The organism is Roseovarius sp. B-10 (assembly GCF_056859295.1).
This window is the reverse complement of record NZ_JBSXOE010000038.1, coordinates 1-57671: the sequence shown is the minus strand read 5'-3', so window position 1 is coordinate 57671 and position 57671 is coordinate 1. Positions and strand designations below refer to the sequence as shown.

The following is a 57671-nucleotide window of genomic DNA, read 5'->3' as shown; positions in this document are numbered from 1 at the left end:
TGAGCCGTTTGAGGCCACCGGCGGCGATATCAAGCGCCTCGTCCCATTCCGCCTCGCGGAAGAACTGATGCCAGTTGCCGGGATCGACGTTGAGACCCTTCTCGGGCGCGTCCTCGCGGCGGATCAGCGGCTTGGTCAGGCGGTGCGGGTGGTGGATATAGTCATAGCCGAACCGCCCCTTGACGCACAGCCGCCCCTCGTTCGCGGGGCCGTTGATACCCTCGACATATTTGACGCGGCCGTCCTTGACCTTGAGCGAAACCTGGCAGCCGACGCCGCAGAAGGGGCAGACGCTTTGCACCTCCTCGTCGTAATCGGCGCTATCGCCCTGCTGCACGTCGTCCATCACCGAGGCGGGCATCAGCGCGCCGGTAGGACAGGCTTGCACGCATTCGCCGCAGGCCACGCAGGTGCTCTCGCCCATCGGGTCGTCGAAATCGAACACCGGATAGGCGTCATGCCCGCGTCCCGCCATGCCGATCACGTCATTGACCTGCACCTCGCGGCAGGCGCGCACACACAGGTTGCACTGGATACAGGCGTCAAGATTGACGCGCATCGCCACGTGGCTGTCGTCGAGCAGCGGCACGCGGTCCTTTTCCACCTTCGGAAAGCGGCTGTGGCTCACGCCGTGGGCCTCGGCCATATCCCACAGGTGGCTCGACGCGTCATGCGACACGTCACGCTCGGGCTGATCGGCGAGCAGCATCTCGACCACCATCTTGCGCGCGCTTGTCGCACGCGCGGAATCGGTGGTCACCACCATGCCATCGCGCGCCTCGCGGATGCACGAGGCCACCAGGACGCGCTCGCCCTCGACCTCGACCATGCAGGCGCGGCAATTGCCGTCGGGGCGGTATCCGGGTGCCGGTTTGTGGCACAGGTGGGGGATCACCAGGCCGCGGCCATTGGCCACCTCCCAGATGGTCTGGCCGGCCTCGGCCTCGACCTCGCGGCCATCGAGCGTCAATCGGATCGTCTGGGCCATGGCGCGCCTCCCTTGCCTCGCAGCTTATAAAACATGGGTGCGGCGAACCGGGACTGTCAATCCCGACACAAGCACGCGGTTTTGCGCCACCCCGCCACCGGGGATCGCCAAAGAAAAACGCGCCGCGGTCTCCCGCGGCGCGCCAATGCGATCAAGTGAGCGGTGGGCTGATCAGTCCGCCGCTTCCTCGCTCTTGGCTTCTTCGCCGGTCTCCTGGTCCACGACCTTCATCGACAGGCGCACCTTGCCGCGATCGTCAAAGCCCAGCAGCTTGACCCAGACCTCCTGGCCCTCCTTGAGCACGTCAGAGGGATGGTTCAGGCGGCGGTTCTCGATCTGGCTCACATGCACCAGGCCGTCGCGCTTGCCAAAGAAGTTCACGAAGGCACCGAAATCGACGATCTTGACGACGGTACCCTTGTAGATCTTGCCTTCCTCCGGCTCGGCCACGATCGAGTGGATCATGTCATAGGCCTTCTGGATGGCCTCACCGTTGGGCGAGGCGATCTTGATGGTTCCCTCATCGTTGATGTCGACCTTGGCACCCGAGACCTCGACGATCTCGCGGATCACCTTGCCGCCCGAGCCGATCACTTCACGGATCTTGTCGGTGGGGATCTGCATGGTCTCGATGCGCGGGGCATGGACGCTGAACTCGTTGGCACCCGAGAGCGCCTTGTCCATCTCGCCCAGGATGTGCATCCGGCCTTCCTTGGCCTGTGCAAGCGCGACGCGCATGATCTCGGGGGTGATCCCCGCGACCTTGATGTCCATCTGCAAGGACGTGATGCCCTCGGCAGTGCCCGCGACCTTGAAATCCATGTCGCCGAGATGGTCCTCGTCACCGAGGATGTCCGACAGCACCGCGTAAGAGCCGTCTTCCTCCAGCACGAGGCCCATCGCCACGCCGGCAACGGACGTCTTGAGCGGTACGCCCGCATCCATCATCGACAGCGACCCGCCACAGACCGAGGCCATCGACGACGACCCGTTGGATTCCGTGATCTCGGAAACCAGCCGGATCGTGTAGGGGAAATCCGTCGCCGGCGGCAGCACCGCCTGAAGCGCGCGCCACGCGAGCTTGCCGTGACCGATCTCGCGCCGTCCCGGAGGACCGACGCGCCCCGCCTCGCCGACCGAGTAGGGCGGGAAGTTGTAGTGCAGCAGGAAGTTGGACTTGAAATTGCCGTGCAGCGCATCGACGAATTGCTCGTCATCGCCGGTGCCGAGCGTCGTGACCACCAGGCCCTGCGTCTCGCCACGGGTGAAAAGCGCCGAGCCATGCGTGCGCGGCAGCAGGCCGGTCTCGCAGGCGATGGGGCGAATCTCATCCAGACGACGACCGTCGATCCGGTTGCCGTTCTTCACCACGTCGCCACGCAGCACCACCGACTCGAGCTTCTTGAGCGCGGCGCCGAGATTGGCATCCTCAAGCTGTTCCTCGCTCAATTGCGCCTTGATCGCCTCTTTCGCGGCAGAGATCGCGTGCGTGCGCTCCTGCTTGTCGCGAATGGCAAAGGCGGCGCGCATCTGCTCTTCACCGGCGGCTTTGACGGCAGCGAAAAGCTCCGAGTAATCCGGCGGGGTAAAGTCGAACGGCTCCTTGGCGCATTCCTCGGCGAATTCCACGATCATGTCGCAGACCGGCTTGATCTGCTCATGCGCGAAAGTCACGGCGCCGAGCATTTCCTCTTCCGACAGTTCATAGGCCTCGGATTCGACCATCATCACCGCGTCGCGCGTGGCCGCGACAACCAGGTCGAGCCGCTGCTCGGGGTTGTTGCGCAGCTCGTGCATGTCGTCGATCTCGGGGTTGAGGATGTATTCGCCATCCGCATACCCCACGCGGCAGCCGCCGATCGGCCCGCGGAACGGCGCACCCGAGATTGTCAGCGCGGCGGAAGTGGCGATCATCGCCACCATGTCCGGGTCGTTGACGAGATCATGGCTCAGCACGGTGCACATCACCAGCGTCTCATGCTTGAAGCCGGGCACGAAGAGCGGGCGGATCGGCCGGTCGATCAGGCGCGCGGTCAGCGTTTCCTTCTCCGACGGGCGCGCCTCGCGCTTGAAAAAGCCGCCGGGCACCTTGCCCGCGGCATAGTACTTTTCTTGGTAATGGACCGTCAGCGGGAAGAAATCCAGTCCCGGCTTGGGTTCCTTGGCAAAGGTCACGTTGGCCATGACCGACGTCTCGCCAAGGGTGGCAATCACCGACCCGTCCGCCTGACGGGCGATCTTGCCGGTTTCAAGAGTGAGGGTTTCCTCCCCCCACTGCATCGATTTTTTCGTCTCAGTAAACATCACGTTTCCTAGCTTGGCCCGCCGGGCGTATCCCGCGCGGCCCGTTTCTTGCGGGGCCCCATGCCCCACGGCCCTCTCGTGTTCATCCTGCGACACCGGCGAAGGCCGGTCCGGGCCGCAATCGGATCATGCGAAAACCGCGCCCCGTTGGGGGCGCGGCTTATGGTGTCAGCGGCGGATGCCGAGGCGCTTGATGAGGTCGCGATAGCGGTCCTCGTTCTTGCCGCGCAGGTAATCCAGCAGCTTGCGTCGCTGTGCGACCATCTTCAGAAGGCCACGGCGCCCGTGGTTGTCCTTCTTGTGGGTCTTGAAATGCTCAGTCAGGGTGGTGATCCGCGAGGTCAGGATGGCGACCTGTACTTCGGGAGAGCCGGTATCGCCCTCCTTGGTCGCGAAGTCCTTGATGACGCGGGATTTCTCTTCGACAGTGATCGACATCGGTCTCTCCTTCGGTCCGGGGGTTGCGGGCACAAGCCGGGATGTCGTCCAGCAAGGTCCGTTTCCCCGCCGCGTTGCCGCGCCGGGGGGTCTCGCGCGTATAGGCCAACTGCGCGCGAAAGAAAAGCATGAATCCGCCCCGGGCAAGGCCCGCGATCACCACCGCCTCACCCGGCGGTCGGCACCGGCATCTGCACCTGCGCCACCAGCGCGACATGGTCAAGCGTCAGCCCCTCGGCATCGGCAATGCGCGCGATCTCGATACCGTCGAGCAGCAGGCGCTGCGCCGCGGGATCGTCGGCATCCGGTTCGAGAGTGATCTCGGGCTCCGCCCCCTCCGGTGCGTCATGAAACACCATGAGCATGTCGTCCGCCGCCGAAAAATCGAGGATTTCCGCCTGGTGATCGGCGTCGAGCCAGTCGCCCAGCATCACCGTGTCGGACCCACCGCCGGTGGTCACGATATCGCCGCGCCCCGCCACGATCACGTCGTCGCCACCGCCTCCGTTGAGGTAATCGCGTCCGGTATCGGTATCGTCAATGCCATCGGTCGCCGGGTCGTCCACGATCCCCGTCACCGTATCATCGCCATGCCCGCCAAACAGCGTGTCCGACCCTATGCCGCCATCCAGCCGGTCATCGTCGAGGTCGCCGTGCAGCGCGTCGTCACCCTCCCCGCCCGAGAGCGTATCGTTCCCGGCGCTGCCCACGAGGCTGTCATCGCCGTCGCCGCCCGACAGTATGTCATCGCCGTTGTGCCCGAACAGCCGGTCGTCGCCCGCTTCGCCGTCGAGCGTGTCGGCCCCATCCTCGCCGTGCAGCGTGTCATCACCCGCGCCACCGTACAATTCGTCATCGCCGTCGCCACCGCGCAGCTCATCATCACCGCCGTTCCCGTCGATCACGTCCGCGCCGCCGCGCCCGCCGATCATCTCGGGATCGTCGCCGCCGGTGATGGTCTCGGCAACGCCCGTGCCATCAACGATTTGCCACCCCGTTGCCGCGTCGGTGTCTTCAGGCCCGCTTTCGCTGTCATCCGCGTCATGCGTGGCGATGCCGTCATCCGCCACCGCATCCAGTACCGCGTTCAACAGGTCCGATCCATCGCCAGAGACGGTTACGTCCGAACCGGACGCATCGCTCCCATCGCCGGATTCGGACCCGCCTGCCGACGCATCCTCCGTCTCACCGCCAAGCCCGACAAACGCCGTGGCCCCGAAGGCCGCCATCCCCAGAAGACTCGCAATAAACAACATCACACAACCTCGCGCACCACCGCACGAGAATGCCACCCGCTGCACGCAACAGGCAACATGTATCTGGCAGGCTGGTTAACGCTCCTCGGCGACCGCCTCAGGGGCGCGGCCCGGCGGATAGACCTCGTAGCCCGGCTCCTCGGGTTCGTCATCGACCATGTCCGCCGGAAAGCCCGGTGCCGTGATGTCGAGCCCCGTGGCCTCCTCCAGCCGCCGGATGATGTCGTCGGATTGTGCCCGCGCGCCATAGCGCGCCATCCCGTCGCGGAAGATGTCGATCATCATCGGCGAGATTTCCAGCGGCACGCCCGCGCGCTCGGCGATCGACTGAAACAGGCCGATATCCTTCATCACCAGGTCCATGGTGAAATTGATATCGCGCGAGCCATTGAGGATCACCTGGCTCTCCGTCTCGTGCACGAAGGACGTGCCCGAACTGATTCGGATCGCCTCGTATGTGGTGGCAAGGTCCATCCCCGCCGCCTTCATCGTCACCAGCGCCTCGCAGACCGACAGCAGGTTGGCGGTCGCGAGGTAGTTGGTCATCACCTTGAGCACCGAGGCGCTGCCCAGCTCGCCGGTATGCAGCACCCGCCGCCCCAACGTCGTCAGCAGTGGCAGGATGCGCTCGAACGTGGCGCGGTCGCAGCCCGCGAAGATCGAGATGTTGCCCGTCGCCGCCCGGTGACAACCACCCGAGACCGGGCAATCCACCGCCGCCCCGCCGCGCTCGATCACCATGCCGCCCAGGCGGGTGATCTCGGCGGCGTCGGTGGTGGACATCTCCATCCAGATCTTGCCCGGCCCCACCTCGGGCAGCATTTCCTCCATCACCGCCGCGCTCGCCGCGGGCGAGGGCAGGCAGGTGATGACCGCCTCGCAGTCGCGCATCATATGCGCGGGGGTTGACGAAACCTTGCAGCCCCGCGCGGCAAAGCCGTCGCGAACCTCCCGGTTCAGGTCGTGAACCTGCAGGTCGTGGCCGTTGCGCAAGAGGCTTCCGGCCAGCTTGCCCCCGACATTTCCCAGCCCGATGAATCCGATCCGCATGTGCCCCTCCCGGCAATAAGGTGATTTGCCAGCCTTTCGCGATTCTCTCGTGAAAATCAAAGGAGAAATTTCACCGCCCGACCGGGGCCTTCAGGGCACCCGCAGCGTATCCCCCGGCTCGAGCCGCGGCTCCAGCGCGATACGCACCCGCTCGCGCGCCTCGGGGCCGGAGGCTTGTGCAGCGATGATCTCGGCGGCCTTGCGCCCGATCTCGAGCCGGCAAGCGTCCATCGTCGCCAGACGGCGCGGCAGACCATCGAGCAGCTCGACCCCGTTGAACCCCGCAAGCCCGATCCGGCCGGGGATATCCACGCCCTGTTCGAGCAGGTAGAGCAGCCCGCCCGCCCCGATCATGTCATTGGAATAATACAGGAAATCCAGGTCAGGCGAGCGCCGCAGCATCTCGGCGGTCATCTCGCGCCCCTTGGCCAGCGCCGATCCGCCGGAATAGAACTCGTGATCGGCCATCTCGATCCCGGCCTTGGCCAGCGCCTCTGTGAACCCCTCGAAACGTTTGCGCGCGCGGTGGTCGAGCGGCATCTTGGTGCCCATGAAGCCGATCCGGCGATACCCCGCGCGGATGATCGCCTGCGCCATCTGCTGCCCGGCGCGCCTGTGCGAAATGCCCACCACGGAATCGATCGGCGTGCCGTCCACGTCCATGATCTCGACCACCGGAATGCCGCTCGCGCGCAGCATGGCGCGGCTCGCCTCGGAATGCTCCAGCCCCGCGATGATCACCCCCGCGGGCCGCCATGACAGCATTTCATATAGAACTTTCTCTTCCTTTTCAGGACGATACCCCGTCAGCCCCACCACCGGCTGAAGCCCGGTCTCCTCCAGCACGCCAGTGATCCCGGTCATCACCTCGGGAAACACCATGTTGGACATCGACGGGATGATCACCGCCACGAGGTTGACCCGCTGACTCGCCAGCGCACCCGCGATCTTGTTGGGCACGTATCCCAGCCGCCGCGCCGCCTCCAGCACGCGCAGGCGCGTGGCCTCGGACACGTCGCGCTTGTTGCGCAACACGCGGCTCACGGTCATCTCCGACACGCCCGCCGCCTCCGAGACGTCGCGCAGGGTCAAAGGGTGGTGGTCGGGTGGGTTCAAGACCGTGGTCCGGAAAGGAAAAGCATGTCCTCACTTAGCCTGATCGCGCGTCCGCGATCAAGCCGGAGCGAAAACCCCGATGACAATCCCCGCCCGAGACGCTAGACCACCGCCGCAAGGCCCCGTGGCTCAACTGGATAGAGCAGCCCCCTCCTAAGGGGCAGGTTGCAGGTTCGAATCCTGCCGGGGTCGCCATACGCCAAACGCGACATCTCGTCTAAACATCTGAATTCAAACAATTATTGGGAAGTGTGGCGCAAAATCACCATCAACTGATTGCACTTTTGCTGCACATTTTGCCACACATTTTGCTGCACAAATGCTTGCATAGCATACCACTTTAAGACAGCTTAGCACCATGCCGATTCATCTCCGCGGGTCCACGTACCATCTCCGCCGCCGCGTGCCGAAACGCTACGCGGCCGTCGAAGAGCGCAAGGTCGTCTACGTTTCGCTCAAAACGGATAGCCTCACCGAGGCACGCCGCAAGGAAGAAGAGGTCTGGAACAACCTGGTGGCGCAATGGGAAGCCCTGCTCCGTGGTGACACCGACATCGCCCGGGAGCGTTACGAGGCGGCGCGAGAACTTGCGTACGCGCGGGGCTACGAGTTTCTACCCGCCAAGAGGATTGCCGAACTGCCCCTCGACGAGATCGTGGCCCGGGTCGAGGCCGCGATGCGTCCCGATGGCACGATCGACGACCGCAAAGGCAGGGCCTTTCTCGGGGCCGTCAAAGAGCCCGGGACCACCATCACAGAGTGCCTGGAAATCTTCTGGGAGCTGACCAAGGACGAGGCGGCGGCCAAGAGCCCGAACCAGCGCCGGGTCTGGGCCAACAGCTTCAAGCGGGCCATCAGGAACTTCGTCGATGTGATAGGTGACATCGAGATCGAGCGGCTCTCGGCGGATCACATGATGGAGCTCCGCGAATGGTATTGGGGGCGCATCGAGCGGGGCGAGATCAAGGTGGAGACCGCCAACAAGCAGATCATGTTCTTCGGTACGGTCCTGCGCCGGGTGAACAAGATGCGCATGCTTGGTCTCGACCTCCCCTTGAGTGACTGGGGTTTCAAATCCCAGGGCGAAGTCACCCGCAAACCGTTCAGCACCGAGTGGATCAAGCGGGTTCTGGTGGAAGGGGACAACCTGCGCGGTCTCAATGATCAGGCGCGGGGGATCGTGCTGCTCATGGTCAATACCGGGCTGCGCCCTTCGGAAGCGGCGGGGCTGCAGGCCGCGGATATTCGGCTTGATCACGCGGTGCCCCATATCGAGGTGCGCCCGCAGATCGACGGGGAGAAACGCCGCGCGCTCAAGACACGCAACTCGGAACGTGTCATTCCGCTCGCCGGTGTCTCGCTGGAAGCGATGCGCGCCTTTCCCAACGGCTTCCCGCGCTACTATGACAAGCCGGGGCTGAGCCAGACGGTGAACAAGTATCTGCGCGAGAACGGGCTGATGGAGACGCCGCAGCACACGCTCTACTGCCTGCGGCATTCCTTCGAGGACAGGATGTTGGAGGCGGGCATCGACGAGCGCCTGCGCCGGGATTTCCTGGGGCATGCCCTCGGGCGCGAGCGTTACGGCTCGGGTGGTGATCTGCGGTTTCGGCAGGCGCAGATTCAGCGGGTGGCGCTCTGAGTGAAGGTCATCTCCTTACCTGCATGCGTGAGAGGCCGGATCAGAGGCGAAGGCGAGCATTCTAAAATGGATGACCTTCTACAACCACCAATGCCCACAAGCGGCCCTTGCCGGCAGGCCACCCGCCGTGGTCTAGTCGCTGAGAAGCGAAGAAACCCAACCCCATCAGCAAGGGCAACGAGTAGCTTAAATCACGCCAGATCCTGTCCAAGTATCCGGGAGCATGTATGTTCATTCTGTGTGGCGGAGTTTTGATGCAAAAACCGAGCTTGATTTGGCTGTAAGATTTCTCCCGTAATCCGCATGATAGCAAGCTCTTTGGTAGGATTGAAAATCCTCGTGTCGGTGGTTCTATTCCGCCCCGGAAACAACTTAAGCATCGGAAATAAAAAGATTATTTTTCAGAACATCGGGGCAATTCCTCGACGATGGTCTTGGGTAGCATTCTGTACCATGAACCGAGACACAGACACGGGGGCAACACGCTCGACCCGTCAAAGGTTTTCGCCATTGCGGTCAGTGACGCCTTCCCGCGCGGATACGCTCATAGAGTTCTCTGGCTAGGCCCTTGTGAACCGCTGAGCGAAACGGCTGATCGCTCATCACTTTCGAGAACACTTCCTCGTTGCCATCCATTCGGTCGATGAACAGTTCATCCAACATCCGTTCAAGGTAGGACGAGAAGTTGTCGTACTTGTTGGCGAGCGCAGCTTCGACAATACGATCATCGCTTTCGGCGCTCTCGCGAACCTGCTCGAAGAAAAGCTGATCCGCACGAGTGAAGCTGGTGCCGAACCGCTCGTTTAACCTCTCCACAAGGTCACGCAACCCGACCTCTTCATCTTTCCGTCCACCCGAACCGACATCTGTTGGCCCTTTCAGTGGGTCGGTCTCCCCGTCATCGAGGTCGATTGATCCCTGCGTCATCTGTTGAATGCGGAAGTATTTCAACGCAACTTCGTCATCCAGAGTGAAGGACGACCCATCCCCCGGAGGCGGCAGCTTGGAGATCAGGTTGCGGCAGAAGGTATAGAACTGCTCAAGCTCGCTATCCTGATAAGGGATGATCTGCGACAGGAAGGCGTAGAGGTTGCGAAACGCGGTAATCTGCCCCCTGAACTCTTCACGCTCTTCCTCTTCTCGATCCTGAAAAGTGTCAACCGTGCGATCCAGAATAGCGTTCATCGTCCGATGGTCGGATGCGGTGTGATCCTTCTTCTTGCCATACCAGACGACAGAAAAGGCGCTGACATCCTCAAGCGTGAAGATCGCCCACTCAAGTAGTCGATGCTGTAGCTCGTTCAGGCGCTGCGGGTCTACGTTCTCGCCGGTGGGCGTATCCTCGTAGTACGGCTTGAACGCCTTGAAGATGTCCTCTTCCTCGTTTGCGAAGTCGAGAACAAAGGTCCGCGACTTGCCCGGAGCCATGCGGTTCAACCGAGACAATGTTTGGACAGCCTGCACCCCCGCCAACCGCTTGACGACATACATCGTTTGCAGCAGCGGCTGATCGAAACCGGTCTGATACTTGTCGGCAACCAAGAGAACGCGAAACTCATCGCTGTCAAATGTCTCGGGCAGTTCTGCTTCCGGCAGCCCATTGTTCATCCCAACTTCGGTGTAGGCGCTTTCTGGGATGGCGGGGTCTTCGACAGTGCCCGAGAAGGCCACCAGAGATTTGATCCCTTTGTAACCGCGTTCCTCAATGTAGCGATCAAAGGCGAGTTTGTAACGCACGGCCTCTAGGCGAGAGCCAGTCACGACCATCGCTTTTGCCCGCCCGCCGATCTCATGCATCACGTTCGAGCGGAAGTGCTCGACGATAATCGTGACGACCTGTTCAATGTTATGTGGATGCAGTGTGAGGAACTGGGTCAGGACTTTGGCTGCTGCCCGTTTCGGCACCTGTGGGTCATTCTCAATCTGCTTCACCAGCCCGAAGAACCGCTTAAAGGTCGTGTAGTTCTTGAGGACATCCATGATGAAGCTCTCCTCGATGGCCTGCTTCATCGTATACTCGTGGAATGGCGACTGACCATCCGGTCCCGGCTCGTCAAACATCGCCTTGGTCTTGAACTTGGGTGTGGCCGTGAAGGCGAAGAAACTCAGGTTCGGCTGCTTCCCACGCCGCAGCGTGTCCAGCAGGATCGCCCGTTTCGCGTCGTCGGTCAGGGTCTCATCTTCCACGTCCGAAAGCTGCGCCGCAATGGTGGCCTCGATCCCGTCCTTGTTCAGCATCCCGCGCAGTGCAGATGCCGTTTCACCAGTCTGCGACGAATGCGCCTCATCCACGATCACAGCATAACGCTTACCTGCTGTGGTCAGCGCCACCTCTTCGCCCTTGTCCTCCAGCGTGCGCAGTGCTTGAGCGATGAACGGGAACTTCTGGATCGTGGAAATAATGATCGGAACCCCATTCGAGATCGCTCGGGTGAGCTGCTGGGTATTCTCGTCGATCTTCTCGACAACCCCGGTCTTGTGCTCGAACTGGTAGATCGTGTTCTGCAACTGCTGATCCAGAACAAGGCGATCCGTCACCACGATCACCGAATGGAAAATCTTCGCATCCACCGCGTCATGCAGGCCCGCCAGCCGGTGCGCCAGCCACGCGATGCTGTTCGACTTGCCCGACCCAGCAGAGTGCTGCACGAGGTAGTTGCGGCCTGCTCCATGCTCCTTGGCATGGGCCACCAGCTTCCGCACCGCGTCGAGTTGATGATACCTGGGGAAGATCATTGTTTCCTTGCGAACGGTCTTCGGACCCCGGTGGGTGGCGACCTTCTTTTCCTTCACCTCCAAGTGCATGAACCGTTGCAGGATGTCCAAGAGGCTATCCCGCGCCAAAACCTCATCCCACAGGTAGGCGGTCTTCCAGTTCCCCTCTACAGGCGGATTACCCGCACCCCGGTTGTGGCCCTTGTTGAACGGCAGGAAGAATGTCTCGCCCCCCTTGAGGCGCGTGGTCATCCACACCTCGTCCGGGTCCACGGCGAAATGCACAAGGGCGCGTTCCTTGAACTTGAACATCAGGTCGCGTTCGTCGCGGTCGCGCTCATACTGTTTCTTGGCGTCAACGGCCCGTTGGCCGGTCATCGGGTTCTTCAATTCGGCGGTGGCGACCGGCAGGCCGTTCACAGCAAGCGTCACGTCGAGGATGCACCGCTTGGCCTTGCCGCCGGGGGCCTTCTTGACCGAGGTGAAGACGACCTGCCGGGTGATAGTCAGGCGGTTCTTAGCATAGAGCGCGGTCGTCTCGGGGTTCATGCCCGTGTTCGGCTGGAAGTAGGCCAGTCGCAGGGTCTTGCCGTAGCAGCGGAACCCGTGGCGCAGGACGTGCAGCGTGCCCTTGGTCGTCAGCTCCTTGGCGAGATCGGACAGCACTTGATCCTCTGTCTGCCCCTTCAACAGGGCTTCAAGCTGATCCCATTTCTGCGGTTGCGTATCCTTGAGGAACCCCAGCACATCGGCAGGGAACAGGCACAAGTCCTCATTGAAATCGTTAGGCGACCGGCGGTCATAGCCACCACACGAGGTCAGCCCGTGTTCAATTGCCTTCTCAAAATCGGTCTCGGTGTGCCCTGCCATGATGTCACGCCCCGCAACCAGCAATCAGGGCATCATCAATCTCGATTCCAGCTGCTTTGATGCGACGTGCGAGCTTCACGGCGACTTCTTTGACGTGATCATTAAACTCAAGGCGCAGAACCCCATCAACATCGCTGGGGGTTTCCAGAGCGCCTTTCTTGAGGACAACCATTTGGTTGCGTCCTAGGGATGCGAGGACCATTCCTAACTCAAGGATCACATTTTGGCGGGCGCGTGGCTGGATCGCGTCATCGCCCTTGGCCTTGGGATAGCCGAAGTCGTCAGGCGTCATCAGAACGATACCGAAGGCCGCTTCTTGATAAATCTGCTGTTCCAAGGCTTCAATGATGGTGTTGGAACCGCCATCGTTGTTCTGGAGGATGTATGGGTCGAGACCGAGCCTGCGCAGGACCAGTTCAAGCTGTTCCAACGCCTGAGAGTCATGACCATGAACCACGAAAATCTTCGTCTTTGCGTCAACCTGGGTCGCAGAAGCAGCCGGAGCTACGGGCGCATCATCCGCAAGCACGGCCTTCAAGGGAGCCTGCGCCTCGGGCTTGCCCTGATACTGCACGGTCCCTTTATTGGGCCAGTAGTTCAGAACCCCACGTTCACGAGACCGGAAAACATGCTTGGTTCCGCCCGCCTCCTCGGTCCATTCGCCAATGATGCCGCTGGCGGCAACCCTTGCCATCAGAGCTTTAATTCCATCGTGAAAAACGTCAGCCATACAATCCCTCCATAACAACGCAGGCGACAAGCGCCTTAACTCTTCCTTTTCGTCTGCTCCCCCAGCCCGCGTGGGGTGAGGCCCTTTTCTCGCATCCAGTCCAAGGCGCTATGCCAGCGGTCGGCGCTGATCGCTTTCTTGCTTTCGGTCCAGTCGTTCAGGATCAGGTTCACGATCTCATCATCCGTGGGCGTCTTGCCTTCCAGCAGCAGATCATTCCACGCGGCGAAGGCGGTCGAGACGATCTCGGCCTGTTGGGTCTTCATCGGCGCGATCAGGGCGAGGAGGTCTTCCAGCGCCTTTTTGCGGTCGCCGAAGTAGCGGTCGAAATGGGCGCGGTAGCCGTCCACCTTTTCGCCTCGGGCATAGGTCCAACCCTTGTCGCCCTTCACCGGGGCGATCCAGCCCTGCTTTTCGATCTGGGAATGGACCGAGCGCATCATCTGCGTGTCGAACGGGCCAGCGGCATCGCGGTGGTAGTTGCCCGCGACCTCCTGAATTTCCAGGTGTGCTTCGCACAGGTGCAAGAGCTTCTGGAACTTCACCCGGCCAAAGGTGGGGTGGTCGCAGAGCGTGTCGGCGATATAGGCAGAAAGCACCGAGCGTTTGAAGGCGGCGGGGGCCTCCTTCTTTGCGGGTATACAGGTGTCCTCGGTCAGAAGCGCCTTGATCTTGCCCGTCACGGCGGCGGTGACGAGGGCGGCGCGGTATTCGGTCAGCTTCTCGACTGAGGCAGCAATCTGAGAGGTCGCCGCCTCTGTCTGCTCACCATGCGGCGTGAGGAAATCAATGATCGCTCGCTGCTCTTCGACTGGCGGTACGGGCACGGCGATTTCAGCGAAGCGTGTGGGGTTCAAGTTGGCCTGACCGATGGCCCGAAATGCCATGGTTCTCGCGTATTCCAAGAGCTGTTCCGTCCCGAAGACGAAGTTGGCGAACTCCGGCAAGTATCGGGCGTCAAACCTAAATCGAGCCAAGTAGGACGCAAAAGACAAAGCGCCCTCGTATGTCCCGTTGTAGATCGCCGACTTGCCCACAAGGTCGATACTGTTGGTGCGGTTGAACAAAACGTCTTTCTCTTGCAGCAACAGGAAGGGCGCGACCTCGTCGACAAACTTCAATTCGGTAAGGTCAACGCCAAGGTTCTGGATGTTGCCCATCCGCAAGATGGCGACCTCACCCGCCTCAGACAGCGCCTCTGAAATCCCATACTGGCTTTCAGTCAGATACCTCTTGAGCGGCCACACCTCCCAATGCGCCGGAACCTTGCCGAGCCAGTCAATGTCGCTGTCTTTCAGGGGGGCGTCGGGGTTGAGGCCACGGGTGACGGCGCGGGTGATGAGGGCTTGGCGTTTCTCAGCCAGACGGTCCAGCAGCGTCCGCTTCTTCTCGATCAGCGCATCAATCTGCGCTGTCTTGTCATCCAGATACCCCGCAATCCGCCGCTGGGTGTCGAGGTCGGGGAGTGGCAAGGGCTGGTGGCCCACGGTCTCCCAATCCGCGCGGGGCATCTTGGTGCCAAAGCTCTCGGAATTGATGATGTCGATGAACGGATACGACGACAGCACATGAAACAGGAACCGGGGCAGGACACGTTCCGACGCCCGTAGGTTCAGCAACTCGCCCGAGCTGATCCCGTCGAAGTCTGCATGATAGACCTTGGCAAGATAGGGGCGCAGCTTGTTGAACAGCACGTCACCGCGCCGGAACAGCCGTCCCTCCTTGTCGGCAGGCTGAGGGTCTTCCTTGAGCAGCTTGCCGGTCCAAGACGCGATGTCCTCGTTCGAGATATAGGGCAGCTTTTCAATGTCTTCGCCATCGGGCTTCGCCGACGCAAACGCGACGGACCACTTGACCCAATCAGCAGTCCAGCCCTCTGGCAGGTCGTCGGCCCATGTGGGGCTGTTATCAGGACGCGCAACAAAGCTCATGCCGTCAGCCCTTCCAGCAGCTTGGCGATCTCACCTTCCAGCGTCTCGATCTCGCCTTCGATCTCGTCCAGTTCGCGCGGGGGCTTGTAGACATAGAAATGCCGGTTGAACGGGATTTCATAACCAACCTTGGTGCGGCCATAGTCCACCCAAGCATCGGGCACATGGGACAGCACCTCGTCGGCCATGTACGCATCAATGGCCGGGGTCATCAGCTTGACCAAATCGCCGTTCAGCTTGTTCTGTGGATCAGGGCCAAAGGGCATCGGCAGGGGGAGCTGCGTCCAGTCGGGCAGCGGCACATTCTCGGTATCGCGCAACTCGGGGTCAGGCTCGGGTCGGTCGCCCACCCAGATGCACTTTTCGGCCCGCTGGTCCTTGTCACCGATGGTCATCCACAGGGTCTTACGCACGGGCTTGCCCAGCTTGATGTCCAGATCGGTGGCGGTGGCGACCACGTCGGCGTCAAACTCTGCAAGGTCCATGTAAAGGCGGTCAGCGTCCATCGCCTCGACCACCGCCCGCATGTCCGCGACCGGGTGCTTGTCGGGGTCGAGGTCATCTAGCCGCGCGATCCGTTCCGGCGTGGTCTGGAAATTCATGCGCAGGGGGCGTTCCACGACGATTCGCAGAAAGCCGAACTCGTGGTTCTTGAAGATGCGCGAAACGGTGCGGGTTTCCTTCTCGCCCGTCTTCTTGTTCACCACCACCTCGGCCTGTTCGCCGTCGCGGTAGTTGCCATAGATGCGGGTCAGGTCGGCGATCTGGGCATCGGTGATGCGGTGACGCTTGTTGTTCAGGCTCTTGTCCATCCGCTCGGCAAACAAGGTGCCGTCGATCAGTTGCACCTTGCCGCGCCGCTCGGGCGGTTTGCGGTTTGTCACCATCCAAACGTAGGTATAGATGCCGGTGTTGTAGAAAAGCTGATCTGGCAGGCCGATGATCGCGTTCAGCCAGTCGTTTTCAATGATCCAGCGGCGGATGCTGGACGGGCCACCCCCTGCACTGCCCGAGAACAGGGGCGAGCCGTTGAACACCACCGCGATCTTGGACCCGTCGCCGGGGGTGTCGGGATCGTCCGGGCTGGGGTGCATCTTGGAGATCATGTGCTGGAGGAACAGGAGCGACCCATCGTCGATGTCGGGCGTGCCCGCGCCGAAACGCCCGTTGAAACCCAACGTTTTGTGTTCCTTCTCGACGACCTTTTTCTGGTCCTTCCAGTCCACGCCGAACGGCGGGTTCGCCATCATGTAATGGAACTGGTGCCCCTCGAAGCCGTCGCCCGTCTTGCCGTCGCCCAGCGTATCGCCAAGGATGATGTTATCGGTCTCTTCGTCCTTGATGAGCATGTCGGAGCAGCAGATTGCCCAGCTCTCGTCATTGTATTCCTGCCCATAGAGCGCGAGGTTCGCCGCCTTGTTGCCCGCGCGGATATGCTGCTCCGAGACGGAGAGCATCCCGCCGGTGCCACAGGTCGGGTCATAGATCGTGCGAAAGATGCCGGGTTTGTAAACGTCCTGCTCGCCGGTGTAGACGAGGTTGGCCATCAGTTCGATGACCTCGCGGGGGGTGAAGTGGTCCCCCGCTTCCTCATTTGCCTGTTCGTTGAATTTCATCACCAGATGTTCAAACAGGTAGCCCATCTGGAGGTTATCAACCTGATCGGGATGCAGGGGCACCGTCGCCATCTGCTGAACGATATTGAACAGGCGGTTGCTGTCGTCGAGCTTCTGGATTTGCTCGGCGAAGTTGAACTTCTCGAAGATCGAACGGGCCGTGGGTGAAAAGCCGTTGATGTAGGCCACGAGGTTGGGCGCGATGCTCTCAGCATCGGCGGTCAGGCGGGCGAAGGTGTATTTGCTGGTGTTGTAGAGGGGCTGCTTGCGCTTAGGGTCCGCGACCCGCGCCAGCATCTTTTCCATCGCCTTTTCGTTCGTGCCAGCCGCCTTGAGGCGGACATACTCGTCGTGAACTCGGTCGATACTGTCCCCAAGCACGCAGTCCAGACGGCGCAGGACCACCATAGGCAGCATAACAAGCCGGTACTGTGGTGGCCGGTAGGGGCCACGAAGGCGCTTGGCGATTTCCCATATGTCGTCGGTTAGCTTCTTATGCTGTTGCACATTCACTATAAACTGCCCCCTGCGATCCGGCTTTTTACTTGTCAAGAAACATTTTTTTGGCTTCGAAGTCCACCGGATAGTGAGGGGCGGACTGAATGGCCAGCACTATCGGAGGGTCAAGACACCAAGCCCCACGCGCTGCGCTGACCACTCTTCGGGGGCGCCATGTGCACCCCCGTTGCTGGTTGTTCCGAGTGGGGCGGCGGTCTATCCCGCCTTTGGGGGCTGCTTTGCGGGCTGCAAGGCGCGCCGCGCCTCCTTCTCGGCGGCGGACCCTTTCACCCACTGCCACGGCGTGCGCGGCTTCCGCGCCTTCGCAAGTTCGGGGTTCGCCTTGGCATCGCTGGCGGCGGCGCGCAGGCGTTCGCGGGCCTCGCGCGGGTCGGTCTTGAGTTCGTTGCAGATGGCCTTGAGCGTCACGATGTCGATCATTTCGGACTCTTATGTTGTTGATGGAGATCGATAAGACGCAAGGCCAGAGCGTTTCAGGGTCAATCCCAAATACAACCTTCTGCGCGGCTCTGTTGCACAAATCGGCTGATGGCCGAGGTTCCCCTTTCCCCGGGCAGACTTGTCCCACGGCCTCTGTGACAGGTATGCCGAGTGCGGTGTAGCCGTTCAGGACGGCGATCCGAACCTGGAGCTCCGCGACCTGACGGTCGAAGTCCCGTGCCGTGAGCCTCTGGCCCATCAGTTTCGCTTCGCGGACCTTCGGTTCACGCAATGCATCTTCGTTTCGACGCGACTTCGGCGGTGGTATCCGCTCCATCGTCGCCAGAGCGCGCGGCCAAGGTATTTCGAAGCGCGCAGGGCCTCATTGCGCGCCAGGCACCCTTGGTGCTGGTCTTCCAGGGTTTGGCGTTCCTGCGCGGTGGAACGACGGCAGGCACCCCGCGCTCGGCGATCGCATCATGGCACTTGCGGGTGTCGTAGGCGCCGTCTGCCGTGACGCTGCCGATCTCCTGGTCCTCCGGTATCTGGCTGAGAAGGTCGGGCAGCATCGGCGCATCGCCGACATGGCTCCCGGTGATCTCGACGGCTCGAACCTCCAGCGTTTGCTCGTCGATCCCGAGATGGATCTTGCGCCAGACGCGCCGTTTCCGGCCACCGTGCTTGCGTGCATGCCATTCGCCTTCGCCCTTGATGCCGGTGCTGTCGATCAGCGGGGGCAACGGCCCTCTGGAGCCGCGATACGGGATGTTCACGGCAAGCGTCTTCTGGCGGCGAGACAGCGTGCTGAAGTCGGGCACCGACCAGCCAAGCCCGACCAGGCGCAACAAGCTTTCGACGAACCCGGTCGTCTGCCGCAGCGCCATGCCGAACCTGCCCGGGGCTTCGCCCGTTCAGGGCTGAAACGCGCCACCGGCGCGTTTCCGGGACGCCCTTCACCCTTCATCGTCAGGCACGTCTGGATCGCGGTATCGCTCTGGGTCTGCTGGCGACCGCGCCTGCCTGTCGGCGCGGCATCCCAGCTCATCCCGGGATCGAACCAGATCGTCAGCGAGCCCCGGCGCTTAAGCGCTTCATTATTGGTCGGCCAGTTCCCGGTCTTGTAAGTCGGGGGTCTGGGTTTGCTCTGCATCCCAGCTACCACGCTGGATTCACAAGATGAATCCCTCACGGGATTGGTGCAACAGAGCCACTGTGCACCACCCGTTGCTACTCGATACTTCGAGAAACACTAGCCCAGCATAAAGAATATCAGGACAGTGTAGCAAGCGCCTCTTGATGCAGTGCGACGCTTGCTGCGGCGATGACACGACCATCCGAGTCCAGTCCGAGCGGCTTGCCGTCCCAGTCGGTGATGACGCCTCCAGCCCCTTCGATTACCGGAACGAGCGCCATGTAGTCGTAGGGGTGCAGATTCATCTCGAGAACAAGATCGACATGGCCGGACGCCAGCAGCCCGTAGGCGTAGCAGTCTCCCCCGAAGCGCCGCATTCCGACCTTCTGCGACAGTAGCTCGAACTTGGCGCGGCCTGCCTCATCGAACGTGTCAGGTGTCGTGGTGTAAAGCGTGGCATCGGCCAGGCGCGTCTGACCGCTCGTGCTGCAGCGCCTGCCGTTCAGAGTCGTCCGAAGTCCGCGTTGGCTCTGCCAGCGTTCCCCGGTCGCAGGTATGGAGATGACGCCAAGTTCCGGACGGCCGGCAGATAAGCAGGCGATAAGCGTCCCGAAGGTCGGCATGCCGGTAACGAAGCTCTTCGTTCCGTCTATCGGGTCGAGCACCCAAAGATGATCTGCGTCCAGACGTGCGTCCTCGTGCTCTTCGCCCAGTATGCCGTGGGTAGGGAAACGGTCGAAGATTCGTTCGCGCATTACGGCCTCGATCTCACGGTCGGCCCGGGTGACCGGCGAGAGATCGGCCTTGTGCTCCACGTCCAGCGGCTTGCGGAAATATTGCATCGCCATCGCGTCCGTCACGTCCGCGAGCGCGTCGGCGAAGTCAGCCAGGATGTCCGTCCCGCTCGAGGTCGTGGAGCCTTGCATGATTTTTCCTCATCCGTAGCAGCCCGCACGAAACGGCGCGCCATTGCCAAAATTTATCCTAGACAAAACGCACAAAAGTGCAAGACTACACAAATATCCTCACGCCTGCTTCGCTGGGCGGGGCAATCAGAACGGGTCTCGCAGAGGGCCCGCGCCGATCCATGCAGGCACTGGCTTGGGACAGCACAGACCAACAAGGAGAGATGACAATGATGACCTGGACAAAACCCACCTTGGCTTCGCTGGCAGCCATCGGCCTCGCGGCGTCAGCCGCGGCAGACGAGATCACCGTCTATACCGCGCTCGAAGAAGAAGAAATCGCGGCCTATCTCGAGGCCGCACAGAAGGCGATGCCAGACACGGAGATCAACCTGCTGCGCCTGTCGACGGGCAAGCTGGGCGCGCGCCTGCTGGCCGAAGCGGGCAATCCGCAGGCTGACGTGATCTGGGGCTGGGCCGTCAGCGCGATGATGGACCCGCAGGTCCTCGAGATGCTGGAACCCTACGCGGCTGAGGGCGTGGACGTGCTGCCCGCCACCTTCCGGGGAGAGGACGGCAAGTGGTTCGCGCCGATCGGCTACATGGGCGCCTTCTGCGTCAACACCGCCCGGCTAGAGGACAAGGGCCTTCCGATGCCGTCCAGCTGGCAGGACCTCGAAGACCCCGCGTTCAAGGGCGAAGTCCTGATGCCCGACCCGAACTCCTCCGGCACCGGCTACCTGCACGTGAACGCCGTGCTGCAGAGCATGGGCGAAGAGGCGGGCTGGGCGCAGCTCGAGGCCGTCGATCCGAACATGGCACAGTATACCTCGTCGGGCTCCAAGCCCTGCAAGTCGGCGCGTGTCGGCGAATACACCGTCGGGATCTCGCTGGCGTTTACCGCGATGCAGTCGATCGAGGAGGGCTACCCGCTCGCCATGGTCTTCCCCGAGGGCGGTGTCGGCTATGAACTTGAAGCCTCCGGCCTGATGGCTAGTTCCGACAACAAGGACGGCGCCAAGGCCTTCCTGGACTGGACGATGTCGGAGGAAGCAATCGGCCTCTACCAGCAGTACAAGGCGCTGATCACCGTGCCGGGGGTCGATGCGTCCCAGGCGGCAAGGGATGCGGGCCTGCCGGCCGACATCTCGACGATTCTCGCGAAGATCGACTTCGTCGAAGCTGCCGAGAACCAGACTGCGGTCAAGCAGACCTGGAAGGAAAAGTTTGGCCGCTGACAATACCCTGGTCGGCAAACGTCGCCGGTCAACGCGCGGGTCTCGCCCGGGGCCCGCGCCATTTGCGAAGAAGACAAGATCACCATGTATCTCACCGTCCGCGAAGCCACCAAAATCTACGGATCCTTCACGGCGCTCAACCGCGTCTCGATCGAGATTGACCAAGGGGAGTTTGTCTGCCTGCTGGGACCTTCGGGCTGCGGGAAAACCACGCTGTTGCGGCTGATCGCAGGGCTCTCCGATCTGGACGAAGGCGAGATCCTGCTGGAAGGCACGGCCTTGTCGGGCCTGCCCGCGCGCAAGCGGGGCTTCGGCATCGTTTTCCAATCCTACTCGCTCTTTCCGAACATGACGGTGGCCGAGAACATCGGATACGGGCTCAAGATCCGCGGCACATCACGGCCTGAGATTTCTCGGCGAGTGACGGAGTTGCTCAAGTTGGTGAAGCTGCCGCAACTGGCCGACAGTTTCCCCGGCCAACTATCGGGCGGCCAACAGCAGCGGATCGCGCTCGCCCGCGCCATCGCCGTTGATCCCCGGGTTTTGCTTCTGGATGAGCCGCTCTCCGCTCTGGACGCCAAGGTCCGGGCCGAACTGCGCGGCGAAATCCGCCATGTCCAGCGCTCGCTCGGTATCCCCACCTTGATGGTGACCCATGATCAGGAAGAAGCGCTGGCCCTTGCCGACAAGATCATCTGCATGAATCACGGCGTGGTGGTGCAGGCCGGCACGCCCGAGGATCTCTACAACCGGCCCCGGACACGCTTCGTCGCCGAGTTTATGGGCATTAGCAACCTTCTTCCCGCCGACGCGGTGGGGCGGGCGTTTCCCGATCTCGCGGCGACACGACCGAAGGGCAGGGAGGACGACCACATCGCCTGTATTCGGCCCGAGCAGATCGGCGTGACCCCTGACCCGGACGGAAACTCCTCCGTCCGCGGTATCAGCTTCCTGGGAAACCTGCGGCGGCTCGAGGTCGATAGCCCCGCGGGTTCTCTGGTGGTCGAGACACATGGCGCCAATCCCTGCCGTGAAGGCGACCGTGTGGCGCTCCAGGTCGCGCCGGACGCCTGTATCTGGGTCGCCGACGACAGCGCCCGCGCACCGACCGAGGCGCACGCATGACCACTGCGGAGACGTCAATGCCTGCTGCCCGCTGGCGGCCAGACAAAGACCGGCTCCTGACCTGGGTGTGTGTCGGTTTGCCCCTGCTCGGCCTCATCCTGTTCTTCCTCTACCCGATGGTCATCGTCTTCCTGCGGTCCCTCACGGTGGAGGACGGCTATGGCCTGGCGAACTACGCACGGGTCCTGAGCTCCGCCGGGTTCTGGCGCGCGACCTGGCATTCGCTGCTCATGGGCGGCACCACCACGGTGCTCAGCGTGTTTCTCGGGTTCATCATCGCGCACGGGCTCCATCGCTGCGCTTTCCCCGGCAAATGGCTGGTGCGCGGCGTGATCGTTCTGCCGCTGCTCGCGCCCTCCCTGGTGCAGGCCTTGGGCTTGATTTTTCTGCTGGGGCGCAACGGGGTCGTGAGCCGCGCGCTCGGCATAGAGATCGAGATCTACGGATTCTGGGGCCTGCTGATCGCGAACACGCTCTATGCCCTCCCGCAGGCGGTGATGATCATCGGAGCGGCGCTGGTTCTGCTAGATGCGCGAATCTATGAGGCAGCAGACGTCATGGGCGCCTCGCCCTCGCGCCAATTCCGCGACCTCACGCTGCCGGCCGCACGGTTTGGTATTCTGAATGCTGCTTTCGTGTGCTTCACCATCACGATCACAGATTTCGGCAATGCGGCCGTGATCGGCGGCGACTACTCGGTCTTGGCGACCGAGATCTATTCGCAGGTGGTCGGCCAGCGGAACTTCAACATGGGCGCGGTGGTGGGCATCATGCTCCTGCTGCCCACGGTGATCTCCTACGCGATTGAACGCCAGGCGATGAAGCGGCAGCAGACCGGGCAGGCCACCGGCGAGGTCCGTTACCGTCCGAGCTTTGCACCGCTGCGCGACAGTGTCATGGCGGGGCTTTCGCTCCTGATTTGCTCGGGCATCGTCGCTGTTATCGGCATTGTCATCTATGCGAGCTTCGTCACGTTGTGGCCCTACAACATGGCGCTGTCGCCCAAGCACTACGACATCACCTTGGCAGGGGGCTACTCGTCGCTCTGGATAACCATCGTGATCTCGGTGATGGCGGCGACGGGGGGGACGCTCGCCGTCTTCCTCCTCGGCCTGGGACTGCGCCGCTTACCCCGCGCCGTGGCCCAGCCGATCCAGGTTCTGGCCGCCATGCCTGCGGCAGTACCGGGGATGGTGCTTGGGCTCGCATATATCCTGACGTTTAACTCGACGACGACACCGCTCTACCTGCTTTACGGCACGGCGGTGCTGATCGCGATCGTGAACTTCTACCACTATCACACGCAGGGCTTCCTGACCCTCATGACCGGCTTCCGCCAGCTCCCGCCGGCGCTCGAGGAAGCGGCGGGCAGCCTGGGCGCTGGACTGGGGCGGACAGCGGTCGACATCATCGCGCCCTTCATCGCGCCGATGCTGGTGTCGGTGTTCTTCTTTCTGTTCATGCGCTCCATGGTGACGTTGTCTGCGGTGGTCTTCCTGACCACCCCGGACCTGAGCGTCGCCGCCGTCACCATCATGCGGCTGGACGATGCCGGCCTGACCTCCCAGGCGGCGGCCTTCTCCACCTGCGTGATGGCGGTCGTGTGCGTGGCCCTGCTGAGCATGAAGGCGACGCTGGCGCTGATGTCCCAGCGGCACCGTGTGAAGGGAGGAGCCTGAATGTGGGCGAAGGAACGCCACCAGCGGATCCTTTCCATGCTGGCTGCGAACCAGCAGGTGAGCGCCAACGACCTAGCTGAGATGCTCAACGTGTCGCGTGAGACAGTGCGCCGAGACTTGGTAGACCTCCAGGAAACGGGTCAGGTCAACAGGGTCCACGGCGGCGCGGTGCTTCCAGAGCCAAGATCCGAGCAGCCGTTCAGGAAGCGGATGTCGGCCCAGCTACGCGCGAAGTCGGAGATCGCGCGGAAGGCAACCAGGCTGATCGAGCCTGGGCAGACGGTCCTCGTCGACGCCGGCACGACGACGGCCATCTTCGCCCGGGAGCTCGCAAAGCTTTCGGGCGTATCGGTGATCACCAATTCACTGGACGTGGCGACGACGCTTCAGGGGGCGGGCCGCGAGGTGCTGCTTCTCGGTGGGCGGATGGCTGCCGACGTCCCTGCCACGGTGGGGGAGCTTACCCTGTCCGAGATCCGGCGTTTCCGCGCGGACGTGTGCTTCTCGGCGCCGGTCGCAGTCCATCCGACCAAGGGCGCGTTCTTCTATGACCTGCGGGAGGCCGAGATCGCCATCGCAATGGCGGCACAGTCGCAACGATCCGTTCTTTTGGCCGATCACAGCAAGCTGGGCGAGACCAGCCGCGTCCGTTCCTGGGAGCCAGAAGAGATCGATGTGCTAGTGACCAGCCGAGCGGCAACTGAAGAGGATCTCGACGCGTTTCGAAAAGCCGGCGTCAGAGTCACCACCACGGACCAACCAAGGCAGTCTGCTTAGATCACGGCAAGCTTCTGAGCAGCCTGATCTGACTGGTCCGTTTTGATTGTTGGTGCATGGTCGCTCTTCGGCATTCGCCGAGCGGCGCAGTAGCCGACCCGAGGGCGTGACCACCAACGAATAGCCAAGGCCGAGCGGCAGCCATGCCCGCGACCATTTTACGATCGAGCTACAGCTTCGTGAGAGCGGCACGAAATCGGATCTTGTGCGCCGTCTCGTCGAAAATGACATTCCGGTCGGAATACGTGGGGCAATTTATCTAGCGGCGCTGCCCGAGACATTCGCGCAATGCCGGGATCGTTGGGAGACCAGCAGTATATGGGATTTGATTGACGACATCGAGAAACGGGTCGATCTGCTGCAACCTACGCCCTGCAATCGCCTGCGTCTGACGTGGGCGGCGAAAGACGGCAGCGGCGATCTCGACTGGTTCGCTGAATACGCCGGACGACGCTTCAGGCTATGCCTGCTTGCGGTAGGAGCAGCTCAGCAGCATGCGTGATCTTGCGGCTGCTCATGGCACGAGCAACCGCCGAGATCGGTGATAACCACGACACCCGACTCCTAGAAGCGCGTGAGCCTCATTGGCGTCGAACCGTGTCTTCTTTCGGTCATCAAGTTCTTCGTCGTCATCTGTTCGAATAACCATGGTGACGACGAAGGACACGGTGGCTGCAGGTACCGTCCCGCGCGCTGTGTGTCCTCAAACGGCCCTGCCCGCGGCGTGCAGTTTTTTTTACCCCGCCGGCCTTATAGGGGGAGCACGATTCGGGTGCTTTCGCATGAGCTGGTTTTGTCAGCGTGGCAAGGGCTCCGAGACCCGCAGCAAGGCCACTCTCGGGCAGTCATGCGGGGGAAGTACCTATTGACTGAAGCTACTTCCCATACAGACCCAACAAAAAAGATTCCAAGATTCTGCGTAACAAGGCACTGGAACCCGCTGCCTCTTCGCGCTCATCCTTCTCCCCAGTCGCGGGCCCACCTTTCCTGCAAGCCATCGAGAGCCCTGCCCACGCGCGAGTTGATTTTGCTGAATGCTGCCCCGAACCCCATCGACCACGGCGACTTGGTTTGCGGCTCTTTACCTCCGTTACTTATCCGGTAACCGACGCGCTGCGCCCGGTTCAGTCCTGCAAACCCGCTCCGCGTGAAGATCATTCGTTCTCTCTCATCCGGCCTGTCGGGGTCCTCTTCGTCCCGAGGAAACGCCGGTCGGGCGAAGCGCAGGAGCTTGTTAAAGCGCCTGAGCCTTTTGGAGGAAATATCACCCACTGTTGCGAGCCCGACCTGGGCCGGGCCCTTTGGGCTCTCCCATCGCTTCTCCTGCAGGGCGAACTCCACCCGCGATCGTCGCCTCTTCGGGGGCAGCGACTCGTAATCATCGGAGGAGAGCCTGTGATCGCTGATCTTGTCCATGCACCGCAACATCACCACCTCATCACGATCCCCGACATAGAGCGTGGCCCCGGGGAAAGCCGCGTTATGCGCTTCGGGTAGCAGAAGCGATGCCTCTTTGGGGTCGATGCCAGCGTCATGTGCCCGGGCACGCAGCGATGGGTCGAGCCTCCCGGGTTTCTCGCTCCACAATTCCGTCTTGCGTGCGCTGCCGTCGGGTCCGAACACGAAGCGTGGGCGGCGTCGGTTTTTTTTCTCGAATGCTTCGGGAACAACAATGTGTTTTTGCAACACAGATGTCATTGCCATTCTCTGCAGCGCGCGGGTGCTGTCATCCAGATCGCTGTGGGGCTCGGGGTATACATCCAGCGAGACCTCGATGCCGGACAGCCTGACCTCGTCCGGGCCGGGCACCGCGATCCGGTATTCCTTCACGAGCCATGCGAGACATTTGCGCAACCAGAACGGCTCGGGATCATGGAACTTGATATAGAACTCCGAGCCCACATAATGTCCTTCCTCACGGCTCGGGCCGCTAACGAACACGGAAGAAAACGCCCAGCCCTGCCAATGCTTGTTGAGCTTACTGTGCATGTTCACGGGCTGATGTTCGCCGGGAGTCGTCACACCGATCTCGATCCAATCGAAGCAGGCGCTGAACTCATAGTTCTGCAGATCGACAGGCGATCCCAGCTGAATGCGACCCCGGTGCCGAGACTGTTTGCCCGCGCCATAGATGAGGGGATAAACCAATTCGACGTCACGCCCGGATAGCTCTTCGAGCCTCTCTGAGTCCTTGATCGTGATCGGGACACGAAACCCCATGCGCCCTCCAACCATTGCATCCGTTTCTCGTCGAGGCCACCACCCATCTCGCGCCCGTGACGCAAGAAGGCACTGGGTGAGCGATCGGCTGGCTAGCCATCCGACCCGGGCAATGTCAACCTGCTGCGATTGCGGGCCGGCGAGTCATTGGAAGTCATCGTCGGCATGTGAGGCTGGTCGTCTATGGACCGCGCTGCATTCGAAGGATGATGCGCCGTTCCTCCCTCTGCCGCGTGACGGCCCGCTCTGTCGGATCGTATCGACGAGGGGTTTGCCCCGCCCTCGGCATGCCCCTGAGGCCGCGTGAGCCACGCACAGGCTGCGATCGGGCAGATCCGAGGGGGTAGGGGCGGACGCGGGCATTCAGCGCGCCTGTGCTCGGCTCATGCGAAAGTATATGACAAGTTGTCCTTCCTCCGCACGGGGATCATCGAGGATGCATTGCGCGTGACGCCTGAGTCAAAGCGGACGGATGACGCTCGCGACCCACCGCGTTCTGCTCACCCGCTCTTGAATTGCCGCCCTTGATGTCAGGTGGCTACAACCGGCAGTCGGCATGGACTGCCCTGAACGTCCGGCATGACGGGAACCGAAGATGCAACGGCCACTTGCAAAGGCGCCGGGCCGGTTCGATCCCTGACGATCTCTCACTCGACCACCTCCGCGATCTGCAGAAGGCCCACCGGAGGAAAAATCCCGATGTCCCGCGCCATGGAGAGGTTCACGGTAATCGCAAAGTCGGTCATGCGGGCGACTGGCAGATCACCCGGGCGCGTGCCGCCGACGATGATCTTTTCCACCTGCTGCCCGGCGAGACGCCCGACTTCATAGTAATCGGCAGCAACCGAAATCAGAGCATCTCCTTCACGGGCGGCCTCCTCGTAAGGGCTTATGAGGGGCAGCCCGGCATCCCTCGTAGAAGCCCCCAGGATGGCGCTGTTGGCCTGCAGGAAGGACGAGCTTCCGACGTAGAGGAAGTCGGCTCCCTCCCGCACAAGCGCGCGCACTTTTCCGGGAATATCCTCGACCTCGGGCGTTTCGCCATCCGAAAGGGGAAGAGCCGTGGCTACAAGCCGGAAGCCCTCTTGATCCGCTAGCGCTTCGAGCTCGCGGTATTTGAGAACCGAGTTCTGCTCGTTCGCATTATAGATCAGGCCCAGCGTGTCGAAATTCGGCAGGTAACTCTGAATGGTCTGGATCGTAACCGTCTCCGGCATCCGGTTGTAGGTGCCGGTCAAGTTCGGTCGACCCGTCGCGTCGAGGGAGTCCACGATGCCCGAACCGACCGGATCGGCGACGATCATGAAGACCTGCGGGGTCTCGTGATTGTACGCAGGATCGTCAAGCTGGGTCATGTCTCCTGCGATCGCTCTCGTGACGCTGGTGCCCCAGCTGACGATCAGGTCAGGATCGAGATCTCGCGCCTCGTCGCGTATTCGAGGAAGGACGTTCTTGTCCTGCCCAGCATCTCGCATGTGGATGTTTACGTGGTGGTCCAGCGCTTCGAGATAGTCCGTCAGGCCACGGCAGGCCGCCTCGCACCCGCGCCAGGTGGCGATCAGAATGTCCGTATCATCGGCCTTGGAGAGGGTCGGCCCTCCTCCAAGTATCAGTGCGGTCAGGAGGAAAAGATACTGTCTCAACATGGGTGTCCCTCTTTTTTGTCACGCCCCGTTGCCACGTCCGTGACCGTGAACAGGATTGCGCCCCCCAAAACAACGACGCCCAGGACGGGTCCGGTCAGCCCGAACCGTCCCATGCTACTCAGCGCTGCGGCAAGAATTAACCCGGCCAGCGCGCCCGCGCGCTCCAGGAAACGCAGGATCGAGACTGCGCGCGTGGACGCTCCACCCAAGTCAAGTGCAAGGGCGTATATGGGAGAGCGGAGGAGCGCGTGCCCTGCCCCCACCCCGAGGACAACGACAGACGTTGCCCATGGGCCGGACTGGCCGTTGAGAATGAGCAGAGAGAACCCCGCGAGCGCCGCGCCGACCAGCGCCAGAAACGCCGTGCGATCGATCTGGCGACCAAGAGAGCCCACCATGGGCCCGAGCAGGATCGCGGCAAGATAATAGAGCATTATCACACGGGCGATGTCAGCAGGCCTTTGCCCCCCGGCATGCAAAGAGACGGGGACGTAGTACCATATGAATGCCGCCGTGACCGCGCTAAGTGGCACCGCCAGCCCAACGAAGAGCGCGAAGAGGCGTGGCCTGTCGGCCTCCATACGCGCGCCCTCGGCGCGCCGGACCTGCAAGGCACCCGGTTCCCCGGCCGAACCGCGCATCCCCAATATGCAGGTTGCAGCCGCCACGACGATGAAAACTGCGCCCAGCAGGATCGCCGCGGAAAAGCCTAGACGGCTCGAAACGACACCGCCGATCACCGACCCACAGAAGGTACCTCCAAGGATGACGCCCACGAAAACGCTCATCGTTGTCACGCGGGACGCTGTCGGTTCGGCCCGAAGCGCGTAATCCTGCGCGGCCACCGTTGCGAGCGCATAAGCCAACGCCACGAGGCCGCGGGCGAGCGAGATCTCCGTGACACTTTCTCCGATGGCCATCCAGGTCAACGCGACCACCGCGATCGGGACCGAGCCCAGGAAAAGCGATTTCGTTCCAAACCGCCGCCCAAGCGCGCTCACGAAGGGGGACAGGAGACCGACGCAGATCAGATAGACAATCAGCGGTATAGCCGCTGCCGTGTCAGCCATCAGCCAGGATGGCCGCGCAGCGCCGCCGGCAAGTATGGGAAGGAACGCAGCGGTGACCTCTGATCCGAGCGCGAAGAAGAAGAGTGGCAAGCGAATATCTGCGCTCTCGGACGTTTGCAGCAGCCGGGGCAAGTTGCGGTGGGCACACCGACGCGCGACCACGTCGCGGGCATAGGCATTGAGCCGCGCTGCCAGACGGCGGACCGCCTCCGGACCACGTTCGCGCACCACGTGTCGGAACCTGCCCCGCCGCTGCTCGTCAAGAAGAACCGTCAACTGCACGTAGGGCTTCCAGACAGACGCGTTGACGTATGCGAGGGCGATCTCCATGCCGATCAGCAAGATTGCGAATGCAAGGATCGACACATCGAGTACGACGTCACGCACCCGCGTATGTACGAGGGCCTCGCTCCCCTCGATCCGGATCGTTCCCACGACTTCGCTTCCGGATAGAATTGGCAGCTCTGCCGTTCCCGCGGCAATGCCAATCGCGGTGGTGAGGGTCGATGCAAACGGCCCGCTCCAGGCAATCTCGCGGCTTGCCTCCGCGATCGGCTCCCCGTTGCCCGAGAGGATGGCGATGCTCGAAACTTCCCGGAAATCCTGAAGGATGCCTTCGACATAGGGCGATAGCCCACCGAGGGCGGATATGGGAATGCCGAGTTCGAGAGTGCGCTGCACCTCGTCCTGAATCAGCTCCGCCACGACGACGGCGCGGTTCTGGAGTTCTGGCTCGATGGCCTGTTCAAACGCGAAAAGAACCAAGACCGAAAATGCCATGAAGGCAGCCGCGATATAGGCAAACAGGACCGACGCCAGCCGCAAGCGGAAACCGGGAGTAGTCCACATGGCCTCGTGCGACGAAGCGGAGGGGTCAGTTGCAGCCGGCTGCGTCAGCACGGAAGGGGCCTTTGGGCCGCCTTCATCCACTGCCTCACGATAAGCGAACGCTGCCCGATCAAACCACTCCGCGAGTGTCGCGGACGGGCTCGAGCAAGGCGCGCGATCCGGGTCCAAGGCATGCCGCGCGAGCCAGCTTCGGTGATCAATCTCCCTGAGCTCGCCGTCGATCCTGTCATAGGACGCCGCCAAGCTGTGCAGCGCCCATCGCATGGTGAACCAGATCAATGGGACACCGGCAACGGCGAAGATCAGCACGGTGGACAGAAGTTTGCCGATGATTGTCCATGATCGAGCGGTGCCTTCGCGTCCCGAATAGGTCAGCAAGACCGCGCCAGCGAGACGGCCGTCGACACCGAAGAGTCGGACGCCCGCGAAATATCCGTCGGCGCTATCACCTGACCACGTCCGACCGCTCCCGGCCCCGTTGCGCACCAATGTCCCGAGCGACGTGGCGTCGAAACGTGCGGAAGCAGAAGATGCCAACAGGGTGCCGTCCGCGCTGAACAACAAGGCCCCCTCGATGGCGCTATCGACTTGTCGAGCCCTCTCGAGCAACACATCAGTGTTGCGGACCGATGACAATGGAAGCCCGATGGTGGCTGCCGACTCGAAAGGAGCGGCCACCCGATTGGCGAGAATGTTGATTTTCTCGCGTTCCAATTCCGAGTTGATCTGGTTGAACTGAAGAACCGCCAGAGCGACGAACGCCAGAAGGGACGCTACAACAACCGAATAAATCGCCGGAAAAATACGTCGTAGCACCAGCAAGCTCAGCGTCCTCCCCGTGGATCACTATCACGAAAAAGGTCAGAACGAGCAACGGGTTTGCGGTGCTGCGGGCGACGTGACGGTCCACACGCAAGGGGCACATTTTTCATACTGCCGCCATCTCCGACCCATTTGTCTTACTGCGCGACGGGTGAATACGCCCACCACGACGGTTCAGGCAAACTCAGAGGCCCAGGGTGAAGAGCGGTAACGAACCGTCCAAACGGTCAGATTGCTTGCTTCCAGACGAGGTATCCCGCTGGCCTTAGCCCATCGGCGCCCCGCCCTTCCCGCGTCGAAGCGCCCGCGCGACGGTCGGGTATGTCAGCGGCCCGCCCCGCGCATTTCTCAGCCCCGCGCGGTTGGCGTGATCAACGAGGTCCCCGATCGTGACCTTACCCTGTTCGCCTTCGAGTTCGTCTCGTAGCGCCAGGAGATCCCGCATCAGCTTGTCGGAATGTGCTTTGCGCGCGGCCCGCGAACGGTCCCGCGCCCGCTCCGTCTGGTTACGTCTGCTCTCAGGGCTTCCGGGATGAGGTCGTCGAGCCAAGTTGAGCGGCTTCATGTCTTCGCGGACGAGGCGAGAGATCGCTGAACGGCCAAACTGCTCGAATCGCATTTTCGTTCTGAGATCGGTCAGCAGATCGCCGTATTCCATGAGTGCTTCGAGCACGAAGCGCTTTCCTTCGGGTGTGCAGGCCCTGAAAATCCTGTTGAAATCCTCCATCACAAGACCCGTTCCTGCTTCACGCAGGCGCGCCGTGGAAAGATAATGGAACAGCCCCGGCAGGTCTTCGGGACCATGTATCTTGCGTGTGTAATCAGAGGCCGCGATAACGACTCTACTCTGCTGAAAGCCGCCGCGAATGACCGCCGCGATATTCCGCAATTGCGCCTGTGCCGCAGGGTGCTCCTTGGTCTTGTATCCGTGCCGTGGCCCCCATGTAAGCAGGATGTAGCAGTTGAATTTGCTCATGCAGACCTTGTGTAAAGCATGCAGGAACATGTCAAACGCATCGCGGCCTTTCGCAATGCGGATCGTCGTCCCGCATGTAATCTTCCGATGCCATCGACCAAGTGAGCAAGGGCGTATGCGGGTCAGACGGATCCGTCGAATATTGTATGCTCAATACACGCACCCAGCGTCGCAACAATGTGTCATGGCGGCAGGTGCGTTTTCGGCGCGAGAGAGGTTAACCACACACCTTGACGGGATCGATTTGCCAAGGACCCACAGAGCCCGAGAATCGCCCGCGGAGTGCGCCTGGCAGGTTTTCCGCCCCTTCCCCCCACGAAATGGATCGCCGCGCGCGTGTGGCGCGCACACGGAGCCTTGCCCGGTCCATGTCGACGAATCCAACGCGAGCGACTTTGCACGCTGCCATATGCTGGCCCTCCAAGGATGCGCGCGACGCCCCGCCGCATGTCCGAAAACCCCGCCAAGGCCACAACCCACCCACCTAGGACATCCTGCAACCGAGACTGGGGCATCGGAGGGCTGATCGCGGGCACGCGAAATCCGGCTCACAGATCACGAAGAATGGGTTTTTTCTCAGCCCCTTGCGTGCTGCCAATAGCTGTCGCGCAGCTTGCGCTTGTAGAGCTTGCCGGTGGCCGAGCGGGGAAGGTGATCATGAAAGTCGACGCTGCGGGGGCACTTCACCGCAGAGAGCTTGGCCCGGCAATGAGCGATCAGTTCTTGCGCGAGCGCGTCAGAGCCGGTGTGCCCGGGCAGCAGCTGCACCACCGCCTTGACCTCCTCACCGAAGTCTTCGTTGGGCACACCGATCACCGCGGCATCCAGAACCGATGGATGGCCCAGGAGCGCATCCTCGGTCTCCTGCGGATAGATGTTAACCCCACCCGAGATGATGACGAACGACTTTCGGTCGGTGAGGTAGAGATACCCTTCCTCGTCGAGCCGACCTATGTCCCCCAGCGTGGTCCACCCGCGGTCATTGGTGCAGGCAGCGGTCTTTTCCGGGTCGTTATGATAGGCGAACTGATGGCCGTTCTCGAAATAGACCTCGCCCTCGGCCCCCACGGGTAATTCCGCTCCGGTCTCGTCGCAGATATGAAGCACGCCTAGCTTGGCACATCCAACTGACCCGGGATGCGCCCGCCATTCATCGGGACCGATAGCGGTGAAGCCGTTGTTTTCCGTACCCGAGTAATACTCGTGAATGATGTCGCCCCACCAGTCGAGCATCCGCAGCTTGACATCCACCGGGCAGGGCGCGGCGGCATGCACGGCCATGCGCATGGATGACAGGTCACGGCACGCGCGCTCGGCCTCGGGCAGCTTGAGCAGGCGGATGAACATGGTGGGCACCCATTGGCTGTGGGTGATCCGGTGTCGCTCGATCATCTCGAGTGCGCGGGCGGGGTCGAATTTCTGCATCACGTAAGCGGTGCCGCCCATGCGGATCGTCACCATCGAATGACGCAGCGGGGCGGCGTGGTAGAGCGGCGCGGGGCTCAGATAGCGGGTGTCGGGGCCATAGCTGAACAGCGATGTCAGCAGGTCGAGCAGCATGGTGCGTCCGCCGGGGGCATCGTCAGGCAGCGGCCACTTGATGCCCTTGGGACGCCCCGTGGTGCCCGAGGAATAGAGCATGTCGAGGCCCTGCCGCTCGTCGGGGATGGGCGTCGCGGGCATGGCCTCGCTCGCGCCCGTCCAGTCGTGGAAGCCGCAAGGCACCCCGCCCACGACATGGATGGCGCAGCCCGCCAGATCGCCGAGGGCGGCGACGGTTGCGGCATGCGCGGGCGAGGTCACGAGCATCCGCGCTCCGCAATCGCGCAGGATATACGCGATCTCGTCGGGCGTCAGATGGGTGCTGATGGTGGTGTAGTAGACGCCCGTGCGGTCGGCGGCGAAGCATATCTCGAGAAACTCGCGGCGGTTCTCCATCAGGATGGCGATGTGGTCGCCGATGCCGATCCCCGCCGCCCGCATGACATGCGCGCCCTGGTTGGCACGAGCCTCCAGTTCACCGAAGCTGACGCTCTCTCCGGTCTCGCAGATCACGAAGGCCGGTTTCCCGGGATCATGATGACGCGGCTGGTAGGGATGATTGACCTCTGGCACAGCGCTCAGAACCCGATCACGGTCTTACCGAAATGACCACCCGCACGCAGGTGGTCGAGCGCAGGATGCAGCTCGTCGAAGGCGAAGGTCTCGCCGATGACGGGACGCACCTCGTGCTGCGCCATGGCGGCGAGCATCGCCTCGAACCCGTCGCGATGGCCGACGGTGATACCCTGGAGCCGCACCTGCCGCGCGACGATGAGGCCGAGCGAGGCCTCGACCGTCAGCCCCGAAAGCACGCCGATCATCGACAACGTCCCGCCGGGGCGCACCGCGCGCAGCGAGAGCGGCAGGGTCTGTGCGCCGCCAAGCTCGATGATGTTGTCATACCCTCCGCGATCTGCGGTGATGGCGCGGCTGGCGCGGGCCCAATCCTCGGTTTCGGAATAGTTGATGGTCTCGTCCGCACCCATCGCGCGTACGCGCGCGAGCTTGTCGTCGCTGGACGAGATCACGGTAACATGCGCGCCGTGCAGCTTGGCAAAGGCCAGCGCAAAGAGCGCGACGCCGCCCGTTCCCTGGATGAGCAGATGGTCGCCGGCCCTGGTCTGGCCATGGGTGGCCACGGCACTCCAAGCCGTGAGCGCGGCGCAGGGCAGCGTGGCGGCCTCGGCATCGGTCAGGTAGTCGGGCACCCGCACCACCCCCTCTTGCGAGAGGCACACGCGTTCGGCCATCACGCCGTCGAGCGGGCCGCCGAGGGCCGAGGCGAAGCGCTCGGGGCTGGGATCGCCCCCCGTCCAGTTCTGGAAATAGGTGGGGCAGACGCGATCGCCCACGGCGACGCGGGTCACCCCATCCCCGATGGCCACCACCTCGCCCACGCCGTCAGAGACGGGGATCAGCGGCAACTCCCCTGTGGCGCGACCATAGCCGCGCTCGGGCACGATCAGGTCACGCGCATTGAGCGAGGTCATCCGCATCTGCATGATGACCTGCCCCGGCCCGGCCTCGGGCTCGGGACGCTCGGAAAGGCGCAGGTTCTGGGTCCCCCACTCGCCCTCGATCTGGAAAACGCGCATCGGGTCACTCCTTGGTCTGCTCGGTGGTCTTGTCGGTGCGGGGAAGCGTCAGCCGTGCGACACGCTCGCGCAGCATCGTGGTGGTGCCGTCGGTCAGGCTCGCCACCTGCGCGGCGGCGAGGTGGCGGGTGAAGCACCGCTCGGGGCGCAGCCCCTCTGCCCCCATCGCGTGAAGGAGGCCGGGCAGGTGATGCCGCGCGCAATCGATCGCCGCGATCTTGGCGCGGGCGGCCGAAAGCTGCGCATCCTCGCCCGCCTCGACCTGCATCACGGCCTGCGCAGTCAGCGCCTCGGCCCCGGCGAGATCGGTCTCGGCCTCGATAAGGGGCATGCGCCACGCTTGATGCGCGACGAGCGGCTTGCCGAAGCTGTGTCGCTCGTTGCCATAGGTTGTCGCCTCGGACAGCGCCGCGCGTGTCATGGCGTTGCACATCGCGGCGACGTAGGTGCGGGCGGCATTAAGCTCGACCATGATGGATTTGAACGCGCCCCCAGGCGGCAGGATCAACGCCTCGGGCGGCAGGACGACCCGGTCGAAGGTGAGCCCCCCGGTGCCCATGGAGGTCTGCGAAAAGGCACAGTCGATGGCGTGGCGAGCCACTCCGGGCTGCGTAAGGTCCACGACGAAGCCGCCGATGCTGCGCGCGCCTGCCATCTCGCCACAATGGGCGAAGACGATGGCCAGCGCGGCGCGGCGGGCGTTGATGATCCAGGTCTTTTCACCCGATAGCCGCCAGGCCCCGTCCTCGGGTTCGGCACGGGCCGTGATGGCGGCGAAATCCGAGCCAGCACCCGGCTCGGTCAGTGCCGTGCAGGCGGCGGTCTCGCCCGAGAGGAGCCCCGGCAGGTGCCGCGCGATGAGGTCGGGCGGGGCGGAGCGGCAGAGGCGCAGGCCGACATTGTGGGTATTCACCAGCGACATGGCGAAGCCGAAATCCTCCGCCGCTAGAAGCTCGCAGGCGCGCACCAGTGTAGCGAAGCGAAAGCCCGCGCCACCATGTTCCGGCGGGATCGACATGGACAGAAGGCCGATTTGTGCGGCCTCTGAGAACAGGCTCGGCGCAGGACTTTCGCCCATCGACCAGGTCGGTGCCCCGGCGCGCACCGGCCCTGCGGCAAAATCCGCCACCTGATCGAGGAAGGCCGTCTCGTCTGCCTGCCCGATCACGCCCGCCGCCTCCGCAGCCAGTCAGCGACGCTCGTCGCCACCCCGACGATACCGCGCGGCATGAAGATCGTCGCCAGCACCAGAACGAGTCCGTAGATGATCAGGCGAAAACTGTCGGCAAAGCGCAGGTACTCGGGCAGGAACACAACGAAGAATGCCCCGATCACCGGCCCCGCGATGGTGCCCGATCCGCCAATGATCACGGCGAGAATGGCGTCGAGCGATTGCGCCACGCCGAAAATCTCTGGATTGATGAAGCTCTGGTAATGCGCATAGATCGCGCCCGCGAGCCCCGCGAACATCGCCGAGGTGACAAAGGCGAAGAGCTTGTATTTCCACGCCGAGATGCCGATCGCCCCGACGAGGTCCTCGTTCTGGCGGATGGCCACGAGGATCTGGCCGATGCGCGAGCGCACGATGAGCGCGGCAAGCCCGGTCATCAGCGCGGCGACGATCAGAACGAAATAGTAATAGGTCTCGCGGTCGCGCCAGTTGAGCCAGCCGTCCGGGCTGCCAGGCTTGGGGATCCCTGTGATGCCAGCCTCGCCTTCGGTCAACTCGGTGAAGTTCATCAGGACGATGAAGATCACGAGGTTGAAGGCCAGCGTGACGATGGCGAAGTAGTGCCCCTTGACCCGCAGGCTGGGATACCCGACGCCGACCGCGAAGGCGGCGGTGACAAGCGGGGCCAGAAGGATCGTGAGCCACACAGGCAGGTCGTAATGGATGCCCATGAGCGCGGTGGAATAGGCCCCGATGCCAATAAACCCGGCCTGCACGATAGAGACATAGCCGGTATAGCCCTGGATCAGGTTTTGCCCCTGAGCCGCGATCACCCAGATCAGGGCGAGGATCGACAGGTGCAGGTAGTACTTGACCTCGATGAACTGCGGCAGGAGGGCAAAGCCGACAAGGCCTGCGAGCCAGAGCGCGTGTGTGGGACGGAGTGTCATCATGCCTTCCCCATCAGGCCCTGCGGGCGCACCAGAAGCACCGTGATCATCACCACGAAGGCGATCACGTCCTTGTAGGCCGACGAGAGGAACCCGGCGGCCAGCGCCTCGGTGATACCGAGGACCAGCCCGCCGATCACGGCCCCCGGGATCGAGCCGAGCCCGCCGAGAATGAGGACCGCGAAGCCCTTTATGACCAGACCCTCGCCGATGCCCGGCGCGATGGCGAACAGCGCGCCCACCATGATGCCCGCGCAGACCCCGAGCATGGTGGAGATCGCGAATACCACGAGTGGGATCGTGTTGACGTTGACACCCATCAGGATCGCGGCGTCGCGGTTCTCCGCAACGGCGCGGATCGCCTGACCGGTCTTGGTCTTTTCGACGAAGAGCGTCATCGCGGCGATCAACAGGGCCGCGGCAAGGATCACGTAGAGCCGCAACTCGGGGATGGTGACGCCCCCCAACTCGAACACGCGGTTGAAATCGGTGGGGATCACCACCTGTTCATGACCGAAGAATTCGAGATTGAGCCCCTCCACCATCATCGTCAGTCCCAGGGCCACGATGAAGGCGTTGATATGGCTTGCGCCACGCACCGGGCGATAGGCCAGCAATTCGATCAGCAAGCCGAGGACGAAACCCGTGGCGAGCGCGATCACGATGGCCGCCGCCAGCGGAAGCCCCTGCGCCGAGACGAGGAAGAACGTGAGATAGCCACCAAACATCGACACCGAGCCGTGCGCGAAATGCGCGATGCCGAGGATGCCGAACACGGTGGTCAGGCCCAGCGCGATGAGCACGTAGACTCCGCCGATGGCCATGCCGTTGATGATTTGCTGAAGGATCTCGATCATGTCGGTCGCCTGTTGTTGGCGACGCGGGGCAATCCTCCCCGCGCCGCCGGGGAGGATCAGTCGATCGTGCTAAGGAAGGCGGAATAGGCCGCCGCATCCGAGGGCAGATCCTGCACGAAGACCCAGTTGCCGTCCTGCCACTGGAAGGCGCCATTCGAGGTATAGGCTTGGCCGTTCTCGTCGAACATCTTGCCGTCCACAGGCAGGTACTGCATGACCACTTCGTCAGGGACCGGCAACTCGCGCAGCGCCGCGGCCACGGCCTCGGTATCCTCGACCGTGCCCGCCGCCTCGATGGCATCCTTGAGCGCGTAGGTCTGGTCATAGGCGTAAGGCGAGCTTGGCGAAGGCGCGATGCCGAATTTCTCGGAATAGTTGGCATGATACGCGGTGCCGTTCTCGGTCGCCGACAACAGTGTCAGCTCGGTCGGACGCAGGTCCCATACACCTTCCATCTGCTCCGAGGTGGCAACGCGCAGGAACTGCTCCTCAGACCCCGAGGTGAAGCCGTAGCGCGGCACGTCGATGCCGAGCTCGACCGCCTGGCGGTAAATGAAGGCTGCGGGCTCGACATAGCCCACCACGAGGATGGCGTCGGGGTCCTGTTCCCGTATCTTGGTGAGCTGCGGGGTCATGTCCCGATCCTTGAGGCCAAAGGCCTCGCGCGTGATGATCTCGCCACCCGCGGCGTTCAATTCCTTCTCGAAGGCGTCCACGTAGCTGGCGTAAAAGCCCACATCGAGCGCGCCGAGAACCGCCACGCGCTTGTGCCCCTTGTTGGCCACGAAAGTGCCCGCCGCAGCGCCGGTGTAATCCGCCGGAGGGCGCGTACGCACGAGATTGGGAATCTCGCGGGTGGTGATCGAGCGTTCGGCAGCGTTGCCCACGAGCATCACAGCATCCTCGTACTCGATGAAGGAGGCCACCGCACCCGTGGCGCCCGAGCAACAGAAGCCGAGGATGAATTTCACGCCATCACGGTCGAGAAGCTTGCGCACGGCATTGGAGGCCTCGGTCGGGTTGGCCTTGTCGTCATAAGCGATGACGTTGAGCGTGTACGTGTCGTCGCCCACCTCGATTCCGCCAGCGGCGTTGATCTCCTCTGCGGCCATCTGAACCGCGTTGGCCTGCGGCAGGCCATAGACCGCCGCGCCGCCTGTGAGCGCGTCGCTCACCCCAATATCGAGGGTCTTTTCCGCCGCGAGGGCGGTTGTTCCAGCCAGCGCGAGCGCCGTGGTCATGGTCAAAAGTTTCATGGTCTCTCCTCCCTATGGTCGTTACGTGCCGGTCAGTGGCCGAGATAGGCCTTGGCCACCTCCGGATGTGATTGCAGTTCCTCGCCTGTGCCGCTCAACACGATCTCGCCGGCCTCGAAGAGGTAGGCACGGTCCGCCAGCCGCAGCGCCATGGCAGAATTCTGCTCCACCAGCAGGATGGTCTTGCCCATCCGCTTGATCCGGGCGATCGTTTCGCCGACCTCCGCCACGATCTTGGGCGCAAGGCCCAGCGACGGCTCGTCAAAGATCAGAAGATCGGGCCGCGCCATGAGCGCGCGGGCAATGGCAAGCATCTCCTGCTCGCCGCCCGAGAGTGTGCCGGCGGCCTGATGCGCGCGCTCGCGCAGGATGGGGAACATGTCCATCATCTCTTCGAGATCGGCGGCCTGCTCGGAGTCGCGGCGGGCATAGGCACCCATCCGCAGGTTCTGCACCGTGCTCATTTGCGGGAAGACCTGCCGTCCCTCGGGACACATTGTGATGCCTGCGCGCACGACTGCGTGCCCTGGTTGATTGGTTATGTCGCGGCCCTTGAGCGTGATCCGGCCCGCCTTGGCCGGAACAAGCCCGCAAATCGCCTTGAGCGTCGAAGACTTGCCTGCGCCGTTGGCACCGATCAGCGCCACGCATTCGCCCTCGTTCACCTCGAGACTGATTCCGTGGATCACCTCGATGGGGCCATAGCTCACCCGCAGATCATCAACCGCCAGCATCACGCCGCCTCACCAAGATAGGCGTCGATCACGGCCTTGTCGTTGCGGATCTCCTCAGGCGTCCCCTCGGCGATCATGGAACCGAAATTGAGCACGACGATACGGTCGCAGACCTCCATGATGAGGGCCATATGATGCTCGATCACAAGCACCGAGATGCCCTTGTCCCGGATTGCCACGATAAGATCGATCAACGTACGGCGCTCGTGGCTGACCAACCCAGCTGCAGGCTCGTCGAGCAGGATCACCTTGGGCTCTGACGCAAGCGCGGTAGCAATCATGAGAAAGCGTTGCTGCGCGGCGGTGATGGTGCCCACGGGCGCGTCGGCCACGGCATCGAGCGCGGTGATTTCCAGGATGTCCGTAACGCGCGCGGCGACGGCCTCGTCCTCACCCGGATGCCGACCGATACCGAAGACGGACGACAGCGGATGTGATTGCAGCGTTGCGTTGCAGCCGAGTGTGACCTGCTCGCGCACGGTGAACTCGGGAAAGATGCTGGCGGTTTGGAAGGTCCGGGCAAGCCCCATTGCCACCCGCTCGTATTCCGGCAGGCCCTGGATATGCCCACCCGCCAGGAGGATCTCGCCCGAAGTCACTGGATATATCCCCGCGAGCGCATTGACCGTGGTCGATTTGCCCGAGCCATTGGGGCCGATCAGGCCGAGGATTTCCCCCTGCCGCACCTCGAAGCTGAGATCGTTGACGGCGCGCACGCCGCCGAAAAACTTGCACAGCCTGTCCACCTTCAGAACGGCGGTTGTCATGCGATCCTCCCTTGCCACCTCCCCGCGGCCTGTCGAAGCTACCCACGAAACGCGGGTCGGAAAAAATACAAAGATTCACTCTCGCGTTCCAAAAATTCGATTGCTATCATTTCAGGCAATCGGCGAAAAGGACAGCGCCCGTGCCGCAGATAATCAGAAATATAAAATCTATACAGGTATTTAGCATGGTTTGCGAAACGCTGAACGTGACCCGCGCGGCGCAGATCCTGAATACGAGCCAGAGCTCTGTCAGCTATCATATTAAAAAATTGGAAACCGAACTTGGTACGCCGCTGTTTCGGCGGACAGCCACAGGACTGCACCTGACAGAGGCGGGCGACACGCTCGCACGGCACGTGGCGCGGGGGTTGGGGGCAATCGGCAGCGGGCTGGAACAGGTGGCCAACCGCGCTGGGACGGTGCGAGTGGCACTGCTGCCGATGTTCGCAAGTCGCTGGTTGTCGTCTCGGCTGGGCCTGCTGCTTGAAAACTGCCCCGAGATGCAGCTCGCGATCCAGAACCACAACAACAGCTATGCCCATATGGCCAGCCCCGAGGCCTTTGCCGATCTGGGCGTACAATGGGGGCGCGGCAACTGGCCGGATTTCGAGGTGACGCGCCTGTGGCCAGAGAAGCTCGTGGTGGTATGCAGCCCGGATTACCTCGCAGCACACCCGATCCGTACCCCCGCTGACCTCGCGCATTGCGTGCTGCTGCATGTCGATGACACACGGATGTGGGAGGAATGGTTTGGTGCCAACGGCCTGCACCTGCCAGCATCGCAATCGCAGATGATGTTGGAGGACCGACATTTTCAGCTAAGTTCCACGATTAACGGATTGGGCGTATCGCTCTTTGCTTCGTGGCTTGTGCAAGGCGAGCTTTCGCGCGGGGACCTGGTAGATCCGTTCGGCCAAGTCTTCGATACGGGTTTCGCCTATCACCTGATCGTGCCGCGAGAAACCGAGCTATCGCCTGCCGCGCGGCAATTCCACGACTGGATGACCCGGGTGAGCGGCAATCAGCAGATCGCCCAAGCCCAGCGGAGCGCGAGTTCGAGCTCTTCTAGCTGAAACCGATGACTATGCGCTGGTGCAGCTGCACGGGTCCATTGAGTGTGCGGGCATGCCCCCTCACTGAGGCCGACACTCGCCCGCAGAGTGCGCTTGGCGGGTTTTCCGCCCTTACCGCCGCAGCAACTGCATTGCGCGCGCCGGTGGCGCGCACACGGAGCCTTGCCCGGTCCATGTCGACGAATCCAACGCGAGCGACTTTGCACGCTGCAATATGCTGGCCCTCCAAGGATGCGCCGGACTACACGCCGCATGTCCGAAGACCCCGCCAAGGCCACAGCCCACCCACCTAGGACATCTTGCAACCGAGACTGGAGGCATTGGCAGATTGCTCGTGCGGCTGCAAAACCCCGGCTCACGAATGGCTGAGAATGACGTGCTTCCTCTCAGCTCGTCGTGTGCTGCCAAAAGCTGTCGCGCAGATTGCGTTTGTAGAGCTTGCCGGTAGCCGAGCGCGGGAGGTGATCGTGGACTGCCCCCATGGAGTAGTCCGGTTTGCGGGAATCAGATCATTTCCCGGTTCGCAAACCTGCGCGTTTCGCCAAACGCGCCGTCACGCTGATGATGGAGCTCGATAGCGGCAGGATGATGAAAATGCGGACAACGTGAAACGCTGTAACCACCGCCAGTCCGTCCTCAAGAATCTTTGCGGTCAGCGCCATTTCGGTCACGCTTCCCGGTGCCGTAGACAGTAGCATGACCTGCCAAGTCTCGCCGGTTATCCATGTCAGGCCGAGCCCCATACCAACGCAGAGCGTAACGAGCAGCAAGGATGCCGAGAATGAGCCCGGGATAAACCCACGGGCACGGCGAAACAGTTCGCGGTCGAATACCGCGCCGAGCCAGACCCCCAGGAATACCTGCGCAAGAACAAGCACCGGATAAGGGTAAGCGGTGATTGGAAAGCTGAACGCGGCAGCCAGCGCAGCCCCGCCCAGAGAACCCACGAAAAAAGGATTGGCGAGCCGGACTAACCGGGCGGCCAGTGCGCCCGCAACGCCGGCGATAGCCAGCAGCGTTGCGCCCAACGGGGTCCAGTCCATGCGGCTGAGCGCCGCGACAGGATCCTTGACGGACCCGTCCAAAGCGACGATGGCAGGCGGGATCAGGATTACCAGAAGTACAATTCTCAGCGTCTGGGCAAAGACGATCGGGCCGGGGAGTACCTTGTGCCGGACCGCGAGGGCGGCGCTCTCGACCGGGCCTATCGGAATGGAGGACAGAACGGCCGTGATGACGTCCGTACGGGTGATGCGCATCAGGAAGGCCGCCACGACGAAGCCGATAACGATCGTTAGGATCGCCGAGCCAATCATCGGGATCAGTAACGCGCCCATGGCGCCGACCGCGTCCGGGGTAAAGGATAGACCCACGGAGGTAGCCACGAGAACCTGGCCAATCTGGCGAGTCTGACCCGGCACCTGCAGGGGTCGGTCGGCTATGCGCACGGTCGCGGCGAACACCATCGCCCCGATCATCCAGGGAAGCGGAAATCGCATCCAGTGCGCGATTATCCCGAACACAAGTGCTCCAGAATAAATCGCGGCGAGATGAAGGACATGCCTTCGCGATAAGGGTAGTTTCATCGTTGTCGAACCTTGGCTGGCTATCCTGCGAAGTGACCCAGGGCGCGGTAAGTAATCCTTACGTCACCGCAGCGAACGGAGGTCCCTCGTCGATCAGCGCCCGGTCCGAAGTGACATTCGGTCCAGGGCGCAAAGTTCATTCACGTTCGGAGACAACGCGGTGCTCTTCGCCTGTCGCCACGATTGTTCGCGATGCGTCGACGGAAGCGTATGTCCAGAAAATCCGGAGCGGCGTGTCGGTCGATGGGTTGAGAAACCTGTGAGGAATACCCGCTTCGATCCAGACCACGTCCGAAGTGTCGACGTCGAAATCATTCCCGCCAATTTCGGCGATCGCGCGGCCCGAGACGATCAGCACGCTTTCTTCGCAATTATGGTAGTGGAGCGGGATGGCACCATTGGGCGGAATCGTCGTAAAGCCGTTAATGAGCCCGCGCGCGCCGGTTTCGGGCATGATCATCTGGACTGACCAGGCGCCCCCTCCTCTTTCATGGCGCGGCCTCTCGGCGTGTCTTCTAACAGCGCTATTGCCCATCCTTGTTATCCTTTCTCATGTAAAAACGGCGGACGGTCTTCTCCTCGATCCAAGGCGCGGTGATCGCCGAGAAATGAAGGTAGTGCGGCATTTTCTTGTGCGCATCGAAGGCGGCCGCGTCGGCGTAAATCTCATAGAGAAAAACCTCGTTTCGTTCTGGGGCACAGGACACCTCGAACCTGAAGCATCCATGCTCCCGCTCGAGCGACAGCCGCGCATTCTCGCGCACCTCCTGAACAAATCGATCATATTCCGTTGATTTGAGACGAAACAGGACGGTGACGACAAGCATACTCTTCACTCCCGATAAAGGTCTCGAGCGGTCATCCTCGAATAGACACGATGCTTCATCGATCCAGCATCAGCCCAGACACGCAGAAGCCGCCGTCAACACGTATCGTTTCCCCGGTGACGTAGCCCGCTTTCTCGCTGCACAGAAGCGCAACAATCTCCGAGACATTCTCAGGGGTGCCGTAGCGTTTCATCGGAATAGCCTTCTCCCACGCGCTTCGACGCTGCGCGCTGTGCCCTGAGCGTGATCTTTCAGTTTCTATCGCGCCAGGTGCGACCGCGTTGACCGTGATTCCGTCGCGCGCCAGTTCAACCGCCATGGTGCGGGTCAGTGCCTCCAGCCCCGCCTTGGAGGCCGCATAGGCGCTGCGTCCCGTGGTGCCCATGTGCGCAGCGTGCGACGAGATGTTTATGATCCGTCCGAACCGCTCTCGCTTCATAAGTTGCGCTGCCCGCTGAGACCAGAAAAACGGCGCGGTAAGGTTCGTGTCGAGCAGACTGCGCCAAGCCTCGATCCCTGTATCGCCGACGGGTGTGTCTGCGATCAGCGCAGCATTATTGACGAGGATGTCGAGTCTGCCCAGGCGCGCGTCCATCGCATCGAAGAGCGCGTCCGTGCGCAGCTCGTCCCTGACATCCGTCTCGAAAAGCGTGACGGAACAGAGGTCACCGCAGATTGCCCCGGTCTCGCGCAGGGCTTCACCATCGACATCCACGAGAATAAGCTCGACATCCGGATTGGCGATCCTTTGGGCCATGGCGCGCCCGAGGCCGTTACCGGCACCGGTGATGATAGCCGATCTCCTTGCCTCACCCATCAGACTGCTGTCAGTGGCCGAGACCTCGTCTCGAGCCGATCCAACCCCGCGACACCGGCTTCCCTGTCGAGTTTCTCGACGACATCGGCGGTCAGCGGAATTCCCGCCGCCTCGCGGTGCCGCGTTGAGCGTGATTCGCGTTCGCCAGGGATTAGAATCTCATCGAATCCGTCTGCCAAAGGCTGTTGCTTAACCCGAAGCACAAGCTCATCCATCCGCTTCTTGAATTCATTCATCGGCATGAAGAGGTCCGGACGGAAACAAAAGAACAGGTGTCCGACATTCTGGGGTCGGTCGAAATCCATATGAGGATTCCCGACCCTTCCGCCGAATTCCGCTCCTGACAGGACACCGCCAAAAATATCCATCAACATCGACAATGCTGCGCCTTTGACGCCACCGAAAGGTAGCATCGTGCCGCCATCGATCAGTGCCTTTGGATCTGTGGTTGGGCGCCCCTCCAAGTCGAGGGCCAGTCCCGCCGGGATCGGGGTGCCCGACTGTGCGGCGATATAGACATTGCCCCGGGCCAGGACGCTCATCGCCATGTCGAGCACATATGGAGGAGCGTCGCCTGAGGGAACCGCCACCGCGAGTGGGCTTGTTCCGAAAAACGGTCGGCGCCCGCCCCACGGGGGGAAGGCCGGCGACGAATTAGTGAAGGCCATCGCGATCATGTCGCGTTCAAGTGCTTGGAGCACGTAGTAGGCTGCCATTCCGTAATGGCTGGAATTCTTCACCGAAACGAGCGCGGTGCCGCTTTGCTCGGCAATCGCGATCGCTTCCTGCATGGCGCGGGTCCCTACCACGGCCCCCATGCCGTTGCCGCCGTCCACCTGTGCGGCGGCGAAGGCCGTTTTCCTAACGCTTATCTCGGGATTCGCCACTGACAAACCTGCGCGGACGCGTTCCAGGTAGGTCGGGGCTCGAAAAACACCGTGCGTGTCGTTCCCGCGAAGGTTCGCACAGACCAGATTGTTCGCCACGATCGACGCATTCGAGCCCGAAAGCCCAGCATGTTCAAACAGGGCGGACACGAATTCAAGCAGCGCCTTCGCCGAGATATACCGCAGTGACGGATCATACCGTTTCATGGCGTCGCCGCTCAAACCGTTATTCCTTCCTTCAAGGTTTGCCATATCTCGCGCCTCAGCTCGAGAAATTCCGGAGATGTCTTCATCTCCTCTCTCCGCGGCCGTTCGAACGGTACGTCCTGTATCATCTGGATGCGTCCGGGCCTAGGCGACATCACGACGATCCGGTCGGCAAGATAGATCGCCTCCTCGATCGAGTGCGTCACGAATATCACCGTCTTGCGCTCGCGTTCCCAGATGCTGAGCAACTCGTCCTGAAGCAGGTCACGTGTCTGCACGTCCAGCGCCCCGTAAGGTTCGTCCATCAAAAGGATGCTGGGGTTGATCGCCAGAGCACGCGCGATGCCAACGCGCTGCTGCATGCCGCCCGACAACTCGTGCGGATAGGCGGTCTCGAACGAAGACAGATCAACGAGATTGATACACTCCCGCGCAATTTCGTAGCGCTCTGTCTTGTTCATTCCGGTGACCTCAAGACCGAAAGCCACGTTGTCGAGTGTAGTCCGCCACGGTAAGAGTTCGAAACCTTGAAAGACCATGCCACGGCCGTCGCCGGTCCTGCCGGTCACGTCCTTGTCGTCCAGGATGATCTGCCCGCTATCGGCGTCCTCGATGCCGTCTACAATCCGCAGTAACGTGGATTTGCCGCAACCTGACGGTCCGAGGAGCACAAGAAACTCGAGATCCGGCACATCGAGGCTGAATGCTTCCAGCACCGGCAGGACGTCTCCGTCCCGCCGGTATGCCTTGGATACGTCTCGAATCGACAGTTTCGTCTTCGTCACGAGTCAAGTTCTTTCAGTGCGGTTTCGACGAAACTCGTGTCGACCGCGGTGTCGAGGTTGAGCGCTCCCTGCAGCGCGTCGGCCTTTTCGTAGACCGGGATCAGGCGCTCGAAATATTCCCTTCTGAAGCCGCCGTCGTTCGGCCATGCCTTGATCTCACTCGACAACTGCGACCATGCCCATTCGAGGTCTTCGTCCTTGGCCTCCTGCGCCCCCTTAACGGTTGCGTACTTGCGGTAGCCGTCAGCGTAGTAGCCGAGGTCCGCATTCGCGCGGCGGAACGAGGTGATCGTCGCCTTTTGAAGATCAACGAGGATGCGCTGGTTCTCGTCGTTATCGAGCCACGAACCGTTGACGAGCCATGCTTCCGACAGCCACGGATCGAAGATCTTTCCGGGCTCGACCATGACCTCGAAATTGCCTTCTTGGGCAATCTTGACCGCCTGGTCGAAATGCACCGGGACCGCCGCGACCCGCCCGGCGAGCAGAGCGCGCATCCGGGAGCCGGACCCACCGACCTCGACGAGGGTCGTATCCTGCTCGATGTCGATCCCGTTCTGATCGAACACACCGCTCAGCATGATGTAGATGAAGTCACCCCGCGAATTGATCGCGATCGTGGCTTCCGGCTTCTTGAAGTCCTCGAAGGACTGGATGATGTCGCGGTTCACCACGAGGACCTGGCTCGTGTTGTTGTAGACAAGCCCGGTCAGTCGGATGTCGGCGCCCGCTTCGGAAGCGGTAAGTGCCGACACAACATCCCCTTCGCCGACTTCGGAAGAACCGGCGATGATGCCTTGCGTCACGGCCTGCATCGATTCGAGCCGCACCATGTCCGAGGCGCTGTAGCCAAGCTCCTCCATCCCCTCGTTGAGGGCGACGATCGCGGGGACGTGAATCCCCAGCGTGAAGCCCAGGATATTGGCCTGCAGGGCGCGCCCTTGTTGCGCCGCCAGGGGCCCCGCCCCGTGCATCAGCAAACCGCTCCCCCCGGCTGCGCCCATCAGTTGCAGAGCGCGACGTCTTGTCAGTTCGGTCATTTCCTTCTCCCTCAGTTGCCTTGGTTCAACTACTTCGCTGCTCGTACCAGGGCGCGAGCAGCCTTCCCGCCTGGAACAGCGTCCAGTTGGCGAGCAGACTTACGATCATCAGGGTCAGCAAAAGGCTCAGCAGGGCAGCCGTATCGACATCCAGCCCGGTGCGATTGATCAATCCACCATAGCCGACGATGACGAACATCTCCGCCATTACCATCGCACGGATCGCGTGAACCAGCCCGATGCGGGCACCGGTGATTAGGTAGGGATAGATGGATGGCAGGATGATCTTCCAGAATATCTGGACCCCGCTTGCTGAAAACGAGCGCGCGGTCGCGATCAGGCTCGGGCTGACGCCCTTTGCACCATTGTATGTCGTCAGGATGATGTACCAGACCGCCGCCAGGAACACGACACTGCTGCGCAATGCCAAACCGGTTCCCAGAAGCAGGATGAGAACCGGGATCAATGCGGCCGTCGAAGTCACGACGAACATGCTCACCCAGGGTCGGAACATGGCGTCCGACACTCTCGAGCGGCCCATGGCAACGCCAACGGGCATACCTATGAGACAGGCCAGAACGAAGCCGATCATCATCTGGCGCAGGGAGGTGAAAAGCTCCGCGAGCATCGTGCCTTCGATCAGCAGGCCGACATATGTCCGCGCGACCGAGGACGGCGGGGCCAGAAGAGCGTTGCCGAGGATCTGCCCCGCGATCTCCCAGATCACGATGAAGATCGCGAAGCCTACGAGCGGGAGGAACAAGCGGCGCAAGCGCGTCATGACGATCTCCGCGGCTGCCAGCGCAGGAGGTGATTTTCGAGCCAATGGATGACGGTTTGCGCCAGCAGCCCTACGATGCAGATGGTCACGACCACTGCCATCGCCGACGCGGTATCAAAGGCCTGCGCTGATCGCTTCATTACCATGCCGAGATTTACGGCTGCAAAGAACAGCTCTGCCGTGATCATTCCATTGATCGCGCGAGCTGATCCCACACGCAGACTTGCAATTAGAAATGGAGAGATCGCGGGAAATACCACGAGCCTGAGTATCTGAGTTCTGCTGGCCCCGAACGAGCGCCCTACATCGACGAGCTTGTGGCTAACATCGCGTGCGCCCGCCACGATCACCACAAGAATATCGAAAACACACATCATGAAGATCAGGGCTACACGGCCTTCGAAGAAGAGGCCAAACCAGATGATCAGAAACGGCACGAATGCGACCGGAGGGATAGCATAGATCGCACTGATGAGCGGATCGAACATCCTATACAGCAATTGCGATCTTCCAAGCACGATGCCGAGCGGGATTGCGACCAGAAGCGCCAGTCCGAACCCGACCGCAAACGCCATGAGCGAATTCGCGAGGCTGGGCAGCAGATTTGACAGGAAGTCGAGGTCAAAGAACCTTGCCAGCACGTCGCTCGGCGGTGGCAGGACCATTTCGTGAAACCGCGACGCTGTCAGCTCCCACGCCGTCAGGCCGATTAGGACGGAAAAGAGCCCGAGTACCTTGTTCCCAGACAGGAATTCAGTCACCCCGAAAGAACGTTGCCGTATCTTGATTGGCCCAGTGCGTGCATTTTCCATGTGTTCAGACCGGTATATCAACGTCGAGAAGAGGCGCATGCTGCTGGGCGCCGTAGACGTCGGTGTCACCGATGTCTCCGGCGGACACTAACCTCGGAAGTGTCGCCTTGAAGGCCAGTCCGGCGTCATATGCGGTGAATTGCACTGCGTTGGGACTCACGGAATACAGCTCGGCAAAGAGCTCAGCGCTGAGAACCCCCGCGGCCTTCACCCTCCGGTAGAGGTCCGGATCATCAAAAACCACGTCAAGAGTGAGTTCGAAAGGGCCCGCGTTTTTGCTTTTGCAGACCTTCGCGAGATCGCGGATCAATGCCATGCTCTCATCCCACCATTTCGTATTCGACAGGGAAAATCTCGCAGGGGTCATCGAGACTCAGCGTGTGGTGCATCGAAAACCGATAGACGGCACCGCCCTCCTGGTCGGAGGGCGAGAAAGGGAACGCCATGTTGCCTTCGCGGCACAGGCGGCCCTCGAAATCAGTATGAAGCATCTGCGTGCGCGCCAAGGCCAGGACAGCGTTCGCAACGCTTTGCTCGCTCGCGACCACATCCACGAGGAAACCGAGCTCGTGCCCGACCGAATTCCGTTTGGGCTCCCGTGCGCCCATGACCCCGTTCGCGCCGTAGACCCTGATCGAGAGCACGTAATCCCTCGGTGAAATTCCGAGATCGGCGGATTTGTCCGCAGTGTTCTGGCGTACCGTTTCGAGAAATGTGTCGATGATCCCGATGAGACCGGGATCCCGGGTACCGCAAACCGTAAATGCGCGGTAACCGACCTGTTCAGCCGCCTCCAGCTTGACGGTGTAGTCTCGCGGCGTCCAGGTCATTCCACGTACCACAACGGCACGATCCGAGATCGCGTCGAAAGTGCAGGCGGAGGTATCCAGCAGCCCTCCCGGCTCCAGGTGAAGGATGGGACTAGCGTTCTCGTGAAGGCTGTGGTTCGCGATCGAAAGAGGCGTGCAGCGGCGGGCAGGGTTGGTAGGCTCGCACTCGACGCCATCTTCCCGAACCGTCACGAGGATGCAGTCGTGCCCCTTCGGAACCGCCGGCGTCGCTCCGCACTCCAGCATCTTCCCAGCATACCAGCTTGGGGCTGGAGGAAACCCGGCATTGATTGCACAGGCGGCCCAAGGTGCCGGATCGCTCGCCCGCCCCGCGAGGACCACCTGCGCCCCGTCATCGAGCGCCTTCATGATCGGCTCGGGCCCCATCATTCCAACAATCCGGGCCGCCCTTGTCACCACGTCTTCCGAAAGATCTGGCACACCGCCCAGCGCGGAAATCCTCCCACTGCCGACGTGCCGCAGAATGCTCTCGGACGGCTGCTCGGACTGGATGATCGCCAGTTTGAAGGCGAGCCCGTCCTCTTCGGCGATCTCGCGGGCTATCCCAGCGACAAGCTCGAGGTGCGGTGCCCCGCCCGCACCGCCACACGTGCCAATGACGAGTTTCGCCCCGGCTGAAATGGCGGCATTGAGCATCAGACGCAGGTCGCGCCGAATTGCGTCAGGAGAACAAAACGGCTTGCCTGACCCCAAGTAATGCGGACCTGGATCAACCGACCCGCCATCGACCCCAATGACATGAGGCTTGCGCGCGAGTCCCGCATCGAGAGAGGCTTTGGGGAATCCGTAGCCTAGGATGCCACTGGTCGAAAGCATTCGGAATTCGTTCAAGTGTTTCTCCTCCCCTCGTCGGCAAAACCGATTCTCTGACTTAGCACTTGCCACAAGCACGTCTTCCGCGCAATAATTTGACTATACATGTCAAGCTAAAGGTGTAAACAACCACATGTCAATCCCGACCAGAAAGAAGACGGCGAAGGCCGGAGAGCACATGACTGGCCGCAAGGAAGATGCCACCGCAGAAAATTCGCCGCTGTACTCAAGGATCAAGGCTGAAATTAAGGGAAAAATCGCTTCCGGCCAGTACAAACCCGGTGATCGGCTGCCATCGGAAAGCGAGCTGTGCCGCCGCTTCAACACGACCCGGTCCACGGTCCGTCATGCCCTCTCGGAGCTCGTCTTCGAGGGCGCCATCATCCGCGAGATCGGTCGGGGAAGCTTTGTTGCTAAGTCCCGTCTAGACAAGTTTCCGATCGACACTCGCGAGTGCCTGTCATTCGAAGAGCAGGTGGCGATGGAGGGTAAGAGCGTCACCTATCGCAACCCGTCACTCAAACTCGTCGCCGCTCCTGCGGAAGTCGCGCGGGACCTTGGAGTCGAGGACGGGACGGACGTGTTTTTCCTCGATCGTCTGCGGGTGATCGATGGGCGTCCGGTCTGCCTAGAGCTGAGATACATCCACCCGGACATTGGCCGCCATATCACCGGCGACATGATGCTCTCCCTGTCAGCGCACAAGTTCGTCAGTCAAATCGTGGAACAACAGATTCCCACGATCCGGGTTCTCGTTTCGGCGATCATCGCAACCGAGGAATTCGCGGTGCAGTTATCGACAGCGGTTGGTAGCGCTCTGATCGTTCGTGACAACTGGCACATCAATGATGCGGGCCGCATCCTTATGTGCGGAAAGTCACTGTTTCCCGGTGACATTCGAACCGAGTATTTCCTGGGTAAGAGCTCAGGTCTGGCGAAGACGGTCATTCCGATTGAAGAGGCAAAGAAAAGGGAGGGGTAAACTTGTTCTACAAAGCGCCCGAAATTGTGGAAACGGAAGTATTCGCGTGTCTTCCCGATGAACTCAGGATTACGGACCGGGATTCGGGGTGGCGGTTCGGTAAAGGTTCATCAAGGCTACATTCTTTCCTCGAAGGACCATCCTTCGACATCCATGGAAACCTCTATGTCGTGGATATTCCCTACGGCAGAATATTGAAGGTCTCGCCGAAGGGCACATGGTCGGTCGCAGTGGAGTATGATGGTTGGCCGAACGGCCTGAAAATCCACAAGGACGGCCGCATCTTTATCGCCGACCACAGGCTCGGGATCATGCATTTCGATCCCGAAACCGGGTCGATCCGGCCCGTCATCCAGAAAATTCGCCGCGAGGGGCTTAAAGGGGTCAACGACCTAGTTTTCGCATGTAATGGCGATCTCTACTTCACGGACCAGGGCCAAACGGGGCTGCAGGACCCCAGCGGACGGGTGTATCGCTTGCGAAATGATGGCCAGATCGATCTTCTGATCGACAATGTGCCAAGCCCGAACGGTCTTGTGCTGACGCCGGACGAAAGCGCACTCTTTGTTGCGGTCACACGGGCCAACCAGGTCTGGAGACTGCCCTTGCACGCGGACGGTACGACCTCGAAAGTCGCCGCGTTCGTCAACCTATCCGGTGGCCTTGCGGGGCCGGACGGGCTTGCCATGAATACCGAGGGTGGCCTAGCGATCGCGCATTGTGGTCTTGGGGTCGTCTGGATCTTGGATCGTCTCGGCGAGCCTGTATACAGGGTACAGTCCTGCAAAGGACTTTCGACGACCAACATCGCATACGGCGGAGACCGAAACCGGGATCTTTACATTACGGAATCCGAGACAGGTTGCATATTGCGTGCGCGACTGGCGACGTCTGGCCAGCCGATGTATTCTCATCACGTGGATGTCTAAAGACATCGCCTAGGAGACACAGGTGTCCTGCACATCGACACATGACGCATGTCCGGGCAGTCCGCTAGGTGTTCAGTCCCGGCATTTGGTGGATCGGATCGAGGATGAAACGATCCGGCTCTGAGGTCCAGACCTTGCAGATGTATTCGTATGGCGTCAGGCCACCGAGGGTCTTGAGACGCCGGGCAAAATTGTAGGCTGCCATGAAGTCTGTGAGGTGTGTGCGCAGTTGATCGTGACTGTCGTAGTGGAAACGCTTGACGTTCAGCGGGAAAACGATCCCCCGGATCGTTTTCTGCTCCGCCTCACCTTCCTTGATCGTCCGATTCATCCGCTCGACCTGGCCGTTGGTCCACGGGTGGTTGGGTTTGGTTAACCGGTGTTCGATCCTGTTCGCCTCGCAGATCATGTCGAAGCGCATCGGCCGTGAATAGGCTGTATTCCTGTTGCGCGGTTGCTCGGCGAACTGGATGCCGTTGTCGGTCAGGATCGTGTGGACCTGGTAGGGCACGGCCTCGAGCATGTGCTGCAAGAACTCCCATGCGGTGCGCCTGTCGGCCTTCTCGACGAATTGGGTCACTGCGAACTTGCTTGTGCGGTCAATGCCGACGAAGAGATAGAGCTTGCCCTCGGCGGTCTGCACCTCGGCGATGTCGATGTGGAAAAAGCCGATCGGGTAGCGCTTGAACTTCTGCCGTTTCGGCTTGTCACCGGCCACGTCCGGCAGGCGTGATATGCCATGGCGCTGCAGACAGCGATGCAGAGAAGACCGCGTCAAGTTCGGGATTGAGGGCTGGAGGGCATAAAGACAGTTATCCAGCGGCAGCAGCGTGTGCCGCCGGAAGGCAACGATCATGGCCTCCTCTTGCTCACTGAGAACGGTAGAGCGCGGAGTTCTCGGGCCGGTCTTCTGATCCTCAACCGTCTGGCGCTTGCGCCATTTCGCAACCGTCTTGGGGTTGATCCCCAAATCCCGGCTCAACTCCGAGAGCGAAGCCTGCGATCGCTGTATTGCAGCTCTGACGGCGTGCGTGGTCGTGGCGCTGCCATGACGAACTTGTCCCATAGTGCTTCCTTCCATTCCTGCGAAAGGATCACACCATCAAACCGTGGGATTGAACACCTAGGCGTTCAGTGGATGCATTCGAAATCGTTCTGTCCCGGCCCGATAAACAAACCGCTCTGATTTCTCTGTATGGCCCGAGAGCGGCAACGATCGTGACATGCCGAGGTCAACTACCACCGCTTCCGTCGCCGCGGCGGTCGGTCAATTGAACTCGCTTGATGAGCATTCGGGCAGTGCCGCAAACGAGGGCACCATTGGCATGACAGTAATGCACCTGCAGCATCTTTCTGCTATGGATCAACCGGGCTCACGGGCCAAACGCGTTTTCGAGGAGCAATGCGATGACAACCATGCTTGCCACCGTTTGGGCGCTCCTCTTGGGGATCGTGTTCATCATGCTTGGAAACGGCATGCATTTCACCCTGATGGGCCTGCGCGGCGGCATCGAGGGGTTCTCCGCTGCCGAGCTGTCGATCGTGACCTCGGGCTACTTCCTGGGTTTTTTGTCGGGCGCGCGGTTCACCCCTGTGCTGATCCAACGCGTGGGACATGTGCGGGTCTTCGCTGCGCTCGGCAGCTTCATGTCCGCGGCCCTCATTGCTTTCACGCTCTGGGCAGAGCCGTGGTCCTGGACCGTGCTGCGCATCATCATCGGGTTTTGCATGTCGGGCATCTACGTCGTGGCAGAAAGCTGGCTCAACAATGCAACGACCAACGAGAACCGCGGCAAGATGCTCTCCGTCTACATGATCGCCCAGACGCTGGGCATCATCGGGGCCCAGGGCCTGCTCACACTCGGTGACGCGGCCAACGCGGCGCTTTTCATCGGGGCCTCGATCCTGGTTTCGATCTCTTTTGCGCCAATCCTGCTCTCGGTTCAGCCCGCGCCCCCTGTGCAGCTGGCCAAGCCCGGCGGTCTCAAGGATCTCTTCACCGCCTCGCCGCTGGGCACGATCGGCATCTTCCTGCTGGGCAGCATCTATGCGAGCCAGTCAGGCATGGGGGCGGTTTTCGGCACGGAGATCGGCCTGAGTGCAAACCAGATCGCGCTCTTCGTGGCGATGCTCTTCGGCGGAGCCTTGCTGCTGCAGGTGCCCATTGGCTGGCTGTCTGATCGGCTCGATCGGCGCAAGGTCATATGCGGCGCAGCGCTTCTCGGCGCGGTGTCCTGCGGGCTGGGCTGGCTGGCGCAGAGCCCGCCCGCCTGGCTCTTTCCCGATCCGCTGGTGCCGCTGATGGGGGCGGCCTTCTTCGCCGGCGGCACGACCACACCGCTCTACGCGCTGCTGCTGGCTTATACCAACGACAACGTGCCCGCGGAGGACATGCCGGCGATCTCGGGCGGTCTCGTCTTTACCTTCGGGCTCGGGGCCATCGTCGGCCCGCTCGGCATGGGCTTTGCGATGGATGCGCTCGGCCCGTTCGCGTTCTGGATCGTGCTTGGCGGCACGTTCGCAACGATCACGCTCTATGCATTTTATCGCATGAGCCAGAGAGAAGCGCTCCCGGCATCGGAGACCGACGCCTATGTGAACCTCGTGCCCACGGCATCCGTCGTGGCGGTTGAGGACGCAGCTGCCTGGGCCGCGGAACAGGCAGAGGCGGAGAAGTCAGACGATACCTCGGTGGGTGCTTGCTAAGACCTGCTCGGGCAGCCCGGGTTTGGGGCGGGTATGGTCCGCGCGGCTGTTCATGCTGATCTATCCCGCGCACCAAAGACCGCGCGTCGATCTGTTTCGTCCGCGGCATAGAGTTGATGCGCCGGCTGAAAGCAGTGTCATCACTTCGGGGCCTTGTGGGTGAAGTGGCCACTGAGCACCACCATAGAGCACGAGAATCGCCCGCTGAGCACGTGCGGCGCGATTTTGGGTCATCGTCCCCAGAGCACGTCAGCGCGCGTCTGCGGGGCGCTCACGCCGACCCGCTTCCTCACGCCGCCCCGACCAAGCGGGCAGCCCCTGCCGCCATACGCTGGCCCTCCAAGGATGCGCGCGGTGCCCTGCCGTATGCTCGGGGCCCCCACCATAGCCACCACCCATCCACTTAGGACATCCTGCAACCGGGGATGGCGTGGCGCGATCCTCTCCCCATGACGCCATCATGAATTAGCAAACATAACGACCGGGCGGGTCAGATCTCGGTGACAATGCTGGGTCAGTTCTCAGTGACATCCAACACTGCTGGCATGAGGCAGACTCTGTCCGGAATCCGCCGACCGGCCGACAAGGCGGCCTTGAAACCGGGAAATCGGGAGCAAATGGCCAGTTGGCACTCCGCAAAACCATCAAGCAGTTATCTCGGCTCAGAGATCACCCCCTCGTCCTGGTCCGCTACGCGGCGTGATACCCAGAGGACATGCAGAAGAAGGCGGTGAGTCGTGAACCAGGGCGTGCACGTAAGATTTCGCTGTGATCAGCCATCCAGTCGTTTGGCGATGTCTCCCGCGGTTTCACGGCAGTAAGTATTCGAAAGAATGCGCAGATCCCCGTGACCACTGATCTTCGCAAGCGTCAGTACATCCACCTTCCTGGAAAGCCTGGTCAACGTGTACCTGTTCCATCCAACCCAAGAGATGGGGCCGCCGTGCGTGGCCGGCAGCAGGCCCTCTGGGCAACTCCCAAGCGATGGAGCGATGCATGTCAGGATCCGAGCTATTCTTTGCGACTGGTGATCGAGCCATGATCAGCCTTCGGCATTTGAGGTGGATGCGCGTCGGTCTCCGTTTCGCCTGCGGCGAGCGCGGCAGTCTCGGGCGTCGAGGATCGCGCGAGCGGCTTTGACTGGAAGGCGACCTTGTCCACAGCAGCCACGGCAGGCGCGATCCGAAGCCTGACAAGGGCAAACAGGAGAAGGAGCATGTGTGCCATTCCGGTCACGGCGAAGAGCGAGGAGGCCCCGAAGGCCATCATCGCAAAGCCGGCAACCGTCGGGCCGACGATGGATCCAATGCCGAAGACGAGTAGGAGACCCCCGCTGACCTGAATGAACGACCCTGGCTCTGCGTGGTCGCTCGCATGAGCGACGATTACCGGATACATGGCAAAGACCGTCGCACCAAAGAATGCCGACAGGACCAGCACGGCCAGCGCTTGAGTGAGGCCAGTGAACAAGAACAGTGCATCGGCCAGCATGGCAAGAACCGTAACCGCAACCAGCACCTTTCTGCGATCCAGCCGGTCAGAGACAATCCCGACAGGAATTTGACTCGCTGCTCCCGCCAGAATCGGGATGCTGGCGAAAAGCGCAATCTCGCCAAGCGACAAACCGATCCGTGCGCCATAGACCGCGGCCAACGTGGCGAAGGCCGCG

General features: G+C 61.8%; 47 protein-coding genes, 1 tRNA gene and 1 pseudogene (1 of these 49 running past the window's edge). 11 read left to right on the top strand and 38 right to left on the bottom strand.

Annotated features, from left to right (window positions below; all coding sequences use genetic code 11):
* The 6 genes from fdhF to AC13D8_RS15020 all read right to left on the bottom strand — a co-directional run.
* Nucleotides 1-988 carry the beginning of a formate dehydrogenase subunit alpha gene (fdhF, locus tag AC13D8_RS15045; protein WP_482969499.1) on the bottom strand. The gene continues 1787 nt to the left of window position 1, outside the view, so only the first 988 of its 2775 coding nucleotides appear in the window; the start codon lies at nucleotides 986-988; the stop codon falls past the left edge of the window.
* A 171-nt stretch (nucleotides 989-1159) separates the two neighbouring features.
* The gene (gene pnp / locus AC13D8_RS15040; RefSeq protein ID WP_482969498.1) at nucleotides 1160-3292 is read right to left on the bottom strand and encodes a polyribonucleotide nucleotidyltransferase; all 2133 of its coding nucleotides are present in this window, start codon (nucleotides 3290-3292) and stop codon (nucleotides 1160-1162) included.
* 168 nt (nucleotides 3293-3460) lie between these two features.
* The gene (gene rpsO / locus AC13D8_RS15035) at nucleotides 3461-3730 is read right to left on the bottom strand and encodes a 30S ribosomal protein S15 (protein ID WP_104019722.1); all 270 of its coding nucleotides are present in this window, start codon (nucleotides 3728-3730) and stop codon (nucleotides 3461-3463) included.
* 167 nt (nucleotides 3731-3897) lie between these two features.
* Nucleotides 3898-4986: a calcium-binding protein gene (locus tag AC13D8_RS15030; protein ID WP_482969497.1), complete on the bottom strand. Its 1089-nt coding sequence runs from the start codon at nucleotides 4984-4986 to the stop codon at nucleotides 3898-3900.
* 75 nt (nucleotides 4987-5061) lie between these two features.
* Complete coding sequence (locus AC13D8_RS15025) at nucleotides 5062-6036, bottom strand: NAD(P)-dependent oxidoreductase (protein ID WP_482969496.1); 975 nt, start codon at nucleotides 6034-6036, stop codon at nucleotides 5062-5064.
* Nucleotides 6037-6126: 90 nt separating this feature from the next.
* Nucleotides 6127-7152 carry a LacI family DNA-binding transcriptional regulator gene (locus tag AC13D8_RS15020; protein WP_482969495.1) on the bottom strand — a complete coding sequence of 342 codons (1026 nt, stop codon included), beginning with the start codon at nucleotides 7150-7152 and terminating at the stop codon, nucleotides 6127-6129.
* A 118-nt stretch (nucleotides 7153-7270) separates the two neighbouring features.
* On the opposite strand from AC13D8_RS15020, the gene AC13D8_RS15015 reads away from it, so the two are divergent.
* Together AC13D8_RS15015 and AC13D8_RS15010 are read left to right on the top strand one after the other, a co-directional pair.
* A tRNA-Arg gene (locus tag AC13D8_RS15015) sits at nucleotides 7271-7347 on the top strand.
* Between the two features lie 163 nt (nucleotides 7348-7510).
* The gene (locus AC13D8_RS15010; protein WP_482969494.1) at nucleotides 7511-8794 is read left to right on the top strand and encodes a tyrosine-type recombinase/integrase; all 1284 of its coding nucleotides are present in this window, start codon (nucleotides 7511-7513) and stop codon (nucleotides 8792-8794) included.
* 516 nt (nucleotides 8795-9310) lie between these two features.
* On the opposite strand, the gene AC13D8_RS15005 is transcribed toward AC13D8_RS15010, so the two are convergent.
* From AC13D8_RS15005 to hisN, 7 genes and pseudogenes are all read right to left on the bottom strand, one after another.
* On the bottom strand, nucleotides 9311-12379 hold the full coding sequence (locus AC13D8_RS15005) for a type I restriction endonuclease subunit R (protein ID WP_482969493.1): 3069 nt from the start codon (nucleotides 12377-12379) through the stop codon (nucleotides 9311-9313).
* A gap of 4 nt (nucleotides 12380-12383) precedes the next feature.
* Complete coding sequence (locus tag AC13D8_RS15000; protein ID WP_482969492.1) at nucleotides 12384-13109, bottom strand: TIR domain-containing protein; 726 nt, start codon at nucleotides 13107-13109, stop codon at nucleotides 12384-12386.
* A 35-nt stretch (nucleotides 13110-13144) separates the two neighbouring features.
* Nucleotides 13145-15040, bottom strand: a complete 1896-nt coding sequence (locus AC13D8_RS14995; protein ID WP_482969491.1) for a restriction endonuclease subunit S — start codon at nucleotides 15038-15040, stop codon at nucleotides 13145-13147.
* Nucleotides 15037-17163: an N-6 DNA methylase gene (locus AC13D8_RS14990; RefSeq protein WP_482969490.1), complete on the bottom strand. Its 2127-nt coding sequence runs from the start codon at nucleotides 17161-17163 to the stop codon at nucleotides 15037-15039. The genes AC13D8_RS14995 and AC13D8_RS14990 overlap by 4 nt, the downstream gene beginning before the upstream one ends.
* Before the next feature lie 207 nt (nucleotides 17164-17370).
* Nucleotides 17371-17595: a hypothetical protein gene (locus AC13D8_RS14985; protein ID WP_482969682.1), complete on the bottom strand. Its 225-nt coding sequence runs from the start codon at nucleotides 17593-17595 to the stop codon at nucleotides 17371-17373.
* 142 nt (nucleotides 17596-17737) lie between these two features.
* Nucleotides 17738-18745 (bottom strand): annotated as a pseudogene (locus tag AC13D8_RS14980) (IS5 family transposase); the annotation flags it as partial.
* A gap of 119 nt (nucleotides 18746-18864) precedes the next feature.
* A complete protein-coding gene (gene hisN, locus AC13D8_RS14975) occupies nucleotides 18865-19653 on the bottom strand; it encodes a histidinol-phosphatase (RefSeq protein ID WP_482969489.1) in 789 nt (262 codons plus the stop codon).
* A 209-nt stretch (nucleotides 19654-19862) separates the two neighbouring features.
* On the opposite strand from hisN, the gene AC13D8_RS14970 reads away from it, so the two are divergent.
* From AC13D8_RS14970 to AC13D8_RS14950, 5 genes are all read left to right on the top strand, one after another.
* Nucleotides 19863-20870 carry an ABC transporter substrate-binding protein gene (locus AC13D8_RS14970; RefSeq protein WP_482969488.1) on the top strand — a complete coding sequence of 336 codons (1008 nt, stop codon included), beginning with the start codon at nucleotides 19863-19865 and terminating at the stop codon, nucleotides 20868-20870.
* Between the two features lie 84 nt (nucleotides 20871-20954).
* Nucleotides 20955-21995 (top strand): ABC transporter ATP-binding protein, encoded by a 1041-nt coding sequence (locus tag AC13D8_RS14965; protein WP_482969487.1) that lies wholly within the window; start codon nucleotides 20955-20957, stop codon nucleotides 21993-21995.
* Nucleotides 21992-23674: an ABC transporter permease subunit gene (locus AC13D8_RS14960; RefSeq protein WP_482969486.1), complete on the top strand. Its 1683-nt coding sequence runs from the start codon at nucleotides 21992-21994 to the stop codon at nucleotides 23672-23674. The genes AC13D8_RS14965 and AC13D8_RS14960 overlap by 4 nt, the downstream gene beginning before the upstream one ends.
* The gene (locus AC13D8_RS14955; RefSeq protein ID WP_482969485.1) at nucleotides 23675-24451 is read left to right on the top strand and encodes a DeoR/GlpR family DNA-binding transcription regulator; all 777 of its coding nucleotides are present in this window, start codon (nucleotides 23675-23677) and stop codon (nucleotides 24449-24451) included.
* Between the two features lie 205 nt (nucleotides 24452-24656).
* Nucleotides 24657-24953 carry a hypothetical protein gene (locus AC13D8_RS14950; protein ID WP_482969688.1) on the top strand — a complete coding sequence of 99 codons (297 nt, stop codon included), beginning with the start codon at nucleotides 24657-24659 and terminating at the stop codon, nucleotides 24951-24953.
* 452 nt (nucleotides 24954-25405) lie between these two features.
* Here the strand turns inward: AC13D8_RS14950 and AC13D8_RS14945 are convergent, their stop codons facing one another.
* The 12 genes from AC13D8_RS14945 to AC13D8_RS14890 all read right to left on the bottom strand — a co-directional run bounded on the left by AC13D8_RS14945 (nucleotide 25406) and on the right by AC13D8_RS14890 (nucleotide 40906).
* A complete protein-coding gene (locus tag AC13D8_RS14945) occupies nucleotides 25406-26671 on the bottom strand; it encodes a hypothetical protein (protein WP_482969484.1) in 1266 nt (421 codons plus the stop codon).
* Nucleotides 26672-27318: 647 nt separating this feature from the next.
* Entirely contained in the window at nucleotides 27319-28314 is a 996-nt protein-coding gene (locus AC13D8_RS14940; protein WP_482969483.1) for an ABC transporter substrate-binding protein, read from the bottom strand.
* Nucleotides 28311-31052 carry an MFS transporter gene (locus AC13D8_RS14935; RefSeq protein ID WP_482969681.1) on the bottom strand — a complete coding sequence of 914 codons (2742 nt, stop codon included), beginning with the start codon at nucleotides 31050-31052 and terminating at the stop codon, nucleotides 28311-28313. Before AC13D8_RS14935 ends, AC13D8_RS14940 begins: the two co-directional genes overlap by 4 nt.
* A 271-nt stretch (nucleotides 31053-31323) precedes the next feature.
* Entirely contained in the window at nucleotides 31324-32064 is a 741-nt protein-coding gene (locus AC13D8_RS14930; RefSeq protein WP_482969482.1) for a hypothetical protein, read from the bottom strand.
* Between the two features lie 546 nt (nucleotides 32065-32610).
* A complete protein-coding gene (locus tag AC13D8_RS14925; protein ID WP_482969481.1) occupies nucleotides 32611-34089 on the bottom strand; it encodes an acyl-CoA synthetase in 1479 nt (492 codons plus the stop codon).
* Nucleotides 34090-34154: 65 nt separating this feature from the next.
* Nucleotides 34155-35171, bottom strand: coding sequence for a zinc-dependent alcohol dehydrogenase family protein (locus AC13D8_RS14920; protein ID WP_482969480.1), 1017 nt, complete (start codon nucleotides 35169-35171; stop codon nucleotides 34155-34157).
* Between the two features lie 4 nt (nucleotides 35172-35175).
* Nucleotides 35176-36339 carry an acyl-CoA dehydrogenase family protein gene (locus AC13D8_RS14915; protein WP_482969479.1) on the bottom strand — a complete coding sequence of 388 codons (1164 nt, stop codon included), beginning with the start codon at nucleotides 36337-36339 and terminating at the stop codon, nucleotides 35176-35178.
* Entirely contained in the window at nucleotides 36336-37292 is a 957-nt protein-coding gene (locus AC13D8_RS14910; protein ID WP_482969478.1) for a branched-chain amino acid ABC transporter permease, read from the bottom strand. The genes AC13D8_RS14915 and AC13D8_RS14910 overlap by 4 nt, the downstream gene beginning before the upstream one ends.
* Nucleotides 37292-38149, bottom strand: coding sequence for a branched-chain amino acid ABC transporter permease (locus tag AC13D8_RS14905; RefSeq protein WP_273249441.1), 858 nt, complete (start codon nucleotides 38147-38149; stop codon nucleotides 37292-37294). Before AC13D8_RS14905 ends, AC13D8_RS14910 begins: the two co-directional genes overlap by 1 nt.
* A 56-nt stretch (nucleotides 38150-38205) precedes the next feature.
* Nucleotides 38206-39405 (bottom strand): ABC transporter substrate-binding protein, encoded by a 1200-nt coding sequence (locus tag AC13D8_RS14900; RefSeq protein WP_482969477.1) that lies wholly within the window; start codon nucleotides 39403-39405, stop codon nucleotides 38206-38208.
* A 32-nt stretch (nucleotides 39406-39437) separates the two neighbouring features.
* Nucleotides 39438-40139: an ABC transporter ATP-binding protein gene (locus AC13D8_RS14895; RefSeq protein ID WP_273249490.1), complete on the bottom strand. Its 702-nt coding sequence runs from the start codon at nucleotides 40137-40139 to the stop codon at nucleotides 39438-39440.
* The gene (locus AC13D8_RS14890; RefSeq protein ID WP_482969476.1) at nucleotides 40139-40906 is read right to left on the bottom strand and encodes an ABC transporter ATP-binding protein; all 768 of its coding nucleotides are present in this window, start codon (nucleotides 40904-40906) and stop codon (nucleotides 40139-40141) included. The genes AC13D8_RS14895 and AC13D8_RS14890 overlap by 1 nt, the downstream gene beginning before the upstream one ends.
* A gap of 185 nt (nucleotides 40907-41091) precedes the next feature.
* On the opposite strand from AC13D8_RS14890, the gene AC13D8_RS14885 reads away from it, so the two are divergent.
* Complete coding sequence (locus AC13D8_RS14885) at nucleotides 41092-41979, top strand: LysR substrate-binding domain-containing protein (RefSeq protein WP_482969475.1); 888 nt, start codon at nucleotides 41092-41094, stop codon at nucleotides 41977-41979.
* Nucleotides 41980-42488: 509 nt separating this feature from the next.
* Here the strand turns inward: AC13D8_RS14885 and AC13D8_RS14880 are convergent.
* The 11 genes from AC13D8_RS14880 to AC13D8_RS14830 all read right to left on the bottom strand — a co-directional run bounded on the left by AC13D8_RS14880 (nucleotide 42489) and on the right by AC13D8_RS14830 (nucleotide 51208).
* Nucleotides 42489-43565, bottom strand: a complete 1077-nt coding sequence (locus AC13D8_RS14880; RefSeq protein ID WP_482969474.1) for an AbrB family transcriptional regulator — start codon at nucleotides 43563-43565, stop codon at nucleotides 42489-42491.
* 136 nt (nucleotides 43566-43701) lie between these two features.
* The gene (locus AC13D8_RS14875; protein WP_482969473.1) at nucleotides 43702-44025 is read right to left on the bottom strand and encodes a cupin domain-containing protein; all 324 of its coding nucleotides are present in this window, start codon (nucleotides 44023-44025) and stop codon (nucleotides 43702-43704) included.
* Between the two features lie 64 nt (nucleotides 44026-44089).
* A complete protein-coding gene (locus tag AC13D8_RS14870) occupies nucleotides 44090-44392 on the bottom strand; it encodes a putative quinol monooxygenase (RefSeq protein WP_482969472.1) in 303 nt (100 codons plus the stop codon).
* A 55-nt stretch (nucleotides 44393-44447) separates the two neighbouring features.
* Nucleotides 44448-45209 carry an SDR family NAD(P)-dependent oxidoreductase gene (locus AC13D8_RS14865; RefSeq protein WP_482969471.1) on the bottom strand — a complete coding sequence of 254 codons (762 nt, stop codon included), beginning with the start codon at nucleotides 45207-45209 and terminating at the stop codon, nucleotides 44448-44450.
* The gene (locus AC13D8_RS14860; RefSeq protein WP_482969470.1) at nucleotides 45209-46303 is read right to left on the bottom strand and encodes an Ldh family oxidoreductase; all 1095 of its coding nucleotides are present in this window, start codon (nucleotides 46301-46303) and stop codon (nucleotides 45209-45211) included. Before AC13D8_RS14860 ends, AC13D8_RS14865 begins: the two co-directional genes overlap by 1 nt.
* An 11-nt stretch (nucleotides 46304-46314) precedes the next feature.
* Complete coding sequence (locus AC13D8_RS14855) at nucleotides 46315-47088, bottom strand: ABC transporter ATP-binding protein (RefSeq protein WP_482969469.1); 774 nt, start codon at nucleotides 47086-47088, stop codon at nucleotides 46315-46317.
* Complete coding sequence (locus AC13D8_RS14850; RefSeq protein WP_482969468.1) at nucleotides 47085-48128, bottom strand: ABC transporter substrate-binding protein; 1044 nt, start codon at nucleotides 48126-48128, stop codon at nucleotides 47085-47087. The genes AC13D8_RS14855 and AC13D8_RS14850 overlap by 4 nt, the downstream gene beginning before the upstream one ends.
* A gap of 25 nt (nucleotides 48129-48153) precedes the next feature.
* Complete coding sequence (locus AC13D8_RS14845; protein ID WP_482969467.1) at nucleotides 48154-48909, bottom strand: ABC transporter permease; 756 nt, start codon at nucleotides 48907-48909, stop codon at nucleotides 48154-48156.
* Entirely contained in the window at nucleotides 48906-49721 is an 816-nt protein-coding gene (locus tag AC13D8_RS14840) for an ABC transporter permease (protein ID WP_482969466.1), read from the bottom strand. Before AC13D8_RS14840 ends, AC13D8_RS14845 begins: the two co-directional genes overlap by 4 nt.
* A gap of 4 nt (nucleotides 49722-49725) precedes the next feature.
* The gene (locus AC13D8_RS14835) at nucleotides 49726-50037 is read right to left on the bottom strand and encodes a DUF4387 domain-containing protein (protein ID WP_482969465.1); all 312 of its coding nucleotides are present in this window, start codon (nucleotides 50035-50037) and stop codon (nucleotides 49726-49728) included.
* Nucleotides 50038-50041: 4 nt separating this feature from the next.
* The gene (locus AC13D8_RS14830) at nucleotides 50042-51208 is read right to left on the bottom strand and encodes an acyclic terpene utilization AtuA family protein (protein ID WP_482969464.1); all 1167 of its coding nucleotides are present in this window, start codon (nucleotides 51206-51208) and stop codon (nucleotides 50042-50044) included.
* A 310-nt stretch (nucleotides 51209-51518) separates the two neighbouring features.
* On the opposite strand from AC13D8_RS14830, the gene AC13D8_RS14825 reads away from it, so the two are divergent.
* Together AC13D8_RS14825 and AC13D8_RS14820 are read left to right on the top strand one after the other, a co-directional pair.
* Nucleotides 51519-52367 (top strand): GntR family transcriptional regulator, encoded by an 849-nt coding sequence (locus AC13D8_RS14825; RefSeq protein WP_482969463.1) that lies wholly within the window; start codon nucleotides 51519-51521, stop codon nucleotides 52365-52367.
* Nucleotides 52368-52369: 2 nt separating this feature from the next.
* Complete coding sequence (locus tag AC13D8_RS14820) at nucleotides 52370-53296, top strand: SMP-30/gluconolactonase/LRE family protein (RefSeq protein WP_482969462.1); 927 nt, start codon at nucleotides 52370-52372, stop codon at nucleotides 53294-53296.
* Between the two features lie 64 nt (nucleotides 53297-53360).
* On the opposite strand, the gene AC13D8_RS14815 is transcribed toward AC13D8_RS14820, so the two are convergent.
* Nucleotides 53361-54362 carry an IS481 family transposase gene (locus AC13D8_RS14815; RefSeq protein WP_482969461.1) on the bottom strand — a complete coding sequence of 334 codons (1002 nt, stop codon included), beginning with the start codon at nucleotides 54360-54362 and terminating at the stop codon, nucleotides 53361-53363.
* A 341-nt stretch (nucleotides 54363-54703) separates the two neighbouring features.
* Between AC13D8_RS14815 and AC13D8_RS14810 the strand changes: the two genes are divergently transcribed.
* A complete protein-coding gene (locus AC13D8_RS14810) occupies nucleotides 54704-56002 on the top strand; it encodes an MFS transporter (RefSeq protein ID WP_482969460.1) in 1299 nt (432 codons plus the stop codon).
* Between the two features lie 1011 nt (nucleotides 56003-57013).
* Here the strand turns inward: AC13D8_RS14810 and AC13D8_RS14805 are convergent.
* Nucleotides 57014-57671: MFS transporter (locus AC13D8_RS14805; RefSeq protein ID WP_482969459.1), on the bottom strand; the 658-nt coding region annotated here is incomplete at its 5' end.

Excerpts from the sequence above, each read along its gene's own strand:
- pnp (WP_482969498.1), bottom strand. The coding sequence starts at position 3,292 with ATGTTTACTGAGACGAAAAAATCGATGCAGTGGGGGGAGGAAACCCTC.
- rpsO (WP_104019722.1), bottom strand. The coding sequence starts at position 3,730 with ATGTCGATCACTGTCGAAGAGAAATCCCGCGTCATCAAGGACTTCGCG.
- AC13D8_RS15030 (WP_482969497.1), bottom strand. The coding sequence starts at position 4,986 with ATGTTGTTTATTGCGAGTCTTCTGGGGATGGCGGCCTTCGGGGCCACG.
- AC13D8_RS15025 (WP_482969496.1), bottom strand. The coding sequence starts at position 6,036 with ATGCGGATCGGATTCATCGGGCTGGGAAATGTCGGGGGCAAGCTGGCC.
- AC13D8_RS15010 (WP_482969494.1), top strand. The coding sequence starts at position 7,511 with ATGCCGATTCATCTCCGCGGGTCCACGTACCATCTCCGCCGCCGCGTG.
- AC13D8_RS15005 (WP_482969493.1), bottom strand. The coding sequence starts at position 12,379 with ATGGCAGGGCACACCGAGACCGATTTTGAGAAGGCAATTGAACACGGG.
- AC13D8_RS15000 (WP_482969492.1), bottom strand. The coding sequence starts at position 13,109 with ATGGCTGACGTTTTTCACGATGGAATTAAAGCTCTGATGGCAAGGGTT.
- AC13D8_RS14995 (WP_482969491.1), bottom strand. The coding sequence starts at position 15,040 with ATGAGCTTTGTTGCGCGTCCTGATAACAGCCCCACATGGGCCGACGAC.
- AC13D8_RS14985 (WP_482969682.1), bottom strand. The coding sequence starts at position 17,595 with ATGATCGACATCGTGACGCTCAAGGCCATCTGCAACGAACTCAAGACC.
- hisN (WP_482969489.1), bottom strand. The coding sequence starts at position 19,653 with ATGCAAGGCTCCACGACCTCGAGCGGGACGGACATCCTGGCTGACTTC.
- AC13D8_RS14970 (WP_482969488.1), top strand. The coding sequence starts at position 19,863 with ATGATGACCTGGACAAAACCCACCTTGGCTTCGCTGGCAGCCATCGGC.
- AC13D8_RS14965 (WP_482969487.1), top strand. The coding sequence starts at position 20,955 with ATGTATCTCACCGTCCGCGAAGCCACCAAAATCTACGGATCCTTCACG.
- AC13D8_RS14960 (WP_482969486.1), top strand. The coding sequence starts at position 21,992 with ATGACCACTGCGGAGACGTCAATGCCTGCTGCCCGCTGGCGGCCAGAC.
- AC13D8_RS14955 (WP_482969485.1), top strand. The coding sequence starts at position 23,675 with ATGTGGGCGAAGGAACGCCACCAGCGGATCCTTTCCATGCTGGCTGCG.
- AC13D8_RS14945 (WP_482969484.1), bottom strand. The coding sequence starts at position 26,671 with ATGGGGTTTCGTGTCCCGATCACGATCAAGGACTCAGAGAGGCTCGAA.
- AC13D8_RS14930 (WP_482969482.1), bottom strand. The coding sequence starts at position 32,064 with ATGTTCCTGCATGCTTTACACAAGGTCTGCATGAGCAAATTCAACTGC.
- AC13D8_RS14920 (WP_482969480.1), bottom strand. The coding sequence starts at position 35,171 with ATGCGCGTTTTCCAGATCGAGGGCGAGTGGGGGACCCAGAACCTGCGC.
- AC13D8_RS14910 (WP_482969478.1), bottom strand. The coding sequence starts at position 37,292 with ATGACACTCCGTCCCACACACGCGCTCTGGCTCGCAGGCCTTGTCGGC.
- AC13D8_RS14905 (WP_273249441.1), bottom strand. The coding sequence starts at position 38,149 with ATGATCGAGATCCTTCAGCAAATCATCAACGGCATGGCCATCGGCGGA.
- AC13D8_RS14900 (WP_482969477.1), bottom strand. The coding sequence starts at position 39,405 with ATGAAACTTTTGACCATGACCACGGCGCTCGCGCTGGCTGGAACAACC.
- AC13D8_RS14895 (WP_273249490.1), bottom strand. The coding sequence starts at position 40,139 with ATGCTGGCGGTTGATGATCTGCGGGTGAGCTATGGCCCCATCGAGGTG.
- AC13D8_RS14890 (WP_482969476.1), bottom strand. The coding sequence starts at position 40,906 with ATGACAACCGCCGTTCTGAAGGTGGACAGGCTGTGCAAGTTTTTCGGC.
- AC13D8_RS14885 (WP_482969475.1), top strand. The coding sequence starts at position 41,092 with ATGGTTTGCGAAACGCTGAACGTGACCCGCGCGGCGCAGATCCTGAAT.
- AC13D8_RS14880 (WP_482969474.1), bottom strand. The coding sequence starts at position 43,565 with ATGAAACTACCCTTATCGCGAAGGCATGTCCTTCATCTCGCCGCGATT.
- AC13D8_RS14875 (WP_482969473.1), bottom strand. The coding sequence starts at position 44,025 with ATGATCATGCCCGAAACCGGCGCGCGCGGGCTCATTAACGGCTTTACG.
- AC13D8_RS14870 (WP_482969472.1), bottom strand. The coding sequence starts at position 44,392 with ATGCTTGTCGTCACCGTCCTGTTTCGTCTCAAATCAACGGAATATGAT.
- AC13D8_RS14865 (WP_482969471.1), bottom strand. The coding sequence starts at position 45,209 with ATGGGTGAGGCAAGGAGATCGGCTATCATCACCGGTGCCGGTAACGGC.
- AC13D8_RS14860 (WP_482969470.1), bottom strand. The coding sequence starts at position 46,303 with ATGAAACGGTATGATCCGTCACTGCGGTATATCTCGGCGAAGGCGCTG.
- AC13D8_RS14850 (WP_482969468.1), bottom strand. The coding sequence starts at position 48,128 with ATGACCGAACTGACAAGACGTCGCGCTCTGCAACTGATGGGCGCAGCC.
- AC13D8_RS14845 (WP_482969467.1), bottom strand. The coding sequence starts at position 48,909 with ATGACGCGCTTGCGCCGCTTGTTCCTCCCGCTCGTAGGCTTCGCGATC.
- AC13D8_RS14840 (WP_482969466.1), bottom strand. The coding sequence starts at position 49,721 with ATGGAAAATGCACGCACTGGGCCAATCAAGATACGGCAACGTTCTTTC.
- AC13D8_RS14835 (WP_482969465.1), bottom strand. The coding sequence starts at position 50,037 with ATGGCATTGATCCGCGATCTCGCGAAGGTCTGCAAAAGCAAAAACGCG.
- AC13D8_RS14830 (WP_482969464.1), bottom strand. The coding sequence starts at position 51,208 with ATGCTCAATGCCGCCATTTCAGCCGGGGCGAAACTCGTCATTGGCACG.
- AC13D8_RS14825 (WP_482969463.1), top strand. The coding sequence starts at position 51,519 with ATGTCAATCCCGACCAGAAAGAAGACGGCGAAGGCCGGAGAGCACATG.
- AC13D8_RS14815 (WP_482969461.1), bottom strand. The coding sequence starts at position 54,362 with ATGGGACAAGTTCGTCATGGCAGCGCCACGACCACGCACGCCGTCAGA.
- AC13D8_RS14810 (WP_482969460.1), top strand. The coding sequence starts at position 54,704 with ATGACAACCATGCTTGCCACCGTTTGGGCGCTCCTCTTGGGGATCGTG.